Here is a 57671-nt window from a genome sequence, read left to right on the forward strand (position 1 = left end):
CGTACACGGCGAATCTCCGTAAAACCCATTTATATGAGGTCTTGCCACAGCTTCCACACCCATAAATCCCCACACCCGCCGTCCGGCAGAGTTGGTGATGTTGTTGCAATGTTCCAGATTGAATCTCCCGGCATTGGCAATCATGGCGTCGCTGAAGCTGCGGGCTTTCAGCGGTGCAAGGGAATTTTCTTCGCACCACATCCGGTAGATTTCATAGAAATCCTTGGAGCTGATGGACGCATCCGCTTTACGCTGGATGTATCCCTCGGAATCCATGAAATCAAAGATATTGTTGTTGTCACGCTTGACCGCTTCCCGGTTTTCCCGGATACGGTCACTCTCCGTAAACTTAAAGTTGTTGGCAACAAGCCGCTGTAAGCCTTCAAATGCCCACAGGAAGATACCCTCGGCTTCAGCTTTCATCTTCTCTGCAAGGTCAGGATCATCGGCTCTGTCCATGGGCTTTTCTTTGGTGGTCAGCACAAGTTGTCTGCGGTAAAAACCGTCGCTGCGGTCATACAAAGCTTGCAGATCGCCGTTGCTGAATGCAAGCAGCCGAGCAAACATCCAGCCCTGATAACTCTGCTTGCCCTTGCGTTCCAAGTCCATTTTGCCCTGTGCAGTCACGATGGATTTTACATAGTTGGTCTGGCGCAGAGCTTCCATCCGCATATCATCATCCACGCACAGCAGGATGTGTTCCAGATCAGCACGGGCGAAGCGGTTTTCGGAAATTTTTCCGATGCTGCCGTCTTTCATATTCGTGCCGAATATAGCGGACAGCACCGCACCGATTTGGGATTTGCCCTCGCCGCCGTTGCCTTTAATCACCATCATGCGCTGCCCCTTGTTGGAAGGAATCAGACAGTAGCCGATAAACTCCTGCAAAGTGGGGATGTCCTCCGCATGGAGCAGCCCATCCAGAAATTTTAGCCAGGTCACAGGTGTAGGTGCATGAGGATTGTAAACAACAGGCAGACGGTTTCGCACGATAGTCGGTCTGCCCTCGGTAAATGTGCCGTTCAGCAGTAGCGTACCGTTGGACAAATGAATCCGATCCTGCTCCGGTGGAAAGTCTGGCACTTGCGCTTCCAGTTTCAGCACTTCCAGAATGTTGGTGATCTTCCGGGGGATATTGTTTACGGCACAGAATTTCAGCTTGTCGTAAATCTCCCCACGCAGAGGGAGATCGTCCGTCACTCGACCATTGGGCGTGAAAAAAGCTCCGTTTGCGAAGATGATTCTGCGCTCCTGCAGAAATTCTTCACAAAACAGAGCTTCGTTGATGTTCTGCCCGTCAAACCAGACAGGCAAATTCATATCAGGCGTTTTCCGGTTCTTCGCCATGGTGCGCCACCTCCTTTTTCTTTCGTGTGATGTACTCTTGCAGAAAAGCAATTTTGCCGTCCTGCATCAGCTTGTCCACCAATGCCACCCGTTCTTCCAGATCACCCACCGTCAGCACATCTGCCATATATTCGATATAGCAGTGCATCTGGCAGGCTTCCACAAAACGGTCATCCAGAGCATCTTCCGGTGTCTTGGGTTCGTATCGTACTTTCCAATCTTCCAGCAGATGCAGATAATCCGTCAGCACCCGAAAACACAGCATTTCATCCTCCCGTAACTGACGGATATAGGGACGCTTCGGCTTGATCATAGCTGCGGCAGTGGGCGGTTTTGGGTCAAGTCCAAAGTCCGCAGCCAGCTTTTGCGCTGCTTCATAACTGCTCAGATCGAACAGCCTTGCCACAAGGTCGATTACGTCCCCCTTGGCTCCGCAGCCGAAGCAGAAAAAATAGTCCTCATTCAGCTTCAAGCTCGGATGCCTGTCGTTGTGGAACGGGCAGCAAGCCATGCCATTGTGGCTCACTTTCAGCCCGTAGTGTTCGGCGGCTTGCTTGACGCTGATTGCCGCCTTGATGGTTTCATAGATTGTCATAGAAAACCCTCCGTTCATAATATTCTGGAAAGCACGAAGCCCCCGCCGTGATTGGCAGGTGCTTCGCTCCTTCTATTATGGTTATGACGGATTTTTCAAAAAACAGGCTAATGACAGGACAATCCTGTTTCAAAAAACAGGACAACTTATCTGAGGACGTAGATTTCTTCACATTTACATGATATAATTAGAAAAATGAAAAAACAGGACAGGAGGGCAAGCATGAATCAAGAATTGATGACATTGGATTTCTGGCAGGATACGGTCATATATGAGAGCAAAACATTTCCTGTCGGTACGCTTGCCTGTGATGCACTGAATGTTCCTGTGAATACCATTGCAAAAATAAACGAGCAATGCGAGAAAATCAATCTGCTGCTTGGAATATTAAACGCCGGACAGGATGCTTCTGCACTCTGTCCTATTGCAAAGGAAGCTGCTCTGACGATGCTTGATATTCTCAGTCAAACACCGCCGTTCTCCTATATGAATATCTCAAAGCACAGAGAACGGATTGAAAAAGTCTTTACTGTGGACAATGCGCTGAAATATGTGGAGTTTGCCATAAAAGCCGCAACCAATTCTTTGCAATTTGAAGAAATCCAGAACTTTACCGATGCGATGATGCTCCAACGCTATACCGCAGTTTTCGGGCATCTGGCATACTCCCTTGGGGAATACCAAACGGCCATGCTTGATTTTGCAGAACAATCGGACGGAAACGAAGCAGACCGCACCGCAGAGGGTTTTGCAAAAATGTTCGGCGACTATTTTCCGCCGGAGTTCTCTATCATGGAGGGCAATGCCTGGATGTCTACTTTGAATAATTCCGTTCAGTATATATCGGTCATCCGTCCCGGCGAAAAAGTTGCGAAGCTGGTCAAGCGGATGCACTATGTATCCTTTGTAGGGATGTTCCGGTCTGATCTTTTTGAGGGCTTATGTGTTGGTCATGCCCCGAAAAAATGCAAAATCTGCGGCAAGTGGTTCCTCACCACCAACGCAAGGCACACCAAATACTGCGGTGGCTATGCACCGGGGGACAAGCTGCACCGCACTTGCCGTCAGATCGGTAATCTGAAAGGTAGAGAACAGCGAGAACTTGCGGACGATCATCCGCTGAAGCAGATTTATGAGAAACGGCTGAATACCATAAACCGCTATGTGAAGCGTGGTACTCTGGACGCTGATCTTGCGGAGGTTATGAAGAAGCTGGCAAAAGATAAGATGCTCCGGGCATTGAGCAATGTAGCCTATGCCAAGGGCGATTACGAAAAGGAAATGGGACAAGCTGCTTTGCTAAATGAGAGTCTAAATTATAGGAACACTTAAACTCGGAGGGTTATACGAATGTTAGAATTAACGAAAGAACAAATGGAGGCTATTCAAAAAGCTATTTCAAAGAAGGCTGAAGAAAGTGTACAGGAATTTGATAAAGAATTAGATGTTGTTGTGAGCAAGCTATCAACAGAAGGGTGGACTTTACCCGCAGAATTAAATATTTACGCAGTCAAAACAATAGCAAACACGAACAAATTGGATGATATCAATGCATTTTTGAAATGGTTTTTTACAACAGAAGATTTTCAGAAAACCAAAGATATGGTGAACGGAATCAAAGCATCTCCCATTAAAGAAGGACTGAAAAATCTCACAGACCAGTGCTGGCAAGCATTTCAAAATAAATTGTATGCTGTTTGTGCAACATCGCTTCTCTCGGTTATCGAGGGTATTCTGTCAGAATTTAGCGATGACAAACAAGATGTAAGGATGATGAAAGTTTGTCAAAAGAAGGTCGATACCTTCCCGTCAACAGGAAGTACAATTCAAAAACATGTATGGATTTCTTATAACAACTTCATCCGAAATCTGTATCAAAAAAGCGATTTCTCTGCCGATGAACCTGAAACGATAAATAGGCATTGGCTATTACATGGAAGATCGGATTTTGAAATTGACGAGATGGATTGTATCCGTCTCTTTAATGCAGTTCAAAGCCTATGTATGATTGTAAAAGTAGAAGCAAAAGAAACACAATCTGAGAATTAAAATCAGGCTACTATTCAGAAAGCATTTGTTAGAAGGGAGGTGCGCTATGCTGAATGATTTTACATGGAATATGACCGGATACATACTGAAACACCCTGTCAATCAGTCTGTTAACGGCATCATCCCCTATGTGGCAGAGCGCATCTTCCAACTGGAACCGGAACCGCCAGCGGTGGACAGTCTGAATGAATATATCCGGTCTGCCTTACAGGAGAAGAATTTGATATATTTCTCGTTCTTTCTCCACCACTACGAACCGCAGCTTAATAAGCGCATCAAGAGCTTTCTTGGCGTGGATGGCGGCGATTTGTACGACACAGACCGATTTATAGATATAAAGCTCTCCTGCCGGGAGCAAATGCTCCAAAAGCTGATGGACTATGACCTTGCCAAGGGTGCAGAGTATGCTACATACATTTTCCCGTTCATCCGGGATGCTATGCTCCGTTTTCGCATGGGCGAAGAAAAATGGTCGGTGTCCTCTCTGACCAATTACAAAATGGTGCGGTCAATGGCTTGGCTGTACCACAATACCAAGGATGCGGTCAACGAATTTTCCAAGAAATACAACTGCGATCTTGCCCTTGCGGAAGAATATCTGAAAGTTGTCCGTGGAATCCGCAATCAGCAGCCTTTCTATGTCACAGACGAGGACGGCGAAGAAACAGGCGAGGATGTAGCCCTTGACGATAGCTGGAACTATACCGATATCCTCTGGAACGGCATACAAGCAGAAAAGGTGCAGCAGGCATTTGAGAAACTGAATTACCGGGAACAGACCTTACTTGAAAAACGGTTAGCAATCTGTATGACCTGTGGGCGAGTTGGCTCATGGAAGAACCGCCCCACTTTTGAAGAATTGGCGATTATGTTTGAGGGCAGCACTGCCAGCGGTGCAGAGCGAGCCTACCGGAAAGCGGCGGACAAACTGACAGAACTGCTGGTTGCCGAAGGTGCGCTCCATGCTGTCCGGCTGAAACAGAAATCCAAAACCAAGCGCAAAAAGAAAATCGCCGCCGCAATCTACGAATACCAAGCAGACTGCGACGGCGAATGGGGCGAGATTTCATTTGATTTTGAGAATGGTACGGCAGAGATCATTCGCCTTGCCGATTGGGATACGATAAAAACCAACCGCTTTGCGAACAAGGCCGTAGCCTATCTTCTGAACTGTGAGAACGAAAAATTGCCCAAGGAAACGATGGTGGCATTTGAATAACGAGGGAGTGAGATATATGGAGCAATTACTGATTGTTGAAGATGATATCGGTTTGAATCAAGGCTTATGCAAAGCGCTGAAAGCAGATGACCGTCAGATTATATCCTGCCATGATCTAAAAGCGGCAAGAGAACAATTGCTTTGCGGGAGTGTATCCCTGATCCTGCTGGATATCAATCTGCCGGATGGCAGTGGGCTTGAGCTGCTTCGGGAGGTCAAGGAAAACCTGCCCGGAGTTCCTGTTATTCTGCTGACTGCCAATGACACCGATCTGGATATCGTAGACGGACTGGAGCGGGGCGCTGATGATTACATTACCAAACCCTTTTCTCTTTCGGTTTTGCGGGCAAGGGTGAATACCCAACTGCGAAAGCAAGCGTCAAACCATAAAAATGCGCCGTTCCATATGGATCTATTTCACTTTGACTTTGAGGCTATGACCTTTTATGTGGGAGATTCAAAAGTGGAATTGAGTAAAACAGAACAAAAATTACTGCGTCTGCTTGTTGAAAATCGTGGTCGAACCATGACCCGTGGAGACCTTGTAGACCGGATCTGGACAGATGGCGCAGAATATGTGGATGAAAATGCTTTGTCTGTTACGATCAAGCGACTGAGGGATAAGCTTGGCGCACAGAAATATATTAAAACCGTCTATGGAATCGGTTATAGCTGGGTGACAAAAGATGAATAAAACCGGCATTGTGATCATACTGCTGTGTTTTCTGGCGGCGATAGCTGTTGTATTATGGGAGCGGAGAAAGATCAGAAAAACGATGGAAGAAATCGAAAGGATGCTGGACGCTGCCATGACCGGCTCCTTTTCTGAAACCAATTTTGATGAAAGCCAGCTATCTGCATTGGAAACGAAGTTTGCGCACTATCTTTCCGCCGCAGAAGCATCTTCTCAAAACATAGCGCAGGAAAAAGACAAAATCAAAACCTTGATTGCGGACATTTCCCACCAGACGAAAACGCCGATTGCAAATCTGCTGTTATACAGCGAGCTTTTGATGGAGGAAACTCTGCCTGAATCGGCGAAGGCAAATGTGGAGGCGCTGCACAAACAATCGGAAAAGCTGCGATTTCTGATCGATTCTCTCGTAAAGCTTTCCAGACTGGAAAATGGGATCCTTTCACTCTCCCCCCAGCCGGCAGCGCTGCAGCCGCTGCTTGAAAGTGTGGTAGAACAATATACTGCCAAGGCTTCTGAAAAAGGATTGTCTTTGCAAATGCAGGATACAGATGCTTTTGCTGTATTCGACTTCAAATGGACAGCGGAAGCGCTGGCTAATATCGTAGACAACGCCATCAAATATACGGAGCATGGCACCATTACTATTTCTGCCGTAAGCTATGAAATGTTTGCAAGGATCGATATATCGGATACCGGTTCAGGCATCCCGGAAAGTGAGCAAGCGAAGATATTTGCTCGCTTTTACCGCTCAAATAGTGTGCAGAAACAAGAAGGGGTCGGCATCGGCTTATACCTTGCCCGACAGATCATATCCGGCGAGGGCGGTTATATCAAGGTTGCTTCCGTTCCGGGAAAAGGAAGTACGTTTTCCATATTTCTGCCGAAATAACAACAATTCTATCAAAACTGTTAGATTTCATTTTCCGCCGGAAAGAATGTGGAAAGATTCCTATGCGATAATCTGTATGTATCAAAGGATCATTTCCTTTCATACATACAGATTTTTTCATGGAGGTACTCATTTATGGAAGTTTTACAGGCAAAAAACCTGAAAAAGATTTATGGCTCCGGCAATAACGCAGTTCATGCGTTGGATGGAGTTGATTTAAGTGTAAAGAAGGGCGAATTTGTTGCAATTGTCGGCACATCCGGCTCCGGCAAATCCACGCTGCTGCACATGCTGGGCGGGCTGGATCGCCCTACAAGCGGCACGGTCATGGTGGACGGACAGGATATTTTCTCCCTAAAGGAGGAAGCGCTGACCATCTTCCGCCGCAGGAAAATCGGCTTTGTGTTCCAAGCATATAATCTTGTTCCGGTGCTGAATGTGTATGAAAATATTGTTCTACCCATTGAGCTGGACGGTGGCAAGGTCAATAAGGATTTCGTACAGCAAATTGTACAGACACTTGGGCTGGATGATCGTCTGGATGCGCTGCCCAATCAGCTCTCAGGCGGTCAACAGCAGCGAGTAGCCATTGCCCGTGCGCTGGCGGCAGCACCCGCTATCATTCTGGCAGATGAACCCACCGGCAATCTGGATTCCAAAACCAGCCAGGATGTATTGAGCCTTTTGAAAGTCACCAGTCAAAAGTTCGCCCAGACAATCGTAATGATCACTCACAACGAAGAAATTGCGCAGATGGCAGACCGCATTATCCGTATCGAAGATGGTCGGATCGTCTCCCAGAACTAACGGGAGGTGGCTACGATGAATGTCAAAAACAGAAAATGTATTCGAAAGCTCAGCTTAAAATCTCTTTATGCGAACCGTCGCCGCAATCTGATCGCTATTTTTGCCATTGCGCTGACAACGCTGCTATTTACTTCCATGTTCACCATTGTCTTGTCACTGAACGCCAGTTATGAAACCTACCAGTTTCGGCAGGTAGGCGGCTATGCACATGGCACCTTTAAGGATGTTTCCCCCGAGCAGGCGGAACGCATCGCTGCCCACCCAAAGGTGAAGGCTGCGGGGGCACGGAAGGTAATCGGTATCACTGCGGAGGGGGTCTTTGCCAAAATACCGGCAGAGATCAGCTACATGGATGCCAACTGCACTAAATGGAGCTATGCAACCCCTACTACCGGACGGATGCCCGAAAGCGGCAAAGAGGTAGCCATGGATACGGCAGCGTTGCAGCTGCTTGGCGTAACGCCGGAGCTGGGCGCCGAGGTCACGGTTTCCTATTCCATTACGGACAAGGATCAAACCGCCTTTACTGTAACAGATACCTTTACGCTGGTGGGCTATTGGGACTATGATGAACTAATGCCTGTTCATTACATCAACATCAGCCGTGATTACGCAGATGACATCGAAGCGCAGGCAGTGAAAACAGGGTTACAGTCTTTCCGCACCGATTTGAATGTCATGCTGGCCTCCAGCACAAACATTCAAGGGCAGATGGAGCAGGTGGATACCGATCTGGGCTACACATGGGACAGCTATACCGATCCCAACAGCGTCCGGATCGGCGTCAACTGGGGATATACCTCATCCCAGCTGGAGTCGCAGCTCGATCCAGAGCTGATGGTCGCCATAGCAGCTTTTTTGCTGCTGGTGATTTTTACCGGGTATCTTATCATTTATAACATTTTCCAGATCTCTGTTGCGGGGGATATCCGGTTTTACGGACTTCTGAAAACCATTGGCACAACGCCCCGGCAGCTCAAACGCATCATTCGCCAGCAGGCACTTCTGCTTTGTCTGATCGGCATTCCGGCAGGGCTGCTGCTGGGCTACGGCATCGGCGCTGTTCTGGTACCTGTTGTCTTGCGCTCCACCCAGTTGGAGGTGGGCATTACCACCATCAGCACTTCGCCTGTGATCTTTGTTGGCTCCGTGCTGTTTGCCCTGCTGACGGTGCTTTTGTCCTGCTCCAAGCCCGGGAAAATGGCAGCCAGGGTTTCTCCGGTGGAGGCTACCAAATATACGGATGCAATGCAGACCAAGAAAAAACAGCGCAGCACCCGGGGAGCGAAGCTCCATCAGATGGCCTTTGCCAATCTGGGACGAAACAAAAAAAAGACGGTGCTGGTGGTGGTGTCTCTGGCACTGTCGGTGACGCTGTTCAATGCGCTGTGTGCCTTTGTGGGCGGCTTCAGCATGGAGAAGTATGTATCCTTCACGACCTGCGCCGATTTTATCGTCAGCACGCCCGACTATTTCCGTTACAACCCGGCAGATGAATTCATCACGCCGGAACAGATCGAAGAGATCGCAGCAAACACAAAGCCCAGTCTTTCCGGCACGGGATATGCTGTGCGAAAACCCGTATATCTTTGGATGACGGAGGATGCTCTGCGGCAGGACTATGCAAGGTACGAAAGTGCTGAGCAGTTGGACAGCCATATGAGCCGCATGGAGCACCGGGGCGATATGGTGATGGGAGATACCAGAATCGAGGCTCTGGATAACAGCCTGTTTGACAAGCTGCAAGTGTTCGACGGAGATATTTCTCCTATGCTGGAGCCAAACAATAACGCTATTGCCATTGCGGTTTCCTTAGATGACTACGGTAATCTGCCCAATCCTGAATACTACCCCAAGGTGGGAGACACGATCACCGCCACCTATGCGGACGATGTGAAATATATCGACAGCCGCACCGGGGAACTCCGCACCGAAGATACACCGGAGGAGTACTTTCAGGAAAAACTGTATGGAGCCAGAGATGTAGAGTACACGGTCTGCGCCTTGGTAGAGCTTCCGTATTCCATGAGTTATCGTTATGGTGGTATTGGATATGAGACAGTTTTGTCTGTGGATACCGCACAGAGGGACAGCGGTGGTGCGGCCATTCCGATGCTCTACCTGTTCGACACAGCAGACGAAGCTGACGAGACCGAAGCAGAGCAATATCTATCGAAGCTCACTGCCGGTGAGTTTTCGCCCTTGATGTATGAAAGCAAGGCCACGGCTCGCTCTGAGTTTGCTCAGTTCCGGCAGATGTTCCTTCTGGTAGGTGGTATCCTCTGTGCTATCATTGGGCTGGTGGGACTCTTAAATTTCTTCAACGCCATGATGACCGGTATTCTTTCCCGCCGCCGTGAATTTGCTGTGCTTCAGGCTGTAGGAATGACGAACCGGCAGCTCAAAACCATGCTGATCTACGAGGGATTGTTTTACGCAATGTCCTCCGTAGCGGTGGCTTTTATTCTGTCGCTGGCGGTGGGACCTCTTGCAGGAAAAATGCTGGGCAGTATGTTCTGGTTCTTTGAGTATCGATTCACCATTCTGCCTGTCCTGCTGACAATTCCGGTATTTCTTCTGCTGGGGTGGCTGATTCCTTGCATGATGTATGACAACGCAGCGAAATGCAGTGTTGTAGAGCAATTAAGGGATGCTCAATAACTGTTAAGCAAAAAACGGCCCTCTGCCAATGAAAAGGCAGAGGGCTGAAATTTAATCTAAGGGTTTATATTCCTCCATTCTGCGGGATGTTAGATCATCCCAAAATATTTGAATGCTTCTCGGATTGCTTTCTCTTTTTCCAGCGGGCACTGTGGCTGTCTGGAATCCTCGGACTTCGGCAAATTATAGTTCTTACCACCCCCCACATTTTCGCTTAATTTGTGAGATCTACAGGTTAGATACCTTTAACCCGCTATGTGTTTTTATCCACTCAATTAAATTTTTGATCTCAATTATAACATCACCATTCTTAATACTGTACAATGCAACGAACAAAGACAGAATAGTTACGATCATCATGATCCACTGCAGTTTTATGTTTGATTCACTGCTTCTGTATTCAGCCGCATCATTCAATAGCTTTAGGATATTATCAATTTGCACTTTTGTTTCTTTGATTCTTTTAGATATACCTTCAAGACTCCTTGACGATACAGAACCTTTTTTATAAAACTGATGTCTAAAGGCTTTGACGTCATCGTGATCTATAGACTTACCTGAGAATTCTGAAATAAAGCGATAACAATAATATAGCTTTCGTTCAACTGCAACTCTGACTTTTAGAACAGAGGATGTTTTAGTTTTTCTAATCACTTTGCTGATTTTTTTATTGCAGATCGCAATGTCTCTATCTGCAACATATTCCAATGTAGCCGCAGTTAAATAAACCCCATATATATCCGAGATATCATGGTGGGCTATCTCCGGCAAATGATCGTCTCTGGAGTAATTTCCGCCGCAGAAAGCAGATAAACGTATCCCCTCATTTTCTCCATGCTTATAATCCCAGCATACGCAGGCGTTATACGTTGGTGCATAGTCGGCAACTCTGTCAAACGAGATACTATCCCAAAACTCTAAATTGCGACGCTCATTACTGGGACGGATATTGGTTGAATATGTTTCAAATGTCGGTGTAAATATTCCGTCGTCCCAAAAGCGAACGGAATATGTCTTGCGAATTTCCATCAATATTTGCCACTTCAGTTGAGAAATCATCTTATAGATTTTTTCTTGACGAACATTATTACCAGTATGAGATGATCTACCAAATTTTTTTACAGCATACCAAGGTGTATTGAATTGTCTATAAACCATTGTATATCCAGAATACTTTTTCTTACATACTTCTGCGATCTTAGTATTAAATTCTTTTGTAATATATACACGATACTGTACTAAAAGAAAAGTGGCTGACAGATTACGAAGAGATACGGAAAGATCAGAACAAGATTGTTGGAGCTTTTCGTTTTTACGAAACTGAACTGATAAAATATGTGTAAAAGCCTGACCATCATAATACCGACCAAAATTGTCGATCTTATCAATATCCTCACGGGAACGAAATGCACCAAAAGGGGCTATCTTATTTCGGCGAACACATTTTTTCAGTTCCTTAATAAACTTTGGCAGGTCTTCTTTTGGAAGATAATCGTACAAATCTATGTAGTCTAACTTTACAAAACTATCGACATCCTTCTTTTCTATGTAATCAAAACCTTGCGGCATATCTGCAGCTTCTTCTTTTGAAAATAGATCATCATCAAACCGATATTTCTCATGTTCTGAAAGTGGGAATATCTTTGCCAACTGCAATCTCAGTGTTCTGTACAGAGAATACGAAGATTCAGCCAGTTTATCTGAAAAAGACATTGTATATCTATCGAACACCTTGTTGTAGGATAATTTCATCGCACACACTCCTTTCGCACGATTATATGGGTATTTGCTTTATTCTTAGAGATTCTTGTAAAAAGGTTCAGCGGCAAGAAGAAACCAAGCTCCTTGCCACTTTAAATTATCAGCTATCCAAAGATTTATACTCTGTGACAATTTTCAAATAGGTTTCGGGATCGCCGTTCAGTATCAAATCAGCATATCCAACCGGGTCATTGTAAATCAGATAATCCAGTTCTGACCGCTGATACATATTGTCGGCAACCTCCTTTTCCACGGCGATGGTGTCAATAGCAATGATGCTGCCATCAAAGAATTTCAGCTCTACACAGGCAGTATCCATGTTGAACTCACAAGAAACCAATCTATCCATAAGAAACCTCCATTCTGCGGGATGTTAGATTATCCCAAAATATTTGAATGCTTCTCGGATTGCTTTCTCTTTTTCCGGTGGGCACTGCGGCTGTCTGGAATCCTCGGACTTCGGCAAATTATAGTTCTTACCAACCCCAATCCCACATTTTCGCTTAATTTGTGAGATATACAGGTTGGATACCTTTAACCCGCTATGCTCCAGCACATAGTCCTTAATCTGGGTGTAGGTTGCCCCATCTTGAAATTCGGACATATCCATATCTTCCAAAGAGAACTCAACCCGAATCTTTTTCGAGTCGACCTCACCCTTGGAAAGCAAGACAACCGTCTCAACATGCCCGCTCCACGGGAACATATCCACAGTCCGCACCCGCTCTACCTGGTATCCTCTCTCGCCCAGATATTTCACATCTCTTGCAAGGGTCGCGGAGTCGCAGCTAACATAAACCACTTTTTTCGGTGCCATTTTCACGATGGTATCCAGACACACGCTGTCACAGCCCTTGCGCGGCGGATCCACCACGATCGTATCAGCATAGACCTGGTTCTTTTCATACTGCTCCGGCAGCACCTCCTCTGCCTTTCCTACAAAGAATTCCACATTTTCGAAATGATTTAATTCTGCATTGGCTCTCGCATCGTCGATGGCCTGGGGAACGATCTCGACTCCATACACTTTTTTTGCCTTCTGGGCAAGGAACAGGGAGATGGTTCCGATGCCGCAGTACAGATCCCATACGGTTTCTTCCCCGGTTAAACCGGCATATTCCAGTGCCGTTCCGTAAAGCTTCTGGGTCTGGAGCGGATTGACCTGATAGAAGGATAATGGAGAAATCCGATAGCAGACATTGCCGATATAATCGGTAATATAACCAGGTCCATACAGATTTACGATTTTTTTTCCCATGATGACGTTGGTCTTTTCGCGGTTGATACTGCAGGAGATGCTGACCATATGCGGCGCCGGAATCTCTGTGTTTGCCCTGGTTCCTGCTGCCTGTGCTCCCATTCCTGCGTCATCTGTCTCTGCGCCCTCAGCTGTTTCCACATGTTTTTCCGGGAACAGCTTCACCAGACGCTCCACCAGCACCTCCGCCGCTTTCAGCTTCTTCACCCCTCCATTCAGTACCAGACATACCATCAGTTCACCCGTGGTAAAGCCTTTTCGGATCAGTACATGGCGCACCAGACCGCGGTGTGTTTCCTCCTCATACGGCGCAATATGGAATTCTTCCATAAAAGCGCGGATACAGTCCAGGATCGGCTGGTTTTCTTCCACGCCAAGCAGACAGTCCTCCTGTTCAATGATGGCATGGGTGCGGCCTGCATAAAAGCCGGTGATGATACGGCCATCCTTGTCTTTTCCAAACGGAAACTGTGCCTTGTTGCGATAACGCCACGGCTCTTCCATGCCGATGATCGGCTCCATGGGAATCTCCGTGAGTCCGCCGATGCGGCTTAAGTTGTTGCGCACCTTATTTTCTTTAAATTTCAGCTGCTCCTCGTAGCTCATGGCCTGAAGCTGGCATCCGCCGCACTGGCGGGCGGACGGGCAGCGTGGGGTGACACGGCAGTCCGATGGCTTTACCACCTGCATCAGACGGGCAAAGCCATATGATTTTTTTGTTTTCATAACCTTGGCTTCCACCACATCCCCAATTACGGCATCTTTCACAAACCAGGTGAAGCCGTCGGTTTTGCCGATTCCTTCCCCGGTATCGCTCATATCTTCTATCTGAACCTGAAATACATCATTCTTTTTCCAATCCATGTTTCGCTCTATCCTTTCATCCAGTTCCAACCCTGATTCTTTCCTATCATTTTACGGGTTTTCTTACCACTGCGCAAGTCTTCCCTTTTTGTTTATCACGATTTCTGTCAAACCGGCCTTGCTGCCATCTTTTTTCCGTAAGGACTTTCCTTTTATTTCCATCCTTTTCCGTAAGATTTTGTTTAGAAACTTTCCGCTTTCTTCACAATCTCCTCAAACTTTAGACACATTTTTCCAGTATCATATAAGCATGATGTGAGGGAGAGAAAACCAAACGAACCCATCATCATAATGGACAGCAACTAACAAACATGTTCGTTATGCACCTGTTATAAAAGAGCCCGGCGGCACCAAGCGCGCAACCGCTGCCGGGGTCGTCAAACAACAACCCGTTTCCCGGATGACACACCGGATGAACGGTCCTATATATTGGTACACAATACATTACCTCTTTCCCCTTTTTAATCAGAAAACGCGCCGGTTTTGGCGCGTTTTCTGATTTTTTCTATTCTTTTAACACTCTGTTGTCTTCCGGATATTCGTCTCCAGCAGCCGGTTATATCCAAGCCATCCCTGGTTGTCCCCCGCACCGCGCAGCACTTCGATCATCGTCTCCATCTTTGCGTCTGCGTTGTCCGCGAAGTTTAAAGCCATCGCTTCTAAGAGAGCCGGTTTTTTCGGGGAACCGTACTCCAATTCTCCGTGATGCGCGAGAATGCAGTGCTTTAACTCGCTTGCCAGCTTTGGCGGAAAGCCTTCGATGGTGCGCATGCGCTCGCCAACCATCTCTGTTCCGATGATGATATGGCCTAACAGCTGACCGTCATCGGTATAGTCATTTGCCGGGAATGTTGACAGCTCTTTGGTCTTACCGATGTCGTGGAACATAGCTGCAGTTAAGAGCAGGTCGCGGTTTAACATCGGGTAGGCAGACGCAAAGTAATCGCACATCTTGGTAACGCTTAACGTATGCTCTAAAAGGCCGCCTACAAATCCGTGATGCACGCTCTTGGCTGCGCTGTGGAACTGGAATGCCTTCGCAAATTCCGGATCCTGGAAGTAGCTGTCCAAAAGCTGTTTCAGATATGGGTTTTTTACAGATGCAATAAACGCAAGCATCTCGGAATACATCTGTTTGACATCTTTTAAGGAGACCGGAAGGTAATCTGCCGGAATGTATTCGCCCTCATCGGCTTTACGGATCCGCTTTACGTTCAGCTGCTTTGCACCCATGAACATGGTCACGTCTGCATCGACGTAAACATAATCCAGCGTCTCAAAATTTCCGACGCCCGGTGATCCCAGATCCCAGATTTTTGCATCTACTGTGCCTGTTTTGTCCTGAAGGACCAGGTTTCCGTATTCCTTTCCGTTCTTGGTCAGCGCGATCTGCTTATTTTTGCACAGATACACGTCAGAAACATGCATGCCTTCTCTGAAACTGTCAATATACTTCATATCTCTTCCTTTTCTTTCTATCTTGCTTGTGATTCTTATTTCCAGTGCAGATCAAATCTGCACTGACCACTACCTGCTTCCCACCGTTACGTCAAACTCCAGCTGCGTGTAGCTGTCGCGCCCGTTCCGCTGCACAGTAATGTGCACCGTCTGGCCGCAGGTCATCTTTTCTACCGCTGCCTGGTATTCCTTCATCGATGTAATTGGCGTTTTATCGATCTGTGTGAGGATGTCTCCGTTCTGGATTCCCGCATTGTACGCCGGTTTCTCGGTAACAGCATTCATGACATAGATGCCCGCCGGCATTCCGCCATCCATCTGCACTTCGGTTACCTCCTGGCCGACAATGCCGACGCAGGGAACGCCCTGGCCATTGCTCAGCTTTTCCAGAATTCCCTTGTAATCGGAAATACCAAAGATCTCCGCCATATTGCTGCCTGCCGCCGAACTGTCAGAAGCGGAAATGGCCCAGCCGATCAGCTCTCCATCTGTATTCATCAAAAATGTGCCGCGGTCCGCATCCGTTAAAATATGGGAATACAGCATCCGGCAATGCTGGTCAACCATCGGATTGCTGCGCACCACATAGGAAACAAATCCGTAATCAAGCGAATGAACGACTCCGGCCGGACTGCCGATGGATGCGATCATATCGCCCTGACGCACCTGATAGGAGTTTCCGAGCGGAACCGGCTCTAAATCTTTTAACAAAGACGTGCTGATGTCGCCCGCGCTGACACTGACGATCGCCATGCCGGATGTGGTATCCTTCTGTTTCATATGACCGCTCACATCGTTTCCATTCTCAAAGGTTACCTTGATGGAATCCGCCTGCTCGACTGCATCCTCTGGTGTCAGGATCAGCAACTCCTGGCTGGTCTTCGCGATGATGACTCCGGCATATAACCCCGTTGTTTCCACCGGATTGTCAAACCAGTCCGTGTTCTGCTGGACAGAATGTACGACCACCACACTTTTATCCACAGCCAATGCTTTGGAACGCAGACTGTTTAACAGGGAATTCAGATCATCTACCGTATAGCGGTAATGCTCCAGCGCACTCTGGACCATCTCCTCCACCGGCTCAGTTTCTGTCTCAGACGCACTCTCCGTCTCCTGCGCTTCTGCGGATGACTCCAGCTCATCTTTCGGGATAGATACCGCCGATGCCGTCGGCTTGTTTCCGTCGGATAACTGCTCCATGATCGGACGGGTCAAAACAAAACAGACTGCAGAGACGACACCAAAAATGATTCCGGCACAGGCAGCTGTTGCCATTCTGGTACCAACCTGCTTTTTGCTTGGAGCCGGTCTTACGATCTTTTCGCTGATGAAATCGCGGTCATTCTTTTTTTCATGTTCAGGTTTCTTTTCTGGATCCCGTACCTCAGACATTCACGTCCTCCTTACTTCATAATAAATCCTCCCCTGATGCATGCCTGCGCAGACTTTCCGTTCCTGTACACGCACATGTGTCCAGCAGCGCTTTTCCCATCTTGCAATTCTGCGCAGATGGTATGCATTATCTCCTATTATAAGGTTCTGACCCGATTTACGCAACTAAAAAAGTATGTGCCCCGCCCTTTCGCAGGAATTCATTTCATGTTATAATCGAATTGTTTATTTTCACTATATATAAAGTAAATCGAGGATTTTTATGAACCAGAAAGTATTAAAGACATTAGAATATAACAAGATCATTACCCAGCTGACCGGCTATGCTGCTTCTACCCCCGGAAAGCTGTTATGCCAGAACCTGCTCCCGATGAGCGATTACCACGAGATCGTACAGGCACAGACCGAGACAAGTGATGCGCTCACCCGTGTCCGCATGAAGGGAAGCCTTTCCTTAAGCGGTGTCCGCGATGTGCGGGATTCCTTAAAACGCCTGGAGATTGGCAGCTCCCTCAGCATTTTAGAGCTGTTATCCATCAGTTCCCTGCTGACGGTTGCCGCACGCGCCAAGACTTACGGCCACCACGAGGAATCCGAAGAGTTCCCGGATGACTCCTTAGACTCCATGTTCCGGAGTCTGGAGCCGTTAACCTCCGTCAACAACGAGATCAAGCGCTGCATCCTCTCCGAGGATGAGATCAGCGACAATGCGAGCCCAGGACTTCACAAGGTCCGCCGCTCCATGCACGGCATCAACGACCGCATCCACACCCAGTTGAACAGCATCTTAAACAGCTGCCGTTCCTACCTGCAGGACGCTGTCATCACCATGCGTGACGGGCGCTACTGCCTGCCGGTCAAAGCGGAATACAAATCCCAGGTCAACGGTATGGTCCACGACCAGTCCTCCACCGGTTCCACCCTGTTCATCGAACCGATGGCCGTCATCCAGTTAAACAACGAACTGCGCACCCTGGAGATTCAGGAACAGAAAGAGATCGAAGCAGTCCTCGCTGATCTAAGCGGTCAGCTGATGCCTTACACCGAGGAACTTGCCATCGACCTGCAGATTCTGACCAGACTGGACTTCATTTTCGCCAAAGCAGCGCTGTCCCGCCATTTCAAGTGCAGCGAGCCGAAGTTCAACACCGAAGGCCGCATCCACATCAAGGATGGCCGTCATCCGCTCTTAGACCCGCAGAAGGTTGTTCCGATCACCGTCTGGCTGGGCACCGATTTTGATCTTCTTATGGTCACCGGTCCAAACACCGGCGGTAAGACGGTTTCCTTAAAGACCGTCGGTCTCTTCACGCTGATGGGCCAGGCCGGTCTGCATATTCCGGCATTCGAGGGATCAGAGCTGGCTGTATTTGAGGAAGTCTTTGCCGACATCGGAGATGAGCAGAGCATTGAGCAGAGCCTTAGTACCTTCTCTGCCCACATGACCAACATCGTGCACATTTTAAATCAGGCAGACAGCCATTCTCTTTGCCTGTTCGATGAGCTCTGCTCCGGAACCGACCCGACCGAGGGCGCGGCTCTGGCCATTGCCATCTTAAACTTCTTGCACAACATGAAGTGCCGCACCATGGCCACCACCCATTACAGCGAGTTAAAGATCTACGCACTCAGCACCCCAGGCGTGGAAAATGCCTGCTGCGAGTTCGATGTGGCAACCCTGCGCCCAACCTACCGCCTGCTCATTGGCATCCCGGGAAAGAGTAATGCATTCGCCATTTCCAAAAAGCTGGGACTGCCGGACTACATCATTGACGATGCAAAGACCCATCTGGAATCCGAGGATGAGACGTTTGAGGATGTCATCAGCCGCCTGGAGGAAAACCGTGTCACCATCGAGAAAGAACGTGCTGAGATCGAATCCTACAAGGCTGAGATTTCACGGCTGAAATCTGGTCTGGAAAAGAAGGAAGAACGCTTCGACGAGCGCAAGGACCAGATGATCCGCAAAGCCAATGAAGAAGCGCAGCGCATCCTGCGCGAGGCAAAGGAGACCGCTGACCGCACGATCAAAAACATCAACAAGCTGGCGGCTTCCTCCGGCATCGATACCAGAGCCCTGGAGGCAGAGCGCACGAAGCTGCGCGAAAACCTAAAAAAGGTCGACGGCAACCTGTCCTTAAAACAGGAGACCAAAAAACCGCACAAGGCCATCAATCCGAAATCCTTAAAGCTCGGAGACGGCGTGCGCGTTCTCTCCATGAACTTAAAGGGCACCGTCAGCAGTCTTCCGGATGCACAGGGCAACTTATTTGTCCAGATGGGCATCCTGCGCTCCAAGGTCAACCTAAACGACCTGGAACTTCTGCAGGAAAATTCCGTCAGCGGACCGGGCATGGAATCCCGCCGCAAAGGAAGCGGAAGCAGCAACATCAAGATGTCCAAGTCCTTCGGCATCTCCCCGGAGATCAACGTTCTGGGCATGACCGTAGACGAGGCCGTTGCGCAGCTTGACAAATACCTCGACGATGCCTACATTGCCCATCTGCCGCAGGTACGCATCGTGCACGGCAAAGGCACCGGAGCCCTGCGCGCCGGTATCCACAAGCACTTAAAGCGCTTAAAATACATCAAAGAATTCCACCTGGGCGGCTTCGGCGAAGGCGACGCAGGCGTAACCATTGTAGTATTCAAATAAGAAAAATCCGGGCAGCCGGATTTTTGCACAAGACGCAGCTGCTGCTGCAGACAAACACAGCACAGGAAATATCAGGAGGAAACGACATGGCTGAGAAACAGCGGATTTTAATCGTAGACGATGACGAGAACATTGCAGAGCTGATTTCGCTCTATCTGATGAAAGAATGCTACGAAACTTATATTGTAAATGACGGCGAGGAAGCCTTAAAAATTTTCCCGGAGTTCAAGCCAAACCTGATCCTTCTGGATCTGATGCTTCCGGGCATCGACGGCTACCAGGTGTGCCGCGAGCTGCGTGCCACCTCCCAGGTGCCGATCATCATGCTGTCCGCCAAAGGCGAAATCTTCGATAAGGTCCTGGGACTGGAACTTGGCGCCGATGACTATATGATCAAGCCGTTCGATTCCAAGGAACTGGTAGCCCGGGTCAAAGCTGTGCTGCGCCGCTACCAGGCTGCCCCCGCTCCAACGATACCGGAACCAGCCCAGCAGGGCGAGTATGTCGAATACCCGGACCTGACCGTAAACCTCACAAACTACGCGGTCACCTACTGCGGTCGCTCCGTGGAGATGCCGCCGAAGGAACTGGAGCTTTTGTACTTCCTGGCTTCTTCACCAAACCAGGTATTCACCCGGGAGCAGCTCCTCGATCACATCTGGGGCTACGAATACATCGGAGACACCCGGACCGTCGACGTACATATCAAACGCCTGCGCGAGAAGATCAAGGATCACGCAAACTGGGCGCTGACCACGGTATGGGGCATCGGATATAAATTTGAGGTGCGGAAGTAACTTTATAACAATATCACACAGTAACGAACGAGGGCCGAAAGGTTTCGTCCCCGCCATTCGGCGGGGACGGAACCTTCCGGCCCATTTGTGTTTACTGTGAGATATTGTTTACTGAATCCACGCTCCGTCTCCTCCGACGTAGCAGCCGTCCGGTGTCCGGGTGTTGACCAGCATCGCGCCGTTACTGTCCGTATAATACCACTTTCCATTTTCGCTGATCCAGCCGCAGCGCAGATATCCGTTCTGTCCGAAACAATACCAGATTCCGTCGATCAGTACCCAGCGGCCTGCCGGGTAACTTCCATCCTTAAACTGGAACCATTTGCCGCCCTGGTCGATGCACCAGTGATTGCCCTGTGCAGTGGAAACATTCTGTCCGTTTGCTCCTGCCGAGCCCGGACCTCCGGTGCTGGCACTGCTTCTGCCGTTATCTCCAGGGCCGCCGGAAATGTATTTTCCATTGCCAGGACCACCACTGGAGGACGAAGAGCTATGATAACCGGAGCTGATGTCATCCGCCTCTGAAGAGGTCAGATAGATCGTGTCAGAACTTTCCCAGTCGCCCTTTTCTGAGCCGCTTCCCACAGCGCGCACTTCAAAATAGTAGTCGCCTTTGCGGGTCATACGACCGGCAAAATCGTACGAAGTATCGTATACCGAAGTGGTACTCATGACGGTAGAATCATCCCGGTACAGCTTCACCTGATAATAGCGCGCTGCCTTATTTTCATTCCAGGCCCCGGTTCCGGAGGAGCCATCCCAGCTGGCACCCGTGACACTTAAATCACCGTTGTCCAGCTTATCCAGCTTGATCACAAGAACCAGCGTTTCTTTGTCATCTTCCCGTCTGCAGGTCACATAGGAAGCATCATCCCCGTGGAAAGAAAAATCACTCTTGCTGGTACAGTTGAAATAATAACCACTGTCCGCATACAAGGTCACTTCTACTCTTGGGGTCATACCGCCTTTCCAGTCATCGTCCTCATTCGTGATTTCTGTTCCGCCAACCCGGTAATTTCCATCATCCGCAGTCACTGAAACATTCCCGCTGCTGCTTCCCGCCTGAATGGAAGAATGCACAGTCAGACTGACACGGTTAATCTTTGTGCGGGATTCAGCGGCAAAGGCGGTTCCGACACTCGCCCAGACAAAAACTGCTGCCAGTATAACTGCTGCGATTCGATGCATCCCTGTTTTCCTGTTTTGATTCATTTTCTTTGCTTCACTGCTGTTCCCCATAATTCTGCTCCCTTCTCGTTACAAATACTCTCGTAATCGCTCCTGTACCTGCCTTTTTAATTTTTCACACCTCTGCGTTTCGCAGAAGAAAAAGCAGCTTATACATGCAAAATAGTTTTCCATGCCGTTACAGATTCGTCGCCAGCGGCAGCGAAAAGATAAACTCCGATCCCACGCCCTCGGTGCTGACCACATCAATATTCTCCCCATGCGCCTGAATGATTTCTTTCACAATGGCTAGTCCCAGACCGGTTCCTTTTTTATCTTTTCCGCGGGACAGATCCGATTTATAGAAACGGTCAAATACCTTCTTCACACTGTCTTTCGGAATTCCAATGCCCGTATCCTTCACCGAAACGAAAATCTTTTCGTTTTTGATGCGGGTCTGGATGTAAATGGTGGAATCCGGATGGCTGAATTTGATAGCATTGTCGATCAGGTTATACAGTACCTGCTGAATCTTGCCCAGGTCCGCGTAAACCATCTGAATGTTATCGGAAAAAGTCAGCTCAAAGTTAATATTTTTCCTGCCGCACGTTCCCTCAAACGATGCCGCCGTGTCCTTGATCACGCGGTTAATGTCAAAACTGGACCGGGAAAGATAGCCCTTGCTGTCTAAAGAATTTAAAGTCAGCATGCCCTGCGTCAGCTTCGTTAAACGCTCCGTCTCGGAAATGACCCTGGTTAAATATTTTTCATACATCTCCGGCGGGATGGTCCCGTCGATGATCGCCTCCAGATACCCTTTGATGGAAGTCAGAGGCGAACGGAAATCGTGGGAAACATTGGCGATAAAGTTTCGCTGATATTCCTCCAGTTTGTTGAGTTCACTGGACATATAGTTCAGCGTACCGGCAAGATATCCCATCTCGTCCCGGGTATTTAAGTCAATCTGGTAATCCAGATTTCCCTGCGCATATTCATTGGCACCTTCCGTGATCTTTTTCAGCGGGAAGTACACCGTCTTGGTAAACACCAGAAGAATGATCAGCGACAGGATAAACAAAAGTCCTGCTGTTATGTAAACCACATTCAGGTTCGAATTGCTCATCTCCCAGATCACACTCATGGGCAGATGCACCAGCACATAGCCGTATGTATTATAATTTCCGGTAATCGGTGCCGAAACACTCAGCACATCATATGGAAACAAATCATAATAAGATCCGGTCGAGTACGATTTGTTTCCCGTTGCAGTCGGATCAAACCCGTCTATGGTCGTCCCCGCCCGCTTGTTCTGCTCACTGTCCACCACAATGATTCCCTGCCGGTTGACCACCCAGATCTCCGCCCGCACAAACTTTGCCACAGCCTGAAGCTGCGGATAAACCGAATCCAGATCCTGCTTATTCCCCTGATACACCTTGCTGTAAGCAGATGCAATCAGATTCGCTTCATCGTACATGGCCTCCGCCTGGTTTTTCACCTGATTTCGGTTCATCAGCTGCGCGGAAAATGTCGCGATCGACGCAAAGCCCAGTAAGCCAAACACCAGGTAGCCTAATATAAATTTATAGTAAAGTGAATGTTTCATAATAATAGAAAACCTCTTATTTTGTGATAAATATCTTAATGTATCTATTCTATCACAAAATAAGAGGGAAAGAAACGAAACAATACCGCAGAACGTATTTAATATTTATACGCTCTGCGCTATCAAACTTTATTATTCTTTCATGAATCCGGCTAAAGACATCATAGGTTCCATCCGCTTTCCTGCATAAAAATACCGTTCTTGTCATGCCTTCCATTTCCTCCACCAAGGCATTTCTCCATTCCACTTTATCCAGGGTCTTCAATGAGGGCACGAAAATTAGACAACTAATTTGGATGGTTTTCTTTTTTTCAAGAACGAAGGGGGCAGATAGCCTCAGCGGATGCTCCAACAAAGCCATCCTGATCCACAGACGACAAAAAGCACGCTCGCGCGTGCTTTCTGTTTAGGAGTTGAGTTTCTGATTTCACGGGTCAGATGAAACCAGACGAAATGTATAGAATATTCACATGTAGTTAGTTGCGGCTAACTGTCATTATATTAGCATAGGCTAACTTATTTTGCAACCCCTTTTTTCAATTTTTTTAAATTTTTTTACCGGCTCCGGTCCTGATACTCCGACGGGGAGATCCCCGTCACCTTTTTGAACTGGGCGCTGAAATATGCCGTATCGGAATATCCCACCTGCTCCGCCACCTCGTAAACCTTCACCCGGCAGTCTTTTAACAGGGTCATGGCTTTCTTCATCCGGTACCAGGTAAGATAGTTGGTGAACGTGTAGTCCGTCTCTTTTTTGAATACGCGGCTTAAATATCCTTCGCTGATTTCCAGCTTTCCTGCTACCGTGCTGATATTGATATCTTCCCGGTAATGCTCCCGAATCAGCTGCACAGCCTGCTCTACATATTTATTTTTTGTATTTTTGACCGGACTTAAGCGAAGGACCGGCGCATCGGCACTGGCATCTGTCTGGTTTTCCCGCGCATCCCGAAGTCCCTGGATATGGCGGACCGCTGCCTCAAGCTCTCCATCTTTTAGCGGCTTTAAAAGGTAATCACTGACACCAAGACGCAGTGCACTCTGGGCATATTTAAAATCACTGTATGCCGTCAGGATAATGAAGCGCGCCTGGCAGCCTTCCGCCCGCAGCTTTGTGATCATCTCCACACCGTCCATCCTGGGCATCTTGACATCGGTTACCACAAGATCCGGTGACAGCCGCTTCACAAGCTCTGCCCCTTCTTCCCCATTGGCAGCTTCCCCCACGATCACACAGTCTAACGCAGACCAGTCGATCGTCAGGATAATTCCCTTTCTTGCCATGGTTTCGTCTTCCACGACTACGACTCTATCCATTGTTTTCATCCTTTCGAAACGGCAGACGCAGCGTCACGGTAGTCCCATCCTCCTCTACCTGCGCATGCATCCCGTATGTTTCCCCATAATAGATTTTCAAGATCTGAATGACATTGTAAAGTCCCAGATGTCCGTCCCGCTTTGCCGGTGCCGGGCTGTTGATCCAGTCCACCATATCCGCACTCATTCCACATCCGTCATCGGTCACGGAGATACTTAATACTCCGTCTTTCTGCGCTGCATAGATACAGATATAACCATTGTCACAGCCATCCAGCCCGTGAATGATGGCATTTTCCACCAGCGGCTGCAGGATCATCTTCGGAATCATACATTCTTCCAGCTGGTCCGGAATTTCTGTCTCATAAAGGAATCGTCCGCTGAACCGGATCTTCTGGATTCGGATGTAACTGTCTATGGTGTCCAGTTCTTCCTTTAATGGAATAAAGGGCTTGCTGGATATGCTCTTTCGCAAAATGACTGCCAGGTTTTCCGCCAGCACCGCAATTTCCGGAATCTGCCTGATCCTGGCATTCCATTTGATGGTATCCAGCGTATTGTACAGAAAATGCGGGTTCAGCTGTGTCTGGTAGAGACGCAGCGTTGTCTCATTTAAATCCTTCTGTTTCTGCACTCTTTCTTCCAGGTAACTGTTTAAATCGATTACCATTCTGTTGAAGCTTTCGGTCAGCCGCCCGAGTTCATCGTTTCGCGTGCTGCGGACCCGGATACTCAGATCTCCTGCTTTCACCTTTTCCATAGCTTTATCCAGCTGGCTGACTGGTCTTGCAATGCTCCGCGTCAGGATGCCGGAAATGCTTAAGCACAGGCACAGACTTAACAGGGACATGGCAAGGATCACCGTGCCCATGGTCTGCATGGCCGGTGCGCTGATCGGCGCCTGCCTGCATAGGATCACGGAAAAGCCGCGTTCCGGCTCGTTCGCCCGCAGATACTGTGTATCATCCTCCGTGTTCGTCTGCTTCTCCATTCCGGCTGCGATCTCTTCCATTTTTTCAGCATCGTAATCTGGTCTGGAGCAGTAAATGGGACGCTGGTGGGCGTCCAGAAGTAAAATGGTATCGGTCAGGGAATAAAAACCGCTGAAAATGCTGTCGAAATTCTCCCTTGTGAAGTCCAGTACCAGGTATCCGGTTCTGGCTCCTCCTGAATTTTCGATTGGATAAGCGCCCTGCATCAGCACACGGCTGTCCGTCAGGTTCAGATACGGGTCTGTCCGGTACCAGGTCATCTGTTTTTTCCCGGAAGCTTTTTTCAAAAGTCCCCAGTAAACCGGAAGACGATCCCCGCGCGTCATCGTATCCGTCGTAAAACGCAGCCTTCCCCCGACATCGTAAACGCTGATCTGCGCATGTCCGTATATTTCCTTGGATGCCTGATACAGCGACACATACATGCCGCGCTGCATTTCCACCGTAGTCGTATCGATCATATAGCGGGCCACGGAACCATCCTTTGTCTGTTCCCGGCAGACATTCTCGCAGTCCTCCAAAAGTGCTGTAAACCGGCTGCTGATCTCTGAGATCTGCCGCTGTGCTTCCTGTTCGCTCTGCCGGTTTAAGGATGCGGTAAACAGCCGGACCATCACAATACTGGAAAGAAAGAGCGGCACCAGGGCGACCGCCAGGCACGCCAGGAACACCCGTCCCCGGAATGAAAGGTGGATTTTTTTCATGATGCACCTCCCATTCCTGCTTCCGCATCCGATATGGATTTCCACGATTCCAGGATTTTTCTTTTTTCCATAGAAATGGTTTCAAAATCAGCATCCGGAAGCGGCAGCCTTTCGAGGGCATCCATCCCCTTTGGTGTCTCCACATCCTGCCGTACCGACCTCCGGCTCTGACTGTTCATAAGGATTTTCTGCACATCTTTGCTGAGCGTAAACTCCAGAAACTGTTTTGCAGTTTCTTCATGCACAGTTCCCCGGCGGATGGCTGTTCCTTCCAGGACCAGAAGTGTGCCTTCTTCCGGGTAAATATAATCTACATCGGCTCCGCTGCTGCGAAGTGCCTGCGCAGTTTCCTCCGTCGTCACGCCTACACTGCAGCGGCCATCCAGAATTTCTTCCTTTACCTGGGCGATGTTTTCCAGCAGATTATGATCCAGATTGCCGGCAAGTTCCTGCACGTACTGTTCTTTTTCCGGGCTGACCAGGGCTGCGGCTGCCAGGGCAGTCAGAGAAATATCCGATTTTTCCGGGTCCGCAAATGCTACCCTGCCTTTCCACCTCGGCTCCAGCAGACTTGCCCACCCAACCGGGAGTTCCCGGTAAGTCACGACATTCGTGTTGTACATAATGACCAGCGGAAGGACTGAGAATGCGCTCCAGCTGTGGTCTACCGAACGGAATGTCTCTGCAACCGCTGCCTCCTGGGCGCTTTCGTAAGGCATCCAAAGCGCCGCATACTCATCCAGAAGTTCGGTACTCACCCCAAATGCAAGATCCCAGTCTTTCGCCTGTTCAAACATCTGCCGCACGTTTTCCGATGTTCCTGCCTTCACTTCCACGCTCAGACCGGTGCGCTCCTCAAACTCTTTTACCACCGGCTCGTAAACCAATGGCTCCTGGTCCGTACAGATCACCAGATCAGCTGGTACCTGTGTCTGCGCAAACATCGGCCCTGCCGTTTTCTTCCCGCAGGCAGAAAGTAACAGCAGTATTGCCGCCAGAATCCATATTCTTCTCCTGATCTTCACTCGTGTTCTCCCCATTTCCGTTACTTCTGAAAAAATCCCCGTTTTCCCATGTTTCTGCTTTTCATTATAGCAGAAAACACTGGAAAACGGGGATTTTCTATTTTACATCTTCCTTAGCGAAACCGTCTCGTTCCGCTGCCATTTTCGCATCTGGACAGTCCAGAAAGCGGCAGGACAATTCCGGTTTCCGTTACAGTCCCAGGAATTTTTCAAAGATCTCGCAGATCATCACGGCTTCATGCTCGGTCTCCATCTCACAGAAGATCCGAAGAAGCGGCTCTGTTCCCGAGAAACGCGTGCTGACCCAGCCACCATTTTTTAAGTAAACCTTGCAGCCGTCCATGTAGGAAATATGATCCACCTCAAACGGGATCTCCGGCAATGCCTGGTCGATCATCAGCGTCTTATGGATCCGCTCTTTCTCCTCTGCGGTAAAGCGGTATGCCCGCTCCTCCATATGGATCTCGCCGTATTCTTTGCGGATATCTTCCGCGATCTCCGACAGTTTTTTGCCGCTGACTGCCATCATTTCGACCAGCAAGGACGCCGCGTAGATGCCATCCTTTCCGTGAATGTGTCCCTTCACGGTCAAACCTCCGGAAGACTCGCCGCCGATGATCGCATCGGTCTCCTGCATCTTTGCGGAAATGTACTTAAAGCCGACCGGCACCTCATAACACTTCTGTCCGAAGCTTTCTGCCACCTTGTCCAGCACATGCGTGGTAGAAAGATTTCTCACCACCGGGCCGCGCCAGCCGCGGTATTTCAGCAGATAGTAATACAGCATGACCAGAATGGTATTTGCATGGAGATAATGTCCTTTATCATCGATGACGCCAAGCCGGTCTGCATCTCCGTCCGTCGCAATGCCGATGTCGCAGTAACGGTCCAGCACGTAGTTCTGCAGATTGCGCAGGGTATTCTCGGTCGGAGCCGGCATCTTTCCGCCAAACAGGGTATCATGCTGGGCATTGATGGTCTCTACCGTACAGCGCGCAATGGAAAGGATGGTGCAGAGTGCCGTCAGGCTGACCCCGTACATCGGATCGATCGCAATGCGCAGATCGCGTTCCCGGATCGCATCCAGATTGATCAGGGAGATGATGTTGTCCAGATATTCGTTCATGGGGTTCATCTCCACCACCTGGCCGCTCTTCACCAGTTCCTGGTAAGCGTGCGGCGGCATCTGCCCGTATTCCTCCGGATCCGGGACATAAAGCTCATCTGCCTGTTTTAAATAGCGTTCAATATCTGCGGTCTGATGCTCATCCGCATCTCTTCCGCCCTTCGTAAAGACCTTGATCCCATTGTAGATGGCCGGATTGTGGCTCGCTGTCACCATCATGCCATAATCCAGGTCATGTTTCATCACATAGAACATTACAAGCGGTGTCGGAGAACTCCGGTCCACAAACAGCACTTTGATTCCCTGCTGCCCAAAGATCTCGCAGGACCAGATGACCGCTTCCTTGGAAAGGAACCGGCGGTCATAGCCGATCACCACCGGCTTGTCCTCCACATGTTCTGCTTTCATTTTTAAAGCCATCGCAAGCGCGAGCTTCTGGATATTTTCTTTTGTAAATTCTTCCCCAATGATGGCTCTCCAGCCACCAGTGCCAAATTTTATCATAGCCACACCTCATTTTTTGCACTTGTCCCAGTATGCGTTCACCACTCAGACGACGGATACCCTGCCCTTGCTGACTTTCAAAAAGATAAGCAGGGAGATGACTGTGCTGACGGTCAGGATCGATGCCAGCGCTGCCGCGGTACCGAAACTGTTTCTTACAACCTCCGTATAAATAGCCACGGAGATGGTGCTGGTCTTGCCGCCGTACAGCATCACGCTGGAAGACAGCTCGTTGATACAGGTGATCCAGCTTAAGATCGCGCCGGAAAGAACACCCGGTGCCATCAGTCTTGCAGTCACATTTACAAAGGTTTTCATCGGGGAAACACCCAGGCTGATGGAAGCCTCCTCCACACTTACATCCATCTGCTGCAGGAATGCACTGCCGGAACGGACTGTGTAAGGCAGTTTCCGGACGATAAACGCAATGATCATGATCATGGCCGTACCGGTTAAGATCATCGGCTGCTTGTTAAATGCAACGATCAAGCTGATACCAAGAACAGCCCCCGGGATCACGAACGGGAACATGATCAGCAGATCCATCAGCTGTCCTGCCAGACCTTTCTGACGCACGACGATGTAAGAGATCAGCATGCCCAGAATGATAATGAACACGATCGCAATCGAAGAGAATACGAAGGTATTGCGGATGTTGGTCCACAGGCGGTTGAAGATCGTCACATAACTCTCCAGACTGAAGCCTTTCTGGAAGCCGGTGAAATCGCACTTGATAAAGCTACTGACAATCACTACGATCTGCGGCATAATGCCGATAAGGGTCACCAGCATAACCGGCAGGGTCACCAGTGCACGTTTGCCTCCGTGAAGAACCTCTTCCTTCGGCGGACGCATGGCAGTCATGACATAGTTTTTCCGGCTCACAAAGTATTTCTGAACCAGAAGCACTGTGGTGGAACAGAGTACAACAACCACGGACAAAGCGCTCGCCAGATGTGCATTTCCGCCGATCTCACTCATGTACTCATTGTATACAAGAACCGGGAGGACCATGTAGCCCTCGCCGATCAGCATCGGGGTGCCAAAATCTGCCAGGCTGGTCATAAATACCATAATGGCGCCTGCTGCAATGGACGGAGCCACAACCGGCAGAGTGACTGTCAGAAGGCGGCGCAGCTTATTGCTTCCCAGATTTTCCGCTGCCTCCTCAATACTGGAATCGATGCTTCCCATGGCACCCGACGTATACAGGTACACATAAGGGAACAGTTTAAACGTAAATACCAGGATGATTCCCAGTTTCCCGTATATACTCGGAAGATGGATCCCGATCTTCGCAAACATACTGGTGATAAATCCCGCGCGGCCAAACAGCATGATCCAGCTGTAAGCACCGATGAACGGCGGGCTCATCAGGCTCATGATAATGAAGATATGAATAAAGTTCTTACCGAATACATTGTAGCGGGACATGATGTAAGCGATCGGCACGCCCACAAGAAGTGTGGTACAGGTCGTCACGATCGACACAAACAGGCTTCGTCCCAGTGCCGAATAGTAATACTTTTTCGTAAAGAACCGGATGTAGTTCTCAAAAGTAAACCCGGCTGTCTTATTTGAGAAAAAGCTTCGGGTGATCAGGGTACAGAACGGGTAGATCAGAAAGATCAGCATAAAACCAATGACTACCACCTTGACCCAGAACCAGAAGTCCAGTTTTTTGCGGGATGTTACCATGAAATCACCTCCTGGGTTGCCGCATCGTAAACGCCTACCGCATTGATGTCAAAGTTTACTTTCACGTTCTCTCCATCCGGGCGGACGGTCTGCACATCCTTGGTGTATTCGTTGAGCTGCAGAGTCTGACCGTTATTTAACTCGATCTCGTACTCAATGAAATCGCCCAGGAAGGTCGACATCACGATCTTGCCCGGAAGTCCATTTGTCTCATCGAAGAACAGCTGCTCCGGTCTTGCAGAGATGATGCCCTTGCCCGAGTACGGTTTCTTTAATTTGCAGGTAATGCTGCATTCGTCCTTAATATTCAAAACGGCTGCCTCCGAATTTTTGCCGTCCACTTCGCATTCCACAAAATTGGAAACGCCGATAAAGCCTGCAACGAACGTATTCTCCGGTTTCTTATAGATTGCTTCCGGCGTTCCCACCTGCATGATGTTGCCCTCTTTCATGACCGCGATCCGGTCTGAGATTGCCAGGGCCTCCTCCTGATCGTGGGTAACGTAAATGGTGGTAATGCCCAGTCTCCGCTGCAGCTTCTTGATCGCAGTTCTCATCTGTACGCGAAGCTTTGCATCCAGGTTGGAAAGCGGCTCATCCATCAAAAGCACGCCAGGCTCAATGACAAACGCACGCGCCAGCGCCACACGCTGCTGCTGACCACCGGAAAGTTCATTTGGTTTTCTGTCTTTTAATTTTCCGATCTGAACCAGCTCCAGTGCCTCTTCCACCTTGCCCGGAATCTGCTCCTTCGGACACTTCTTGGCTTTCAGACCGTATGCCACGTTTTCCGCTACCGTCAGGTGCGGGAAGATCGCATAGTTCTGGAACACCATACCAATATCACGCTTGTGCGCTTCCAGGTTGTTGATCACCTTGTCATCAAAACAGATCTCACCGCCGTCCACGCTGTTGAATCCTGCGATCATACGAAGCAGTGTTGTCTTGCCGCAGCCGGACGGTCCCAGCAGCGTAAAAAATTCCCCCGGGTTAATTTCCAGATCCACTCCATTTAATGCGGTAAAATTTCCGTATTTCTTTACGGCCTTTTTTATGATCACTGCATGACTCATATTCATTCCTCCATTCCTGTCCACCTGTGGCCGTTTGAATCCGACCGGTGTTTTACAAGCCTCTCCGGCGCTCCGCCCTTGCAGGGCATTTTCATACGATAGAACGTTCCTGTGAAGCGGGTAGGAAAAGACTGCCCGCCCGCTTGGGGCAAGGCAGTCTTTTTGATGTTCACGTTCTATTGATTTCCATATTGCCTTTTAATCGTGCACAAAGCTGCGTTTTTCTGCTGCAGCTGACATATGGCTGACGCACGCCGGCAAAATTAATCGTTACTGTTCTCGCGTTGCGCAAACAGCAACGGATTTTGCCGATGCTTCGCATTCCAAATCGGCAAAATCTGCTGCCACAACGGTATCGTACGGAATTTTCAGTTCAGAAAATTCCTACCCGTGTACAGTAACAATTAATCTACCATGATATCGTTGAACTTTTCGATATTGGCTTCCTTCTCATTTGCTGCCCAGTCAAAGTCGTAATCTACTAATACCAGATCATCCAGTTTTGCCATACCTTCGCCAACTTCCATATCGCTTCGTACCGGACGGCGTCCCCAGTTCTGGCTCTGCTCGGTCTGGCATTCTTTGGAAGTAACGAAATCGATGAAGAGTTTTGCATTTTCTTCGTTCGGGCATCCCTTAACCAGTGCTACACCATCCGGAACTGCGCTGGTACCATCTTTCGGATATACAAATCCTACAGAAGGATCGTCTGCGTATTTGATCGCAGATTTCTCAATGGTAATACCTACATAGAACTCACCGTCTGCAACCATCTTGTGGCACTTACCGGAAGAGTCAACGATCTTGCCATCCAGGTTATCGTACAGCTGTTTGATGAAATCCCAGCCTTTTTCCTTACCGCCGTGACCCAGGATCATGGTACATAACTGGGTGTATGCGGAACCGGATTTGGACGGCAGGCAGTATGCAATTTTGCCTTTCCATTCTGGCTTGGTTAAGTCTTCCCAGGACTCCGGAATGGTCAGTCCGTCTTTCTCGATCAGGTCCTTATTATAGAAGATAACCATCGGAAGCGGGCTCTCACCGATCCAGTAACCATCCGGATCCTTGTAAGCGTCGCCGATGAATTCGTCGTTTGCACATACATACGGCTCGAAGTATTCCTTGAATGCTGCCAGGGAGTCAGCACCACCGCCCCAGAGTACATCTGCGATCGGGTTTGCAGACTCTGCTGCGATTCGGTTGCACAACTCGCCGGTTCCGGCTGCTACTACCTCAACCTTGACATTCGGATATTTCTCCATGAACAGGTTTACACCTGCATTCAGCGGATCTGCATCGTGCGGGGAGTAAACAACAACGCTTCCGGTATAATCTTCCGGCGCTTTCTCTGCCTTTTCTTCCTTGGAAGCATCCTTTTCCTCTGCTTTGCTTTCCTCTGCCTTTGTCTCCTCCGCTTTGGTCTCTGCCGGTGCTGCCGTTGTCTCTGCTGCCTTTCCTCCGCCACAGGCGGTTACGCTCAGTGCCATCAGTGCTGCCAATGATGCTGCTAACCAACGTTTTTTCATAATACCCTCTCCTTTTCTTTGTTTTTGTTCCTGGGTTATCACGTTCCATGGGAAAGGTCCGCTCCTGCTTACGCTGTGCGTCCGGTCATAATCGTCCGCACCGGTCAGCAGTGTGCATTTTCCCGTTCCAGATGTCTTTATTATATGCTGTCTTTGTGTGTTTTTCCATTTGTATTTCTGACTTTTCTTTTGTTATTCTGAACTTTGTATATTATTTTTGTCGTTTCTTTTTCTCTTTTGTGCATTTTTACACATGCTTTTCCATTCATTTTCTGTATCTCTGCCATACAAAATAAAACACTTCTAGGCACAATTTCCTATGAAAAAAGAGACCCGCCACCAGGCAGATCTCCTTTTTCTCTTTCGATATGCAGTTTTCTTATCATTTTCCGCTTCCGTCCACGCATGCGTATCCGGCAACGTTCTTACACCTCATCTTTCCAGTGCAAGCGGTGCAGATGTCCTTCCATGTTCATCTTCTCAAATCCATTCTGACGCAGTGCCTCATACAGCACGATCGCCACGGAATTGGAAAGATTTAAGGAGCGGATGTCTCCCCACATCGGGATCCGCACACAGTTTTCCTTGTGCTCTACCAAAATTTCTTCCGGTATTCCGGCGCTTTCCTTGCCAAACATGATATAGCAGTCCGGTTCGTACTCCACATCCGTGTAGGTTTTCGGTGCCTTGGTCGTTGCCATGTAGATTTTCGCGCCCGGATTGCGGTCCAGAAAATCCTGGAAATCGGAATACACGGTAACATCCAGCTTATCCCAGTAGTCCAGTCCGGCACGCTTTACTGCCTTTTCATTCAGCTTAAACCCCAGCGGCTCGATCAAATGTAAGCGGGTATTCGTTGCGACACAGGTACGCCCGATATTTCCGGTGTTCATCGGCATTTCCGGCTCAAATAATACAATGTTCATTTCGTTTTACTCCGTTTTTCCGTCCAGGCGGTCCACAAACCGTTTGATACGGCTAAGGGCCTCCTTTAAACTCTTTAAGGAATACGCATAGGACACACGGAGGAAGCCTTCTCCGCAGTCTCCAAATGCAGTTCCCGGGACCACTGCTACTTTTTCTTCGCGCAAAAGCCGGGTCGCAAACTCTTCGGAAGTCATGCCAAAGCGTTTGATGCTCGGGAACATATAGAATGCGCCCTGCGGCTCAAAGCAGTCCAGCCCCATCTCCGCAAAGGCGTTCATCAGATAACGGCGTCTCTGGTCGTAGGATTCCCGCATGTGCTGTACGTCTTCATCGCCATTGCGTAGCGCTTCCACTGCCGCGTACTGACTCGTCGTCGGTGCACACATGATCGCATACTGGTGGATCTTTAACATCTGTTTTAAGATCAGCTCCGGTGCGCAGGCATAGCCCAGACGCCATCCGGTCATGGCAAATGCCTTGGAAAAGCCGTTGATCAGAACGGTGCGCTCTTTCATGCCAGGCAGGGACGCGATCGTCACATGGTCTTCCTTTGCGTAGGTCAGCTCCGAATAGATCTCATCGGAAATGACGTAAAGATCTTTCTCAATGACAATCTCTGCGATCTTCTCCAGATCTTCCCGCTCCATGATCGCACCGGTCGGGTTATTCGGGAACGGCAGTACCAGGATCTTGGTCTTCGGCGTAATCTTCTCTAACAGTTTTTCCGGAGTCAGACGGAAGTTGTCCTTTTCTTCCAGTTCAAGGATGACCGGAACACCGTCTGCCAGAACACAGCACGGAGTATAGGAAACATAGCTTGGCTGCGGGATCAGTACTTCATCGCCCGGATCGATCATGGCACGCATAGCCGCATCGATCGCTTCACTGCCACCCACAGTTACCATGATCTCATGGTCCGGATCATAGCAGACATTGCAGCGGCGCTCCAGATAATTGTGGATCTCAATCTTTAAATCCTTCAAACCTGCATTGGAGGTGTAAAAGGTACGTCCCTTTTCCAGGGAATAAATGCCTTCCTCGCGGATATGCCACGGCGTGTCGAAGTCCGGCTCGCCCACACCAAGGGAAATGGCATCTTTCATCTCACTGACGATATCAAAAAACTTACGGATCCCGGACGGCGGGATGGAAACGATCTTTTCATTTAATGGGTTTCTCACGGTGTAATCAGCATCCTTTCATCCTGGACCTCGTCGCAGAGAATCGTTCCGTGGTCCTTATATTTTTTCAGTACAAAGTGCGTTGCAGTGCTTAAGACCGAATCAAGCGGTGCCAGCTTGTCGGATACAAACTGTGCAACCTGGCGCATGGTCTTGCCCTCAATAAACACGGTAAAATCAAATGCTCCGGACATCAAGTACACGGCATTCACCTCACTGTACTGGTAGATGCGCTCTGCAATCTTGTCGAATCCCATGCCGCGCTGGGGAGTTACTTTTACCTCGATCAGCGCAACGACCTTCTCTTCACTGGTGTTGTCCCAGTTGATCAGGGTGTGATAACCACAGATAATATGTTCTTTCTCCATCTCGGCAATCTCATTGGCGACCGCGACTTCGCTCTCCCCTAAAAGAATCGCCAGGTCATGGATATCGATTCTGCTGTTCTTTTCGATTACCGCCAAAATTTTCTCTCTCATTTTTGATTGCCTCCTTGTATAATTGTGTAGATATATAGGGAATCCCGATCTTTTCAATCGAAAAAACCGGGAATCACTTTCGTTATTTCATCGGGCTGGGGACGCTCTAAAAATCCCCGTCCTTCCTGCACGACCATTTCCCGTGCAATGCCTTTGTTCACCCGGCCGATGACCTGTGCCGGAATATTTTTTTCTGCCAGTGTACGCACCAGCTGACCGCCATTTGGAGCAGTCAGGAGGATGCAGCCTTGGCTGTAAAGCCGGTACGGATTTAACTCCAGGCGCTCACAGACCTCCACCGTCTCCTGGCGGATGGGGATCTGGCGCAGATAAAACTCCACGCCGGTCTCATAGGCACCGGTCAGATTCCAGATGGCAGTTAAGATGCCTCCTTCTCCCGCCGGTTCCCACTCTGTGGCACCAAGACTTTTCCAGAAAGTCCCATCCAGAATTGTCCCGGTTTCTGACCTTTGTTTCTGTTCCACAGATGCATCAGACGATTGTGCAGCCGCTGCTGTCACCGACACAAGATACTGACTGCATTCCGCGATCTCATCCATATATTCATCGGAAAACCAGTGGGAAAGCTCTTCTTTCTTCGCCTCCACCAGCTTCAACGTTCCCGCGAGACCCGCATAACCGGCAACCACCAGATCCTGTCCGGGGTGCAGAAGTCCTGTGTTCTCGCGCTCAATTCTTCGCATCATAATATTTCAATCCTTTTTCTGTTCGGAAGCATGCCATTGTTACTGTGTACGCACGCGTGCCTGGCAACGGGATTTTGCCGATGCTTCGCATTCCAATCCTCATTCCGGTTCACGCGTGCGTGCCCAGCAACAAAAGCCTTGCAAGACTCCGGATTATTCCGGCTGCGATGCATTTTCAGCTGGTGCTGCTGCCTCACCAGGTCCTCCGGTTGAAGCTTCGCCCGCAGACGCGCTTCCTGCTCCCGGTCCCACCACCTGGCTCTGCTCTGGCTGAGCTGCCGGTGCGGCAGTTTCCGGCGGTGCGGCTGTCTCAGGTGTATGTTCTGCCGGTGTCTCTGCCGGATTGTTTTCCGCCGGAGTTTCTGCAGACTGGACCGGTGTCTCTGCCGGTGCTGCCGGTCCTACCAGAACAATGGCCTTAGACGGATTGTAGGTATCCGTGTGCAGAACGGTGCGCTCTTTCTCCACACCATCGACCGTAACAACCTTCCAGAGTCTGGATTTGTAACCGATGTGTGCCGACTGGATCTGCTTTGTCTGTCCAGGGCGGAGAGAATTATCTACTTTCCGCTGCGGTTCCCCAGGATCGGTCTTGCTTAAGGTTTCGGAAATATACTCTACTTTCCGGTTTGCCGGACGGGTTTCTTTTCCGTAAATCGTAAAGGTCAGCGTTTTTCCCGCTGTCGTTCCCTCGATATAGATCGGGGTACTGTAATTATTGGTAACCTTAATATCTTTATAGGTTCCGGCGATTGCCGCATCCATAGAAGGTTTCACATACGTAACGATCATGGAATGGTTCTGCCGCTGGGTGATCTCCAGTTCCGCTTCCAGGGATGCATCATAAAGCGTAGTTGCGATCTGGCAGACACCTCCGCCAACGCTGTCCACAACCTGACCATTCTCATATGCCGCTGCCGTAAAATAACCATTCTCGATGGTAAACGGATGCATGCACTCGTAACCGGATAACGTTTCTCCCGGCATTAACACATGACCATTAATCTTGGAAACTCCATTCGCAATGTTTCCGGAGCGGGATGCACCGCTGCTTGCATACGCCGTCGTGCAAGTACCGAGCACATCGGAAATGGTAGCGAGATCTTCTTTTTTGATCTTCGGCTCTTTGGTAATGATCACGGCATCGGCTGTGATCTCCGCCGACTCTGCCGCAAGCGCCTCATTCAGCTTTTCCACAGTGGCTTTTGTGTCTACCGCTTTTCCAATCTGCTCTTGTGTAATTTCAAATTTTCCGTTTTTCCGGGTAATCGCCGCATCTTTCGGCTCGTCGATCAGACCGGAGCACTTTGTATCGACCAGGGTCTGGACTGCTGCCTCGTCAACCTGCGCGTCCAGAGAAATATGGACCGGTTCCTTTTCCAGATCCTTTCGCTCCATATACTGCCGGATCAGACAGCCACCAGCTGCATAATCTTCTGCTTCTTTCAGGGCATCCTCATTTTGAGCGGCATACCCGAGTTCTTTGGCCGTTGTTTTGACCGCGGCACCGTCTACCTTCAGTGTTACGGTGCGCGCCTCAAGTTCTGCCAGATACTCTGAAAATCCTGCTTCGGCTTCTTCTTTCGTCAATCCGCCAAGGGAAAAATCACCCACATAGATTCCATCCGGATATGCTTTTTCTTTTGCATAAGCAGGAAATGTCAATGCACTTCCAAGAGCCGCCGCCAGTGCCAGCCGCCCGAGCACATTCCATATCTTCATAAACTTCTCCCTTTGCTGTTCACATAATAACATTACATCATAACAGACAGTGCCATCGGAGCTACCATAGCCACGATCAGGATCACGATTACCACGCCCATGATAATGCGGGCTTTTTTATTGTTATGCATATTCATCATAATGAATCACCTCTTTTTAAAATAGGATCAGCCCTGTTCCAAGGGCTGTTTTTAAGTTTACTTCCTTGAGATCCGCCCGTATTTGGATATGATCTTATCGGTGATACGGGAGATTTCATTCCTGCTCAGATAGTCAATCTGCACAGGTAAATCTATTTTATGATATTTTAGTAAATACCGCAAGTCCTCTTTTTGCTTTTTGGAAGCGGGCTGTTCGCGCTTTACCTTGTAGATCAAAGGTGCATCCACAAATGCCTCCGGTGCCTGATTTGCATGATGTTCTGCTAGCTTCTGATACAGCCTGTGGGCATCGAGGGCATCGCCCAGTGCACGGTGGGCGCTCTCCTGCGTAAGTCCATAAAAAGCGCAGGCCGCTCCCAGCCGTTTGCTCTCCTCTGGCGGCATAAAACGGCGGCACAGCGTCAGCGTGTCGATCCCGTTCTTTTCAAACGTCAGGCCCTGGTTGACCGCCGCCCGCTTTAAAAAGCTAAAATCGAATATGATCCGGTGGCCAAGAAGCGGAAGTTCTCCACAGAAATCCAGAAATTCCGGCAGGATATCCACAAGGTCCGGGGCATTTTCCAACATATCCCCGGAAATACCCGTCAGCTCCGTAATCCGCGCTTCCAGATCCCGGTGCGGATCGAGCATCGTATGAAACCGTCCGGTCTCCTGACCGTCTTCCACCCGCACTGCCCCGATCTCAATGATCTTATCCTGCTTCGGATTCAGACCGGTAGTTTCCAGATCCAGGGCAATGTAACTGTTCGGAATCTGGATCTGTTTCCCAACCGCCTGATCTGCTGCGGCAGCCTTCTTATTTTTTGCATCCAGCGTCACGTTTTCTCCGCTCATACTCAAATCCTCCCAAGCACCGTCAGCTTCGCATTGTGATTTAACCGGTCTTTCTCCCGATAATCAAACAGCAGGATTTCTCCAGACCGCAGGACCTCAACATGAACCTGTGTCCCCAATGTTCTAAGTTCCGGAAGCAGTCTGCGGATTTCTTCCTTATAGGGAGTCTGTACAAGTGCAAACGATGGACGGCTCTTTGCATTTTCCCGCAGATACAGATCACACATGAGTGCATCTTCCAATGCACCCAGTCTGTCGTCTCCCACCTTCTGGCAGATCAGCGCATGGAAGATTTCATAGCGCGCCAGGCGGCTGTGGTTTAACCCGGTCAGATGGTTTTGATCATAATATCGCGCCATATATTCGTACATGGAGAACGCGTTCTCAAATTCCTGTTCAAACAGCTTCAGCGTTTTTAAGAACTGGCGGCTGTTGTAATACACCTCCACCATATTCTCCACGCCCTTTAAGCAGAGCACATCGCCGTAGGGCAGCCATTTGGTCGACAGCACCTCGTACGGAGCTTTTCCCCGGTACTGCAAATCGTAATCCTGCACCTTTTCATGCATGTAAGAACCTTTCAGGACTTTCAGAAAGCCCAGCTGGAACTGCTCCGGTTCCATGGAATACACCTCATTAAAAGAACGTCCGAACGAATCGTAGTCCTCAAAGGGAAGTCCTGCGATCAGATCCAGATGCTGATGCACATTTTTTCCGGCATTGATCCGCTCCACCACATAGCGCAGGCGGTCTAAGTCCATCTTCCGGTGGATTTCCCGGATCGTATCCGGATTGGTGCTCTGCACACCGATTTCCAGCTGGATCAGTCCCGGACGCATCCGGCTGATCAGTTCCAGTTCTTCTTCATCCAGAAGATCCGCCGCAATCTCAAAGTGGAAATTGGTCACACCATTATCATGTTCCAGAATATGCTTCCAGATCGCCATGGCATGACTCTTTTTTGCATTAAAGGTCCGGTCCACAAATTTTACCTGCGGCACCTTCCGTTCCAGAAAGAAATCCAGTTCCTGAAGCACCAGCTTTACGTCCCGGAATCGGACGGATTTGTCAATCGAAGACAGACAGTAACTGCAGGAAAACGGACAGCCACGGCTGCTCTCATAATAAACGATGCGGTTCTCGAAACCATCCAGGCTCGGATATAAAAATGGGATCCGGCTCATATCCATGACCGGGCGGATCGGCTGGTCACAGATTGTTCCGTCTACACCATGGTAAGTCAGACCGGCAACCTGCTTCATCTGCTGCCAGAAGTCAGTCTCTCTGCCATTTCGTGCCTGGGATGAAATTTCATGCTCTGAATCTGATTGTGTACCCTGATTGCTGTTTTCCATTTTACATTCTGTCTTCGCGTCTGTATGAGCCCCTCCATTCTGCGAATCTCTCCTGAGACTCCGCACCGTGCATCCCAGCGTCCGGTAACAATTCAAGAGCCCGGCAAACATCTCCTCGCCTTCGCCCTTCATAATGCCAAACACCTCCGGCTCCCGCAAAAGAAGCTCCGGCGCGTCGTAGGAAACTTCCGGACCGCCAAGCCAGATATCGGTCTCCGGAAGCACCTTATGAATATCCCGCACAAGATCCAACGCATAGGAAATGTTCCAGATATAACAGGAAATCCCGATCAGATCCGGTTTTCTCCGGTAAATGTCTTCCAGGATCAGCTCCATCTGGTTGTTGATGGTGTACTCTGCAATTTCCACCTGCATCCTGCATCCGGCTCCCCGGTTTTCTTTTGCAGCCGCCGTCAGACCTGCTGCAGCAGAACTCGTTGGCGCTTCCGTCTCAGGCACACAAGGGAGACCATCCTCGAAACGATTCTGGTCTCCCTGTACGGATTCTGCCGCGCCCTGGGACTCGGCAAACATTTTTAAACTGTACACTCCCGGATTGGAGTGAATATATTTGGCATTGATCGCCGTCAGTAAAAACTTCATATCTTATACGTCAATCTCAATCTTTCTTCCGGTCTGGTCATACTGGTAATACCGCACGCCTGCTGCATTCAGCATGCGCTTGGAAGCCCGCACGGACGGAGAATCCGGATATTTATCTTCCTTATAAATAATGGTTTTGATTCCCGCCTGAATGATTGCTTTCGCGCACTCATTGCAGGGGAAAAGTGTCACATAGATCTTGCTGCCTTCCAGGCTTCCGCCGCGGTAATTCAAAATCGCGTTCAGCTCACTGTGTGTCACATACAGATATTTGGTGCTGTACGGATCAGCATCCTCCTGCTCGCGCCCCCACGGGAACTCATCGTCCGAGCAGCCTTTTGGGAAACCGTTGTAGCCCATGGACATGATCTTGTTATCTTCACTGACAATGCAGGCGCCCACCTGGGTATTCGGATCCTTTGAGCGGCGGCCGGATAAATCCGCCACACCCATAAAATATTCATCCCAGGAAATGTAATCTGCACGTTTCTTTGAATTGCTCATATCGCTCCTCCTGTTCTCACAATCCTGTGCTTTTTCCAACCGGCACCAGCTATGCACAAGTCGATATATCAAGCACGGAACTCCTGTTTCCTGTTCACACCTTCAGCACATGGTATCCGGCGGCTTTCGTCAGCCGGTTCATGATTGCCTGTCCCAGATGGTCCTTCGAAAAGCTTTCGGAATAAATGCAGTCCACGTCCAGGTCATCGAACTCTCTTAGCACAGCAAACAGATTGTGGGCAATGGTTTCTTCCTTCGCGCGAAGTCCCACACTGCGAACCTCTCCCTGCGGATAACGCGCCTTTGTCTCATCGGTACAGATTACGCCGACCTTTTTGCCCTCCGCAAGCTTCTCTTTCACCAGTTCGTTGATGGTTTCCACCACCTTACCAGTCTCACCCTCTATCAGCTGCAGATCTGCATGCGGTGCATAATGGCGGTATTTCATGCCCGGTGCCTTCGGCCGCAGATCCGCACTTGGCGGTGCCTGGATTGCCGGATCAATCTCTACCTGTCCTACGGTCTCGCGCAGCATCTCCATGGTAATTGCACCCGGACGAAGCAACGTCGGCACATCACCGGATACGTCCACGATCGTAGACTCTACCCCGATTCCCACCGGACCGCCATCCAGGATCATCTCAATCTTGCCTTCCATGTCCTGCCATACATGCTGTGCCGTGGTCGGGCTTGGTCTGCCGGAAGTATTGGCACTCGGTGCTGCCACCGGAACCCCGGCCAGTTTGATCAGACGGTTTGCCACCGGGTCACTCGGCATACGGACTGCTACCGTATCCAGCCCGCCGGTCGTTCCGTAAGGCACAATGTCACTTTTCGGAAATACCATGGTCAGCGGTCCCGGCCAGAATGCCTCCGCCAGCTTCCTGCCCGCCTCCGGAATGTATGCTACAAGCGGTTCCAGTTCGTCCAGACAGGAAATATGCGCGATCAGCGGGTTGTCGGACGGGCGGCCCTTTGCTGCGTAAATTTTCTTAGCCGCAGTCTCATCCAGTGCATTCGCGCCAAGACCATACACCGTCTCGGTCGGAAATGCCACCAGACCTCCGGTTCTTAGAATTTCAGCTGCCTCAGCCAGTTCCTCATCTTTGATCTGTTTTGTATCTTCTATTTTTACCAGTTTTGTATTCATACGTTTACCTTCTTTGCAATCCTGCAGCAACATGATACCGGTGTGCTGCCAAGGCTGTGTCCACATGATTATTTCCGGCATAAAACCTTACCTTTTTGCCGGTCTGTTTCTGCCTTATCATAACACAAGACACCCTGCGGTGCAAGATAGACCGCAGGGTGTCTGACTATAAGTTTTCTATATTATTTATGCATTCACGCGTTTCTCATTTTTTACAGTTTTGTGTGTTCCAATGCTATGGATCAGCACACTGACGCGTTTATAAACCAGTGCAGTCACCACGGACACAATGATTCCTTTGACCACATTGAACGGTCCGACGCAGAACAATGCAAAGGTCCATACACTTCCAACCGCCGGGTTGATGGCTGCGCCTGCTGCCAGAATGGTTTCCATCGGCATGAAGTTGGAATAGAACGGAAGCATAACCAGAGCATTTGCTACCACACCAACCGCTGCCATACAGATGGTTCCCAACACAAGTCCTGTCATCGCGCCTTTTCTGGTGTGGGAAATTTTATAGATCAGACCTGCCGGAATGACCAGGGCACAGGAGATCACCAGGTTCGCAAACTCTCCTACAAATCCGGTACTGGTCGGCTTCAATACCAGCTTTACCAGAATTTTTACGACTTCCATGATCGCACCGGCTGCCGGTCCCATGGCAAAGGTTCCGATCAGCACCGGTACCTCGCTGACATCCAGTCCGTAAAAGCTTGGTGCCAGAAACGGAAGCGGAAACTCAAACAGCATCAGCACACCTGCAAGAGCACCAAACATTCCCATCAATACAACATTTTTCGTAGTCAGTAACTTTTCTTTCATGTCTTTTCCCTCCTGAAATAGATTGGTCGTGTCACTGTTCATGCATTGCGCAAACAGTAACGTGTAAGTTCATCATTCAGAGGAATCGTGTGAAATGTGAAAATCAGCAGATGCGCTGCCATACCGCCTCGATATACCATACAACGAAAAATCCCCCGGATATCGCTACCCGGGGGACTTGAGTCGTTCATGCTGCCATTACAGGTCTTGCTGTAAAAGCTTTCACACAATTTCTTCTCTCATCCAGACTATACTGTCGGTTTTGGAATTTCACCAAATCAGCTGCGCAAAGCAGGTCGCGGACTGTAACCGCCGGTGGGGAATCGCACCCCGCCCCGAAGAACTTATCATTGCCTTAACTATAGTACATCTTTTTCAAAAAATCAAGTAAATTTATACAAGACCGATCATGCTTAAGATCATCAGCAGTACCATGCCGACACATCCGCCAAATGCTGCCATCGGGCTGACATATTTCAGATACTGCGGCAGGTCTACGTTGAATACCTCCTGACACATCCAGCATCCGGAGTCATTGACATGACCAAACAGAACGGTGCCAAGACCGATTGCCAGGGTAACTGCTACCGGTGACAGACCAAGCATGTTCATGATTGGCAGGCAGATACCTGCTGCTGCCATGGATGCAGTTGCCATGGAACCTGCTGCTGCACGCATAACAGCTGCGATAATAAATGGAATCAGAATCATCGGAATACCGGATTTTGCAACAACCTCTGCGATCTCAGATACAACCGGCTGGCTGGAAAGTACAGATGCAAATGCTGCACCCATTGCGGTCACCATAAGAACCATTGCAGAAACATCGATCGCACGTTTTACCCAGTTGCCCATACCAAGCTCCAGAAGGCTTGCATTCTCGCTGATCTTTTCTGTGCGGTTTGCATTGCGGAGCATTTTTGCCTTGATCTTTCCATTGGTCAGGATCAGGATGATGATGCCAACCAGCATTGCGATCGATTTGTTTCCGATAAAGTTGATTACCTGAAGTACACCGCTGTCCTCTGGAAGAACCATGGCACAGATCGATGCTGCTGCGATCAGTCCAGCCGGAACGATCAGCGGAAGGAAGGCGATCAGGGCATTCGGGATATCCGGTTCTTTCATCAGAAGGCTCTCTACGCTGTCATCGCCATCTTTGACCGGCTCGATACCAACGGTATATTCCGGCTTCGGTGCTGCATAGGAAGCATGCTCTGTCATCCAGCGGATGGTCAGCGCATAAATGATGATAAGGGATGCCAGACAGATTACCAGGCCCCAGAGAATTACCATACCAACATCTGCACCAAGCAGAATTGCTACTGCCAGGATTGCTGCAGATGGTGGAACAACACCATGTGTGAACCATACAGCAGTAATGACATACGGAGTAACTACAGCCATGTTCATGTTTTTACGCTTTGCAATGGTTGCTGCGATCGGTGCAGTCAGAAGCTGTGAAATATCACCAAATACGGAAATCGCCATAACAAATGCGGTTAATGCCGGAGCCAGTTCCAGGTGTTTGCCACGGAACAGCTTTACAAAGAAGTTACTGATTGCAACGGCTGCGCCGGAATCCTGCACACCCATGGCAAGGATCGCACCGAAAAGGACCGGCAGACCAATGCTTCCAAGGCTCTTTCCGAACGAACCGGTAATGTTGTTTAAACTCTCAATCGGTGAAGTGCCAAAGAAAATAGAGAGTCCCATTGCGGTAAAGAACAGCGCCATAAAGCTGTTCATTTTCAGTTTCAAAGTCAATACAAGCAAGATCACGATCGATATGATCAGTGCAAGCATGTAAATAAGTGGTGTCATTGTCATAGTAATTCCCCCTAATTTTATCCTATCATTCTCTAGAACACCCGGATTTTTTCTGCTGCATCCCAGTCAATCTCAATGCCAAGACCCGGAAGCTGCGGAACATAGAAATTCATATGTTCATCATGCTCAAACGGTGTTTTCAGCACACCGGTCTTTAATATGTTCTGGTTTTCCTCACTCTCAATCGCCTCTGTATTCGGAAGGCTTCCTGCCAGCTGCAGGCTTGCTGCAAAATGAATACAGGAACCAAACGAATGCAGGGAAACCGGTTTGGAAAAGCCCTGTGCCGCAAGACCAATCTTGCGCAGCTCAGAGAAACCGCCGCCCCAGCCGATATCCGGCTGAACAATATCCATTGCATTTTCCTTCAGCAGACGGGCAAAGTTTTTGCAGCCCTGGGTTGTCTCATAGCCCATAAGCGCGATCTCCATAAGTTCTGTGCGCAGCTGCTTTAATCCTTCCTCATCTTCAAAGAGAATCGGCTCCTCCAGCCAGCTAAGGCCGGCACTCCGAAAATCACGTACCGCATTCAGCACTGCCTCGACCGGCCATGCCGCGTTGATATCGGCTGCCACCCGGCCACGCAGGCCAACCAGTTCGCGGGTTGCTGCAATCCGGCGGATATCCTCGTCATAGCTGACCGCAAATTCCGTACTTGCCGTATAATTCACTGCATTTCCTGCGATTTCCGGATTTCGTCCAATCTTAATCTTGACATCCTGATATCCCTTTTTCAGATATCCTTCAATCTCTTTCTTTAAACCATCCAGGTCTTTTCCCGGTGCATAAAAGCCGCCGCTTGCATACGCCGGAACACGGTCGGAATGTGCCCCGAGGAGCCTGCTTACCGGCATCTTCGCTGCCTTTCCGAGGATATCCCAGAGGGCAATATCAATGCCGCTGATGCATCCCATCACCAGACCGGTACGGCCATTCGGAACATTTCTCCAGTACATTTTCTGCCAGAGCAGTTCAATATTCTGTGGATCTTCCCCGATAATGGCCGGTGCCAGCTGGTCTTCCACAATGTGTTTGGCGATCACCAGAGGACTTCCATAGCAGAATGCCTCTCCAACACCGTAAATCTCCGTATCCGTCTCAATCCGGATCCAAAGCGCCTGGCGGGCTCTGCACACGGACATGGCATCGCTCATGACCGGACATTCCCAGCGCAGACCTATCGTTTTTACTGCCGTGATCTTCATGCGAATTCTCCTTCCTTTTTCTGACTTTATCGTAGCACAGCCGCCACGTTATGCCAAATTGGTAAATTTGAATCCGGGAATTAAAATAATTAATGTTCAGGAATTTGATTTAACGTTTTTTTATTTGACTTAGAGAACGACATTTCATAGAATAAAAAGATAACAACAGCTCGGATTGACCGGTAAGTTCCGACCGATCTGCAATTTTCAAAAGAGAAGGTGACATCCATGGACCTGCATTATCTGGAATATATCATTGAAATCGCAAACATGCACAGCATTTCCCGCGCGGCAGAAAATCTTTTCATTACCCAGTCCACCTTAAGCCAGTACCTAAGCCGTCTGGAATCCGAACTCGGCGTAAACCTGTTTGAACGCAGGCGTAACGAAATGACCTTGACTCCCGCCGGAAAACTGTATGTAGCTGCCTGCGAGCAGATGCTCCAGCAGAAGCGGGAACTCTACAACCAGTTATCCGACATGGGGCAGGCAAAAACAGGAAGCTTTTCGGTCGGGATCACACCCCAGTGGGGCGCCGTGGCATATTCCCACATCATCGGAAAATTTTATGAATCCTATCCCAATGTCACCGTAAAAGTAATGGAAGAAACCGCTTCTCCCCTGATTCGCCTGCTGCAGGATGGAGAACTGGATATGGCGATCATCCCGTTAACAGAAAATTCTTCCCTTCCGTTGGAAAGTATACTGCTCCAGGCAGAAGAGCTGATTCTCGCAATCCCGAAAGAGCATGCAAAAAAACTCAGCCTGCAGAATGCAGACGGCAGTTTCCCAAGGATCTCCATCGCCGACCTGAAAAATGAACCCATGATTTTTTCCCAGAGCCAGACAACCATCCGCAAACTGGAAAACCAGTGCTTTGCAGCCTGCCGTGTCACCCCGAAGATCGTAGCAGAAATCAACTCTCACCCGGCCAGCCTGGTTATGGTCGAGCAGAGCATTGGCAGCACCTTTCTTCCCATTTCCTGTGCGACCACCTCAGACCGCATCGTATACGCCCACGCTGTGCCAACCGTGCAATGGTTCGTTGTCATTGCCTTCCGCAAAGGATTTGTGCTCCACCAGAGTGAGAAATATTTCGTAAGCCTGTTCCAGCAGCTGTTTGGCGGGCCACATTACACCAAGGAATAACTTTTTCAGTTTACCAGCAGGAGGCATCATTTCTGCGTCAAATACTCCATCACCCCCATATGGATCGTCCACGCCAGGCGGTCCTGATATTCCTCCTCCTGCAGCTTCGCAGCCTCATTCCAGTTGGACAAAAAACCACATTCCACAATGACGATCGGCTGCTTCACATGTAGGAGAAGATAATAATTTCCATTCGGTTTCGCCTGCCTGGTGTTCTTTTCTCCCAAGACAGAATCAAAGCGCCTCTGCAGAATTTCTGCAAGGCGCTTTCCTCTTTCGGATGTTTTATAATAAAATACCTGTCCGCCGGATATCGGTTCCTGATGATAACTGTTCTGATGGATGCTTACCACTAGGTCCGGATCCGCTTCTTCGATTATTTTGCAGCGGTTTTTCATGTCCGCCATTTTCTTGTTTTGATCGGTTTCTTCATAAAGACCGCGGTCATCTTCCCTGGTCATGATCACCTTCACATCGGCAGCTTCCAGATAAACCTTTAACTTTCTGGCAATCTGCAGGTTGATGTCTTTTTCCAGGCTGCCATCCACCCCGATTTTTCCCGGATCCATACCGCCGTGTCCACTGTCGAGGACCACCACCGGCTGATGGTTCTTTGCGGTCACGTTCTGACTCGATACCATAAGTCCTGCCTGGCGGGATACCAGAAATACTGCCGCAAAAAGCATGACTGCCATAAGCTGCTCTGCCAGCTTCTGCTTTTTCCATTCTTTTCCTGTCCAGTTCTGATTCTTCACCTGATCCGCTCCGTATCTGGTTTTTTCCTATAGAATATATGAACCCCGGACGATGAAAAGAATCCCGGACTTTCTTTTTTCACATAAATCTGCAAAAGAAAGTCCGGGATTTTTTCACTAGTCTACTTCCAGACGGTTATAGTCCTGCACACCATCTCTTAGAATATACTCAAAATAATCTCCCTGCTGGGTTGCCATGCCCTCTTCCTGCCAGAGCGCATAGGCCGGATCATTCCGTACCAGATCCTGTACCTGGTACGCTGTTCCCTGATAATAATGATATTTTAACAGCGAATACAGCTGTGCCATCTGCTCCCGTTCACTGTCCGTGATATCCGATACGTTGTTCAGCGCAGCGATCGCCTGATTATAGAAAACCCGGCGTAAAAACGGAGTCTGGAATTTTTTAAAATGCAAAAGATCCTCCTCGGTCCGCTTATTTTTCTTTGCCCATCCCTCTACATCCAGGGAACGGGTCCGGTACAAAAAGCTCCGGTCATCCCGGTAGGTGAGAATTGCGTATTTGCAGGACGGTGTTGCCAGCGATGCCGTCACCATCTCCCAGATGCCGCGGTTTTCATCGGAACGCTTACAATGCTGCACGTGCAGATGCCCACTCAAAAACAGCGGTACATCCCAGTTTTCCAGAAGATCCACAAACTGCTCACTGTGTTCAATGGTACATTCATCGACATAAATCTCACTTTCATCCAGAAGATTATGATGGGCAATTGGGATGATTTCCACCCCGGCATCCCAGGCCTCTTCTAACTGCTGCCCGATCCATTCATAGGTATCTTCCGAAATCGCACCGCCAACCTTGTTGATGGGACTGTACTGACAGCTGTCGATCATCAGCAGCCAGGTATTGTCATCGAGTTCATACCGGTAACTCAGACTGTTCGGATCTTCGCTTGCAGCTTCATCATAGCCAAACGCCCGGTAAATCTGGCGGAATTCTTCCGGTGTTATATATTCTGCCGGGAGACGTTCTTCCCCTTCGTACCGCGCTGCCTGCCGGTTGTTGATATCATGATTTCCCGGGATCACAAGAACCGGAATACCATTATTCTCTACCCGGTGCAGTTTTTCTGCCAGGTCTTTGTGGCTTGCCTTTTCTCCGTTCAATGTCAGATCACCACTTAAAACCAGCGCATCCGGACGCAGTTTCACAACCTCATCCAGAAACGCATCCGTGATCTGGTCGATATACGTTACCACTTTTCCATCGCCGTATTCCACCATTTCCTGAAAACGTGGTCCCTGGTCTGTCAGGGAATCTGAAAAATAGTGAATGTCCGTGGCCAGCATAATGTTTTCCACCCAGCCGCCATCTTCTGCTTTGGGGAGCGGTCCGGAATCTTCTATGATTTCTTCTGCACGCGTCTCGCCCGTCGTTTTTTCTGTATCTGTTCCGGCAGTATCCGGCTGCCCTGCTGTGTTTTTGTCCCCATTCTCTCCAGACGCTGTTCCATCCGTCACATTTTCAGAATTTCCATCTGCCATATTCTTCCCTGTATCCGTTTCCGGATCTTCTGCCGGACTTTCTGTCCGGAGTTCCTCTGATACCGCTGTGGCGTCTGCCGGGTGATTGTCTGTACATCCACTCAGAGCAGCCATCACCGCAAAAACAGGCAGAAAGGCAAAAAGCACCTGCTTTCTGCCATCTGATCTCTTTTTCATATTCCCATCGACCTTTCCAAACCATCGTTTCACGCAAACATGTACGCCTGGCAACAAGATTCTGCCGATATCCCGAAGCAGTCCGCTGTTCCTGCACATCCATGCGTCTACGCAGCATTCCCCGATCCGAAACTACGGCAGCTTTACCGTATCCCATACATCTGCCGGTTCAAATCCGAGGCGCCAGCAGGCTACCCCCGCCAGATCATTGTCCTTAATCAGCTGCATCTTCAATGCAAGCGAACGCTCTTCTTCCATCCAGATTTCGTATTTTGCACCGTCTTTCTCCAGTTCACCATAATACTGTCCCAGTTCGTCCTGCCAGTAAAGCTCTATCTGGTTCGTTTCCACCCACGCTTTGGCATTTGCAATTCCCATGGACTGGGATGTCGTACCCGATGCATCTTCCTTCCAGATTCTGGTGTAGAACGGAATCGCACTGATGATTTTCTCTTTCGGAACCTGCTTTAACAGATCTGCAATTCCCTGGCGCTCATATCCAATGGATGCAACCGAACCCGCTTCCCCGCCTGCGTAATGTTCATCGTATCCCATCATCACGACATAGTCGGCTACCCGTCCCTGTTCTGCCCAGTTATAAAAAGCAGAGTACGCTGCAGGCACGTAGGAATCGATGGATAAAACAAGTCCGACCTTCCTGCAGTCTATGGAAAGTTCCCGGATAAACTGGACATAATGTGGTCCTGCAGAAGCTTTGATTCCCTCGATATCCAGATTGATTCCGTCAAAGCCGTATGTTTTTGCATCCTGCATCAATGATTCTGTCAGTTTTTTTCTCGCTGCCGTACTGGCAAACAGGACTTCCGACTGAACATTCTCTCCTTTATTAAAATTATCCAGAACCGCCCATACCTGCAGTCCCATGGCATGCGCACGATCCACATAATTTTTATCTGCAAGAGATTCATAGTTTCCCTGATTGTCTGTCAGCATAAACCAGGTCGGTGCAATGACATTCACGCCTTTTGTATTGGACAGCAGGGATTCCATAGCCTGGTTGGCCGAACGGTTTGTCACCTGATGCCAGACCAGCACCACCGGTTCGTCCATGGAAATACTGGTATACTCCGGTTCCACGAATGTGCTGACCAGCGTTTTCATTTCTGTCTCCTTCAGATGCCGATTTGAGAGATAGCCAACCTGACCGTCTTCTGTCCGGATCCGGCTCCAGTTTTCCAGTTTTTCCAGCACAATCACTTCGGAACCAGACGGCACTTCTGTGATCATTGCACTCTTTACCCCGCCGCGGATCCGCAGTGCACTGTTTTTCTTTACAACCGCAAGCTGCTGCGGTTCCCACGATGTGTCTACAAATGCCCGATGCACATTGTCTGTATCAAACATCTCAATCCGCACATTGGTATATGCACTTACCAGACTGGACAGCAGCCACACTGCGCCGTCCTGCTCTACAAAAAGCGGTTTACCGCTGCTTCCAAGGGTTTCCGCATCTGCATATACGATCTGATCCGGAAGCGTATAGAGCAGCTGGCTGTTTCCTGCATCCCAGTAAAACCGTTCGTTCACTGCTTCGTTGACCCAGTCAAGCTGCAGATAAGTCTGACCGTCAATATAACGCCCTTTGGTACCTTCTACTAGCTCGTTATCCAAAAATACCGCTGTTTCATCGCCATTTGCCTGGTACCATTCGTTTTCATTTACCTGTTCCTTCGATGGTTTGTACTTCCGGTATAAAAAAAATCCCGCTGCTGCTCCCACAAACAGCACGATTGTCAGGATCACTGTCAGTACTGTTGTCAGAAATCGCTTCATCTGCCGTATCTCCTTTATGGTATTCATACGTTCAGTATACCATAAATACCTCGCAGCTTCTCTTAAATTTTCCTAATCTTTTCCCGGGCTGAATCGGGGATTCTCTTTTCTGACCTGAAAATTTTTTGTTCCGCTCTTTCTGACCTCATCCTTCTATCTGTGATACACCATATCAAAATGAATTTCTTTTAACCGTTTGGTCTTCATGTAATCCGCTTCTTCCTCGTTCACCCCCTCAACTGCCGGATTTGCCGCTGAATTGTCCTGCGGTATGTCTTCCAGGATGTAATCACCCATGTAAAAACTTCCGTCTTCCCGAACTTCAAACAATTTGTCCCACGTCGCGTCACTGGCATCTTCCCCATCGATCAAAACACGGATTCCTCTTTTCTGATAGCGTTTTAAACCTTCTACATAAAGCTGATTTCCTTCTTTTCGCTCTTTTTCACACACTTTCATAAACCCCTCTTTTCTGCAGAACGGCAATCTTTTCCCGGAAGGCTTTGCCGTGACACATTCCATCGATCTGACTGCACAGATCTGCTGAGCAGTTTCCTGATCCACACCCGAAAGATGCCGTCCGCATATTTGTTTTTTCCGTGTTTTTGTTTTCGTTCCACTGCGGATACTCAAAGCTCTGTGTGCTGCTTTTTCTTTCATCGTTCAGACAAAAGAGTTTCAAAGCACAGGATCTTCTCATGTGTAATACGGAATGCATCTACTGAAGTTGGAATGCGATACAGCCGACAGGCAAACCTTTTTTCTATTTCTTTTCTGTTTTCTTCTCCGCCCGATACAACGGTCAGTTTCCAGCTCTTATCCCGGTTTCCTGTCTGCTCTAAAATTTCCAAAAACGCTTCCGTCCTCCACTCACTTAAAGATCCAACCAACACTTTTAAATCACAGCGTGCGCACTCATTCAGACTGTTTTGGGCTGCTTCTCCGTAATCCAGAATCAGGTACCGGTAATCCCGGCCCAGACAATATGACAGGATCGATGGATCTGCCTGTTTGTAATAATCCACTTCCATGATAGAAAACACATTCCGTCTGTTTTCTTCCTGTTCCATCTTGTATCGCTGTCGTTCCTGTCTGTTTCCGCTTTTCCCGGCAAACCGTTCTATTCTTGCAAAATCACCATGGTCATTCCACTCTAATACGGCAGTTTTTTTCCGTTTTACTCCCATCAGATAATTCGCCATGGAAATTGCCAGATGGCTGGTCCCCACACCGCGGCCACAACCAGCTATTCCAATCGTCCGGATCCGTGCATTCGGCAGATTTGTCTGACCCTTCTTCTTTATCCCGAAAATACGTTTCGTATCGTCTCTCCTCTCTGCCCAAACCACCGATTCCAGATTGTCCGGTATACATGGTCGGATCTGTAACTGCCCAAAAACGGATCTGAAAAGTACGGCATCCTGAGTCCGCCTGTGGCTGGAAATTTTCGCCGGAAAGACAACCGGTCGCAAAACAAATTGTAGAGCACCGTCAGTCCCTGCACGCAATCACAATCGTTTACCGCCTCTCCGGAATTTTCCCATTCCCAGGGTTTTCCCCCACATAACAGCAGATAACCATCTGCATTTTCGTTTTTGAATGAAACCAGATCCGTTCCGCAGTCCAGGATACGGATCCGGTACCCGGACGGTTTCCACTCCACCGCTTTGCCATAGCAAGGCAGCATAGGCGTTTTCCAGATACGGACAATTCCACAGGAATCTGCCGCAGCTTTCCGACACTCCATAAGCTGGCGCACCGCCCCGGATTCATTGTGTTCTTCGTACACTGCCGGCAGTCCGCAGCGCTGCAGATATGCCGTCAGTCCCATAGCAATGTGGGTGGTCCCCACCCCGCGGCGGCTCCCCGCCACAGCAATTACCAGAGACTCCTCCATACGCTTTACCCCATACCGAAACGCACCACATTCCGACTGGTTCCAAAGTTTTTGTAATCGTTCTTCCAGTTCCTTTACGTTCTGGAATCGCCTGTTTTTTTCCTTCTGCAGACATTTGCGGATTATGCACATCAGACGGCGTTCGGTGATTCCTGATAATTTCACCTGGTCTGACCGGATATCTTCTCCCGGGAAATGTCCTGTCAGCATGTAATGGAGGACAGCACCAATGGCATAAATATCTGTTCTTCCATCTAAAACATCTCCCGAATACTGTTCCGGCGCCGCACAGCCGATTGTTCCGTAGCGCTCTGCCATGTGTGCCGCTTCGTCCGCATAAACTGCATGATCAAAATCAATTAACTTGATTGTATTTTCGTATAGTAATAAGTTTTTGGGTTGTAAATCAAGATATAAGACAGGGGTAGGCATTGTAGAATGCATGATATGTACCAGATGGCAAATCTGAATTCCATATTGAATCGTCATTGCCGATGAACAATGTCCTGACTCTGTAACCAGGGCATATAAAGAATCTCCTTCGAGATACTCCTCAATCAGGTAGCTGTACTGATCATCTTCTGCCAGGTCATATACGATCGGTATCGCCTGGTCACGAATCCCCTTCAGTATCAGCGCTTCTCGTCTAAACAGTTCATAATTGACAAAGGTCTTTGGAACCCTTTTTATGGCACGGTATTCATCCAGTTCCATGTGTCTTGCCAGAAATACGGTGCCGCTTCTTCCGCAGCCCAGTACACGGCATAATTGGTACTTTCCGAATAAAATGGTGTCCGCTTCCCTGCACCTCCTTTCTCGTACTTGTCTCTGTGATTGCATTGTAATCAAAATAACGGTACACCGCAACATAATCCATCTTCAAGGTTCGACAAAGTTCGACTTTCGCGATATGTATCCCGTATACACGCCCTGAAATCCCGGTTTGTTGCTGCTTACGCACTGCACAAACAGTAACGGTTTCTTAACAATTCCTAAAAATTTTCACATAGGAATTGATATTTCCCCGTATTCTATATTATAATTAGAGTAGGAAAGCAGATTCTTTTTCCGGCTTTCCCATTTCAGATCGAAAGGAGTGATCTTATGAAAATTGAACGAATCAATGAAAACCAGATACGATGCACGCTGACCAGTCTGGATCTCAGCTCCCGCAATTTAAATCTGGGTGAGCTTGCCTACGGAAGTGAAAAAGCCCGCAGTCTGTTTCGTGAAATGATTCAAAAGGCCTCCAATGAAGTTGGCTTTGACGCTGAAGATATCCCCCTGATGGTGGAAGCAATTCCGCTGTCCAGTGAAAGCGTGATGCTTGTCATCACCAAGATAGAGGATCCTGAGGAACTGGATACCCGTTTTTCCAAATTCTCCCCTCTCTCCGAAGACGGGGCAGAAAATTTCCTGGGCGGTCTGGCAAACGAGCTGTTGGAAGGTTCAGACGGACTTATGGAACTGTTTAAGCAAAATATGCTTGCCATGAACAATCCGACTGTTTCCGGAAACACAGATACCGCTGCACTTCAGGCTCCGGATTCCCCGGATTCCACAAATCCGGCAGACAGTACCCCGGTTATGCAGACCCGCATTTACCGTTTTGGCAGCCTGGATGAGATTTCAGACGCAGCAAAAGCTGCAGCATCTCTTGGAACTGTACCGAATAAGCTTTACAAAAAGCCAGGAACCAGTCAGTATTATCTGGTTCTTTCCAATGCTTCTGCAGATCAGATCGCGTTCAGCCGCATCTGTAATCTGCTTGCAGAATACGGCGAAAAGGTAAAAACCGATGCCGCAGGCGAAGCCTACTATCAGGAGCACTATGAAGTCATCATTGGAGCAGATGCCCTGCAAAAACTGGCACTGATCTAAACGCATAAGAAACAATCAGCGGACGCGCCACTGGCGCCTCCCCGATATGCCAAGCAACAAAAAAGCGAAGCACCCTCTTGTGAAGGTCTTCGCTTTTTTATTTGTCTGTTACTGTTCACGCATGCGTGCCCGGCAACGTCTGTTCCCATATTGCAAATGCGTCTTATTTATCAGCCAGGATCTCGTTGATACCGGATACCAGTGAATCACAGTCAATACCGTGAACCATGCATGCCTCTTCCAGAGACTCTCCCTGAGAAGACGGGCAGCCCAGGCAATGCATACCTGCACGCATTAAAATCGGGGCAATCAGATCGCTCTTCTGAAGCAGCTCGCCGATTAACATATCTTTACTGATCTGCATGTTGAATTCCTCCTTTTGGATATACTACACTACACTATAATACTTTTCCCAAAAATGCGCAAGGGGTATTCACAAAACAACGACGCTGAAAACATGTTTGATTACACTTCATGCATTTCATACAAAAGAAAAATGATAATTTTATTCAATATGCCCAATTCATAGTGCTTTTCTAGGATTTAAATTGCAATAGTTACCTAAAGCTAACCGCATATTGTACCTCATTTTATTCAAAAGTGCAATATTTTCCTCTTGAATATTTTTTCAAGATAGTATACAATGATGCTATCGAAATGATTATAGAATATTTAAGGAGGATAATTATCATGGCATATGTAATTTCTGATTCTTGTGTTAGTTGCGGTACCTGCGAGAGCGAGTGCCCAGTAAGCGCTATTTCCCAGGGAGACAGCCAGTACGTAATCGACGCTGATGCTTGCATCTCTTGCGGTACCTGTGCAGGTGTTTGCCCGACCGGCGCTATCAACGAGGGTTAATTGAAACACAATTAATCGAAATGCCTCTTCTGTATTTGCGGTACAGAAGAGGCATTTTTTTATAAAGGAGTTTTCCATGACAAGCAAAAAACCATTGATCGCACTTACCCCAAATTTCAATACAGAACGGGAAGAACCTTACATGCGTCCTACCTACTTAAAAGCGATCCGTGCAGCTGGCGGCATCCCTCTCATCCTCCCTCTGGATCTGGAAGAAGAAGACCTGATCCAGCTTGTGGACACCTGTGACGGCTTTTTATTTACCGGGGGTCCGGATATCCACCCTTTTTACTTTGGCGAAGAAACCCAGGCACACTGCAGCAAGGTTTGCCTGCGCCGGGACCGCATGGAACTGGCCCTGTTAAAACTCGTTATGAAGGCTGAAAAACCGGTTCTTGGAATCTGCCGTGGAATCCAGCTTCTGAATGTTGCACTCGGCGGCGATCTCTATCAGGATATTCCCAGCCAGTTTCCACAGGATTTTCCAATTGCACATACACAGCCGTTCGATTACGTCATCCCATCTCACAAGGTTGAAGTACTTCCAGATACTCTCCTGGCCCGCCTGACCGGCTGCCAAACCCTACAGGTCAACAGCATGCACCATCAGGCCTGCCGCCGGCTTGCGCCGGGACTGACTGCCTGCGGGCACGCTTCCGGTGGTCTGATCGAAGCCATCGAGAAACCGGATTACCCCTTCTTTCTGGGAGTCCAGTGGCACCCGGAATATCTGTGGGAACAGGATCCGAGTATGAGGGCAATTTTCGAGGCATTTGTAAAGGCGGCCCGCTAATGCGTTCCGCCTTCATTTTTCTTTTTTCACCCGTTTGTTGCATAAATAACTGCTAACTGTCGTGTGAACGACGAACAATTACTTCCTATAGTTTCTTCCCGCTTCTCCCAAATTTCTTTTTCCGGAAAAACGGCATCCGGGCCGCTGCTGCCTCTGCTTTGCCCTTATTCTCCTTCTGGTG

49 protein-coding genes, 1 pseudogene and 1 riboswitch (1 of these 51 running past the window's edge) are annotated in these 57671 nt (G+C 49.0%); of the genes and pseudogenes, 13 read left to right on the plus strand and 37 right to left on the minus strand.

From position 1 onward, the window contains the following. Both DWZ40_RS15865 and DWZ40_RS15870 read right to left on the minus strand, forming a co-directional pair. Nucleotides 1-1347 (minus strand): phage/plasmid primase, P4 family (locus DWZ40_RS15865; RefSeq protein ID WP_243035366.1); only part of this gene is annotated, 1347 nt, incomplete at its 3' end. Continuing rightward, entirely contained in the window at nt 1322-1942 is a 621-nt protein-coding gene (locus tag DWZ40_RS15870) for a CHC2 zinc finger domain-containing protein (protein ID WP_117576310.1), read from the minus strand. The genes DWZ40_RS15865 and DWZ40_RS15870, both read right to left, overlap by 26 nt. 222 nt (nt 1943-2164) lie before the next feature. On the opposite strand from DWZ40_RS15870, the gene DWZ40_RS15875 reads away from it, so the two are divergent. The 7 genes from DWZ40_RS15875 to DWZ40_RS15905 all read left to right on the plus strand — a co-directional run bounded on the left by DWZ40_RS15875 (nt 2165) and on the right by DWZ40_RS15905 (nt 10264). Next, a complete protein-coding gene (locus DWZ40_RS15875; protein ID WP_117576311.1) occupies nt 2165-3274 on the plus strand; it encodes a DUF6076 domain-containing protein in 1110 nt (369 codons plus the stop codon). Nucleotides 3275-3292: 18 nt separating this feature from the next. Then, nucleotides 3293-3991, plus strand: coding sequence for a hypothetical protein (locus DWZ40_RS15880; RefSeq protein ID WP_117576312.1), 699 nt, complete (start codon nt 3293-3295; stop codon nt 3989-3991). Nucleotides 3992-4037: 46 nt separating this feature from the next. Beyond that, a complete protein-coding gene (locus DWZ40_RS15885) occupies nt 4038-5210 on the plus strand; it encodes a hypothetical protein (protein ID WP_118543858.1) in 1173 nt (390 codons plus the stop codon). 16 nt (nt 5211-5226) lie between these two features. After that, nucleotides 5227-5904: a response regulator transcription factor gene (locus DWZ40_RS15890; RefSeq protein ID WP_117529611.1), complete on the plus strand. Its 678-nt coding sequence runs from the start codon at nt 5227-5229 to the stop codon at nt 5902-5904. Beyond that, on the plus strand, nt 5897-6796 hold the full coding sequence (locus DWZ40_RS15895; protein WP_118543859.1) for a HAMP domain-containing sensor histidine kinase: 900 nt from the start codon (nt 5897-5899) through the stop codon (nt 6794-6796). The genes DWZ40_RS15890 and DWZ40_RS15895 overlap by 8 nt, the downstream gene beginning before the upstream one ends. A gap of 135 nt (nt 6797-6931) precedes the next feature. Further along, nucleotides 6932-7603 (plus strand): ABC transporter ATP-binding protein, encoded by a 672-nt coding sequence (locus DWZ40_RS15900; protein WP_006858253.1) that lies wholly within the window; start codon nt 6932-6934, stop codon nt 7601-7603. A 15-nt stretch (nt 7604-7618) separates the two neighbouring features. Then, complete coding sequence (locus DWZ40_RS15905) at nt 7619-10264, plus strand: ABC transporter permease (protein ID WP_118543860.1); 2646 nt, start codon at nt 7619-7621, stop codon at nt 10262-10264. Nucleotides 10265-10353: 89 nt separating this feature from the next. On the opposite strand, the pseudogene DWZ40_RS15910 reads toward DWZ40_RS15905, so the two are convergent. From DWZ40_RS15910 to DWZ40_RS15930, 5 genes and pseudogenes are all read right to left on the minus strand, one after another. Next, nucleotides 10354-10555, minus strand: a pseudogene (locus DWZ40_RS15910) (23S rRNA (uracil-5-)-methyltransferase RumA); the annotation flags it as partial. 1570 nt (nt 10556-12125) lie between these two features. Continuing rightward, entirely contained in the window at nt 12126-12374 is a 249-nt protein-coding gene (locus tag DWZ40_RS15915) for a DUF6061 family protein (protein ID WP_118543861.1), read from the minus strand. Between the two features lie 24 nt (nt 12375-12398). Continuing rightward, nucleotides 12399-14147 carry a 23S rRNA (uracil(1939)-C(5))-methyltransferase RlmD gene (rlmD, locus tag DWZ40_RS15920; protein WP_118543912.1) on the minus strand — a complete coding sequence of 583 codons (1749 nt, stop codon included), beginning with the start codon at nt 14145-14147 and terminating at the stop codon, nt 12399-12401. Nucleotides 14148-14660: 513 nt separating this feature from the next. Then, nucleotides 14661-15605 carry an HD domain-containing protein gene (locus DWZ40_RS15925; RefSeq protein ID WP_118543862.1) on the minus strand — a complete coding sequence of 315 codons (945 nt, stop codon included), beginning with the start codon at nt 15603-15605 and terminating at the stop codon, nt 14661-14663. Nucleotides 15606-15674: 69 nt separating this feature from the next. Next, on the minus strand, nt 15675-17000 hold the full coding sequence (locus DWZ40_RS15930; RefSeq protein ID WP_118543863.1) for a PDZ domain-containing protein: 1326 nt from the start codon (nt 16998-17000) through the stop codon (nt 15675-15677). A 262-nt stretch (nt 17001-17262) separates the two neighbouring features. Here DWZ40_RS15930 and DWZ40_RS15935 point away from each other — a divergent pair, with 262 nt between their 5' ends. Next, nucleotides 17263-19656, plus strand: coding sequence for an endonuclease MutS2 (locus DWZ40_RS15935; RefSeq protein ID WP_118543864.1), 2394 nt, complete (start codon nt 17263-17265; stop codon nt 19654-19656). Nucleotides 19657-19742: 86 nt separating this feature from the next. Beyond that, entirely contained in the window at nt 19743-20453 is a 711-nt protein-coding gene (locus DWZ40_RS15940; protein ID WP_118543865.1) for a response regulator transcription factor, read from the plus strand. A 108-nt stretch (nt 20454-20561) separates the two neighbouring features. Here the strand turns inward: DWZ40_RS15940 and DWZ40_RS15945 are convergent, their stop codons facing one another. The 22 genes from DWZ40_RS15945 to DWZ40_RS16050 all read right to left on the minus strand — a co-directional run bounded on the left by DWZ40_RS15945 (nt 20562) and on the right by DWZ40_RS16050 (nt 46677). After that, nucleotides 20562-21692, minus strand: a complete 1131-nt coding sequence (locus DWZ40_RS15945) for a hypothetical protein (RefSeq protein WP_243035367.1) — start codon at nt 21690-21692, stop codon at nt 20562-20564. A gap of 127 nt (nt 21693-21819) precedes the next feature. Then, nucleotides 21820-23226 (minus strand): HAMP domain-containing sensor histidine kinase, encoded by a 1407-nt coding sequence (locus DWZ40_RS15950; RefSeq protein ID WP_118543866.1) that lies wholly within the window; start codon nt 23224-23226, stop codon nt 21820-21822. 555 nt (nt 23227-23781) lie between these two features. Then, complete coding sequence (locus DWZ40_RS15960; RefSeq protein WP_118543868.1) at nt 23782-24543, minus strand: response regulator; 762 nt, start codon at nt 24541-24543, stop codon at nt 23782-23784. Next, nucleotides 24536-26239 carry a histidine kinase gene (locus DWZ40_RS15965; RefSeq protein WP_118543869.1) on the minus strand — a complete coding sequence of 568 codons (1704 nt, stop codon included), beginning with the start codon at nt 26237-26239 and terminating at the stop codon, nt 24536-24538. The genes DWZ40_RS15960 and DWZ40_RS15965 overlap by 8 nt, the downstream gene beginning before the upstream one ends. After that, on the minus strand, nt 26236-27264 hold the full coding sequence (locus DWZ40_RS15970) for an extracellular solute-binding protein (protein WP_243035368.1): 1029 nt from the start codon (nt 27262-27264) through the stop codon (nt 26236-26238). Before DWZ40_RS15970 ends, DWZ40_RS15965 begins: the two co-directional genes overlap by 4 nt. A gap of 190 nt (nt 27265-27454) precedes the next feature. Beyond that, the gene (locus tag DWZ40_RS15975) at nt 27455-28894 is read right to left on the minus strand and encodes a phosphoglucomutase/phosphomannomutase family protein (protein ID WP_118543871.1); all 1440 of its coding nucleotides are present in this window, start codon (nt 28892-28894) and stop codon (nt 27455-27457) included. 45 nt (nt 28895-28939) lie between these two features. Continuing rightward, entirely contained in the window at nt 28940-30592 is a 1653-nt protein-coding gene (locus DWZ40_RS15980; protein ID WP_118543872.1) for an iron ABC transporter permease, read from the minus strand. Then, the gene (locus DWZ40_RS15985) at nt 30586-31665 is read right to left on the minus strand and encodes an ABC transporter ATP-binding protein (protein ID WP_118543873.1); all 1080 of its coding nucleotides are present in this window, start codon (nt 31663-31665) and stop codon (nt 30586-30588) included. The genes DWZ40_RS15980 and DWZ40_RS15985 overlap by 7 nt, the downstream gene beginning before the upstream one ends. 404 nt (nt 31666-32069) lie before the next feature. Continuing rightward, nucleotides 32070-33194, minus strand: coding sequence for an ABC transporter substrate-binding protein (locus DWZ40_RS15990; protein ID WP_118543874.1), 1125 nt, complete (start codon nt 33192-33194; stop codon nt 32070-32072). Between the two features lie 140 nt (nt 33195-33334). Next, nucleotides 33335-33481 (minus strand): hypothetical protein, encoded by a 147-nt coding sequence (locus DWZ40_RS19670; protein ID WP_154106751.1) that lies wholly within the window; start codon nt 33479-33481, stop codon nt 33335-33337. Between the two features lie 138 nt (nt 33482-33619). Next, on the minus strand, nt 33620-34120 hold the full coding sequence (locus DWZ40_RS15995) for a tRNA (cytidine(34)-2'-O)-methyltransferase (RefSeq protein WP_118543875.1): 501 nt from the start codon (nt 34118-34120) through the stop codon (nt 33620-33622). 6 nt (nt 34121-34126) lie between these two features. Next, nucleotides 34127-35302, minus strand: coding sequence for an aminotransferase class I/II-fold pyridoxal phosphate-dependent enzyme (locus DWZ40_RS16000; RefSeq protein WP_118543876.1), 1176 nt, complete (start codon nt 35300-35302; stop codon nt 34127-34129). After that, nucleotides 35299-35781 (minus strand): Lrp/AsnC family transcriptional regulator, encoded by a 483-nt coding sequence (locus tag DWZ40_RS16005; RefSeq protein ID WP_118543877.1) that lies wholly within the window; start codon nt 35779-35781, stop codon nt 35299-35301. The genes DWZ40_RS16000 and DWZ40_RS16005 overlap by 4 nt, the downstream gene beginning before the upstream one ends. 53 nt (nt 35782-35834) lie before the next feature. After that, a complete protein-coding gene (locus tag DWZ40_RS16010; RefSeq protein ID WP_347560109.1) occupies nt 35835-36488 on the minus strand; it encodes an AIR synthase-related protein in 654 nt (217 codons plus the stop codon). Between the two features lie 153 nt (nt 36489-36641). After that, entirely contained in the window at nt 36642-38210 is a 1569-nt protein-coding gene (locus DWZ40_RS16015) for a VanW family protein (RefSeq protein WP_118543878.1), read from the minus strand. A gap of 197 nt (nt 38211-38407) precedes the next feature. After that, complete coding sequence (locus tag DWZ40_RS16020) at nt 38408-39205, minus strand: 3'-5' exonuclease (RefSeq protein WP_118543879.1); 798 nt, start codon at nt 39203-39205, stop codon at nt 38408-38410. Nucleotides 39206-39207: 2 nt separating this feature from the next. Continuing rightward, nucleotides 39208-41163 carry a B12-binding domain-containing radical SAM protein gene (locus tag DWZ40_RS16025; RefSeq protein WP_279220677.1) on the minus strand — a complete coding sequence of 652 codons (1956 nt, stop codon included), beginning with the start codon at nt 41161-41163 and terminating at the stop codon, nt 39208-39210. Nucleotides 41164-41166: 3 nt separating this feature from the next. Next, nucleotides 41167-41667 (minus strand): dCMP deaminase family protein, encoded by a 501-nt coding sequence (locus DWZ40_RS16030; RefSeq protein ID WP_118543880.1) that lies wholly within the window; start codon nt 41665-41667, stop codon nt 41167-41169. 94 nt (nt 41668-41761) lie between these two features. Beyond that, complete coding sequence (locus DWZ40_RS16035) at nt 41762-42817, minus strand: L-threonylcarbamoyladenylate synthase (protein WP_118543916.1); 1056 nt, start codon at nt 42815-42817, stop codon at nt 41762-41764. A gap of 186 nt (nt 42818-43003) precedes the next feature. Continuing rightward, nucleotides 43004-43642: an ECF transporter S component gene (locus DWZ40_RS16040; RefSeq protein WP_118543881.1), complete on the minus strand. Its 639-nt coding sequence runs from the start codon at nt 43640-43642 to the stop codon at nt 43004-43006. A 227-nt stretch (nt 43643-43869) separates the two neighbouring features. Next, nucleotides 43870-43989: riboswitch (FMN riboswitch) on the minus strand. A 46-nt stretch (nt 43990-44035) separates the two neighbouring features. After that, nucleotides 44036-45472: a hypothetical protein gene (locus DWZ40_RS16045; protein ID WP_118543882.1), complete on the minus strand. Its 1437-nt coding sequence runs from the start codon at nt 45470-45472 to the stop codon at nt 44036-44038. A 32-nt stretch (nt 45473-45504) separates the two neighbouring features. Continuing rightward, entirely contained in the window at nt 45505-46677 is a 1173-nt protein-coding gene (locus DWZ40_RS16050) for a mandelate racemase/muconate lactonizing enzyme family protein (protein WP_118543883.1), read from the minus strand. A 228-nt stretch (nt 46678-46905) separates the two neighbouring features. On the opposite strand from DWZ40_RS16050, the gene DWZ40_RS16055 reads away from it, so the two are divergent. Beyond that, nucleotides 46906-47826: a LysR family transcriptional regulator gene (locus DWZ40_RS16055; protein WP_118543884.1), complete on the plus strand. Its 921-nt coding sequence runs from the start codon at nt 46906-46908 to the stop codon at nt 47824-47826. Nucleotides 47827-47852: 26 nt separating this feature from the next. Here the strand turns inward: DWZ40_RS16055 and DWZ40_RS16060 are convergent, their stop codons facing one another. The 6 genes from DWZ40_RS16060 to DWZ40_RS16090 all read right to left on the minus strand — a co-directional run bounded on the left by DWZ40_RS16060 (nt 47853) and on the right by DWZ40_RS16090 (nt 54795). Continuing rightward, nucleotides 47853-48581: an N-acetylmuramoyl-L-alanine amidase gene (locus DWZ40_RS16060; RefSeq protein WP_347560110.1), complete on the minus strand. Its 729-nt coding sequence runs from the start codon at nt 48579-48581 to the stop codon at nt 47853-47855. Nucleotides 48582-48698: 117 nt separating this feature from the next. After that, a complete protein-coding gene (locus DWZ40_RS16065) occupies nt 48699-50264 on the minus strand; it encodes a metallophosphoesterase (RefSeq protein WP_182431769.1) in 1566 nt (521 codons plus the stop codon). 132 nt (nt 50265-50396) lie between these two features. Then, the gene (locus tag DWZ40_RS16070; protein ID WP_118543886.1) at nt 50397-52085 is read right to left on the minus strand and encodes a glycosyl hydrolase family 18 protein; all 1689 of its coding nucleotides are present in this window, start codon (nt 52083-52085) and stop codon (nt 50397-50399) included. Nucleotides 52086-52211: 126 nt separating this feature from the next. After that, nucleotides 52212-52517, minus strand: coding sequence for a hypothetical protein (locus DWZ40_RS16075; RefSeq protein ID WP_118543887.1), 306 nt, complete (start codon nt 52515-52517; stop codon nt 52212-52214). Nucleotides 52518-52714: 197 nt separating this feature from the next. After that, entirely contained in the window at nt 52715-53260 is a 546-nt protein-coding gene (locus tag DWZ40_RS16085) for a hypothetical protein (RefSeq protein WP_147354203.1), read from the minus strand. 98 nt (nt 53261-53358) lie between these two features. Continuing rightward, a complete protein-coding gene (locus tag DWZ40_RS16090; protein ID WP_207664524.1) occupies nt 53359-54795 on the minus strand; it encodes a serine/threonine-protein kinase in 1437 nt (478 codons plus the stop codon). Between the two features lie 264 nt (nt 54796-55059). Here DWZ40_RS16090 and DWZ40_RS16095 point away from each other — a divergent pair, with 264 nt between their 5' ends. Beyond that, the gene (locus DWZ40_RS16095) at nt 55060-55836 is read left to right on the plus strand and encodes an adaptor protein MecA (RefSeq protein ID WP_118543891.1); all 777 of its coding nucleotides are present in this window, start codon (nt 55060-55062) and stop codon (nt 55834-55836) included. 163 nt (nt 55837-55999) lie between these two features. On the opposite strand, the gene DWZ40_RS16100 is transcribed toward DWZ40_RS16095, so the two are convergent. Then, entirely contained in the window at nt 56000-56200 is a 201-nt protein-coding gene (locus DWZ40_RS16100; protein ID WP_118543892.1) for a DUF1858 domain-containing protein, read from the minus strand. Between the two features lie 326 nt (nt 56201-56526). Between DWZ40_RS16100 and DWZ40_RS16105 the strand changes: the two genes are divergently transcribed. Both DWZ40_RS16105 and DWZ40_RS16110 read left to right on the plus strand, forming a co-directional pair. Next, entirely contained in the window at nt 56527-56697 is a 171-nt protein-coding gene (locus DWZ40_RS16105) for a 4Fe-4S binding protein (protein WP_118534155.1), read from the plus strand. A gap of 76 nt (nt 56698-56773) precedes the next feature. Beyond that, the gene (locus DWZ40_RS16110; protein ID WP_118543893.1) at nt 56774-57490 is read left to right on the plus strand and encodes a gamma-glutamyl-gamma-aminobutyrate hydrolase family protein; all 717 of its coding nucleotides are present in this window, start codon (nt 56774-56776) and stop codon (nt 57488-57490) included. Between the two features lie 85 nt (nt 57491-57575). On the opposite strand, the gene DWZ40_RS20155 is transcribed toward DWZ40_RS16110, so the two are convergent. Then, nucleotides 57576-57671, minus strand: partial view of a helix-turn-helix domain-containing protein gene (locus DWZ40_RS20155; protein WP_243035369.1) — the final stretch only. The gene runs 867 nt beyond the window's last position; only the last 96 of its 963 coding nucleotides appear in the window; its start codon lies beyond the right edge, outside the window; its stop codon occupies nt 57576-57578.

It is taken from the genome of Clostridium sp. AF32-12BH (genome assembly GCF_003477935.1).
Classification (GTDB): domain Bacteria; phylum Bacillota; class Clostridia; order Lachnospirales; family Lachnospiraceae; genus Brotaphodocola.

What these genes read in the sequence shown, in the direction of transcription:
- DWZ40_RS15870 (WP_117576310.1), bottom strand. Translation starts at nt 1,942, where the DNA reads ATGACAATCTATGAAACCATCAAGGCGGCAATCAGCGTCAAGCAAGCC.
- DWZ40_RS15875 (WP_117576311.1), top strand. Translation starts at nt 2,165, where the DNA reads ATGAATCAAGAATTGATGACATTGGATTTCTGGCAGGATACGGTCATA.
- DWZ40_RS15880 (WP_117576312.1), top strand. Translation starts at nt 3,293, where the DNA reads ATGTTAGAATTAACGAAAGAACAAATGGAGGCTATTCAAAAAGCTATT.
- DWZ40_RS15885 (WP_118543858.1), top strand. Translation starts at nt 4,038, where the DNA reads ATGCTGAATGATTTTACATGGAATATGACCGGATACATACTGAAACAC.
- DWZ40_RS15890 (WP_117529611.1), top strand. Translation starts at nt 5,227, where the DNA reads ATGGAGCAATTACTGATTGTTGAAGATGATATCGGTTTGAATCAAGGC.
- DWZ40_RS15895 (WP_118543859.1), top strand. Translation starts at nt 5,897, where the DNA reads ATGAATAAAACCGGCATTGTGATCATACTGCTGTGTTTTCTGGCGGCG.
- DWZ40_RS15900 (WP_006858253.1), top strand. Translation starts at nt 6,932, where the DNA reads ATGGAAGTTTTACAGGCAAAAAACCTGAAAAAGATTTATGGCTCCGGC.
- DWZ40_RS15905 (WP_118543860.1), top strand. Translation starts at nt 7,619, where the DNA reads ATGAATGTCAAAAACAGAAAATGTATTCGAAAGCTCAGCTTAAAATCT.
- DWZ40_RS15915 (WP_118543861.1), bottom strand. Translation starts at nt 12,374, where the DNA reads ATGGATAGATTGGTTTCTTGTGAGTTCAACATGGATACTGCCTGTGTA.
- rlmD (WP_118543912.1), bottom strand. Translation starts at nt 14,147, where the DNA reads ATGGATTGGAAAAAGAATGATGTATTTCAGGTTCAGATAGAAGATATG.
- DWZ40_RS15925 (WP_118543862.1), bottom strand. Translation starts at nt 15,605, where the DNA reads ATGAAGTATATTGACAGTTTCAGAGAAGGCATGCATGTTTCTGACGTG.
- DWZ40_RS15930 (WP_118543863.1), bottom strand. Translation starts at nt 17,000, where the DNA reads ATGTCTGAGGTACGGGATCCAGAAAAGAAACCTGAACATGAAAAAAAG.
- DWZ40_RS15935 (WP_118543864.1), top strand. Translation starts at nt 17,263, where the DNA reads ATGAACCAGAAAGTATTAAAGACATTAGAATATAACAAGATCATTACC.
- DWZ40_RS15940 (WP_118543865.1), top strand. Translation starts at nt 19,743, where the DNA reads ATGGCTGAGAAACAGCGGATTTTAATCGTAGACGATGACGAGAACATT.
- DWZ40_RS15945 (WP_243035367.1), bottom strand. Translation starts at nt 21,692, where the DNA reads ATGGGGAACAGCAGTGAAGCAAAGAAAATGAATCAAAACAGGAAAACA.
- DWZ40_RS15950 (WP_118543866.1), bottom strand. Translation starts at nt 23,226, where the DNA reads ATGAAACATTCACTTTACTATAAATTTATATTAGGCTACCTGGTGTTT.
- DWZ40_RS15960 (WP_118543868.1), bottom strand. Translation starts at nt 24,543, where the DNA reads ATGGATAGAGTCGTAGTCGTGGAAGACGAAACCATGGCAAGAAAGGGA.
- DWZ40_RS15965 (WP_118543869.1), bottom strand. Translation starts at nt 26,239, where the DNA reads ATGAAAAAAATCCACCTTTCATTCCGGGGACGGGTGTTCCTGGCGTGC.
- DWZ40_RS15975 (WP_118543871.1), bottom strand. Translation starts at nt 28,894, where the DNA reads ATGATAAAATTTGGCACTGGTGGCTGGAGAGCCATCATTGGGGAAGAA.
- DWZ40_RS15980 (WP_118543872.1), bottom strand. Translation starts at nt 30,592, where the DNA reads ATGGTAACATCCCGCAAAAAACTGGACTTCTGGTTCTGGGTCAAGGTG.
- DWZ40_RS15985 (WP_118543873.1), bottom strand. Translation starts at nt 31,665, where the DNA reads ATGAGTCATGCAGTGATCATAAAAAAGGCCGTAAAGAAATACGGAAAT.
- DWZ40_RS15990 (WP_118543874.1), bottom strand. Translation starts at nt 33,194, where the DNA reads ATGAAAAAACGTTGGTTAGCAGCATCATTGGCAGCACTGATGGCACTG.
- DWZ40_RS19670 (WP_154106751.1), bottom strand. Translation starts at nt 33,481, where the DNA reads ATGGCAGAGATACAGAAAATGAATGGAAAAGCATGTGTAAAAATGCAC.
- DWZ40_RS15995 (WP_118543875.1), bottom strand. Translation starts at nt 34,120, where the DNA reads ATGAACATTGTATTATTTGAGCCGGAAATGCCGATGAACACCGGAAAT.
- DWZ40_RS16005 (WP_118543877.1), bottom strand. Translation starts at nt 35,781, where the DNA reads ATGAGAGAGAAAATTTTGGCGGTAATCGAAAAGAACAGCAGAATCGAT.
- DWZ40_RS16010 (WP_347560109.1), bottom strand. Translation starts at nt 36,488, where the DNA reads ATGATGCGAAGAATTGAGCGCGAGAACACAGGACTTCTGCACCCCGGA.
- DWZ40_RS16015 (WP_118543878.1), bottom strand. Translation starts at nt 38,210, where the DNA reads ATGAAGATATGGAATGTGCTCGGGCGGCTGGCACTGGCGGCGGCTCTT.
- DWZ40_RS16020 (WP_118543879.1), bottom strand. Translation starts at nt 39,205, where the DNA reads ATGAGCGGAGAAAACGTGACGCTGGATGCAAAAAATAAGAAGGCTGCC.
- DWZ40_RS16025 (WP_279220677.1), bottom strand. Translation starts at nt 41,163, where the DNA reads ATGAAGTTTTTACTGACGGCGATCAATGCCAAATATATTCACTCCAAT.
- DWZ40_RS16030 (WP_118543880.1), bottom strand. Translation starts at nt 41,667, where the DNA reads ATGAGCAATTCAAAGAAACGTGCAGATTACATTTCCTGGGATGAATAT.
- DWZ40_RS16035 (WP_118543916.1), bottom strand. Translation starts at nt 42,817, where the DNA reads ATGAATACAAAACTGGTAAAAATAGAAGATACAAAACAGATCAAAGAT.
- DWZ40_RS16040 (WP_118543881.1), bottom strand. Translation starts at nt 43,642, where the DNA reads ATGAAAGAAAAGTTACTGACTACGAAAAATGTTGTATTGATGGGAATG.
- DWZ40_RS16045 (WP_118543882.1), bottom strand. Translation starts at nt 45,472, where the DNA reads ATGACAATGACACCACTTATTTACATGCTTGCACTGATCATATCGATC.
- DWZ40_RS16050 (WP_118543883.1), bottom strand. Translation starts at nt 46,677, where the DNA reads ATGAAGATCACGGCAGTAAAAACGATAGGTCTGCGCTGGGAATGTCCG.
- DWZ40_RS16055 (WP_118543884.1), top strand. Translation starts at nt 46,906, where the DNA reads ATGGACCTGCATTATCTGGAATATATCATTGAAATCGCAAACATGCAC.
- DWZ40_RS16065 (WP_182431769.1), bottom strand. Translation starts at nt 50,264, where the DNA reads ATGAAAAAGAGATCAGATGGCAGAAAGCAGGTGCTTTTTGCCTTTCTG.
- DWZ40_RS16070 (WP_118543886.1), bottom strand. Translation starts at nt 52,085, where the DNA reads ATGAATACCATAAAGGAGATACGGCAGATGAAGCGATTTCTGACAACA.
- DWZ40_RS16075 (WP_118543887.1), bottom strand. Translation starts at nt 52,517, where the DNA reads ATGAAAGTGTGTGAAAAAGAGCGAAAAGAAGGAAATCAGCTTTATGTA.
- DWZ40_RS16085 (WP_147354203.1), bottom strand. Translation starts at nt 53,260, where the DNA reads ATGGCGAATTATCTGATGGGAGTAAAACGGAAAAAAACTGCCGTATTA.
- DWZ40_RS16090 (WP_207664524.1), bottom strand. Translation starts at nt 54,795, where the DNA reads ATGCAATCACAGAGACAAGTACGAGAAAGGAGGTGCAGGGAAGCGGAC.
- DWZ40_RS16095 (WP_118543891.1), top strand. Translation starts at nt 55,060, where the DNA reads ATGAAAATTGAACGAATCAATGAAAACCAGATACGATGCACGCTGACC.
- DWZ40_RS16100 (WP_118543892.1), bottom strand. Translation starts at nt 56,200, where the DNA reads ATGCAGATCAGTAAAGATATGTTAATCGGCGAGCTGCTTCAGAAGAGC.
- DWZ40_RS16105 (WP_118534155.1), top strand. Translation starts at nt 56,527, where the DNA reads ATGGCATATGTAATTTCTGATTCTTGTGTTAGTTGCGGTACCTGCGAG.
- DWZ40_RS16110 (WP_118543893.1), top strand. Translation starts at nt 56,774, where the DNA reads ATGACAAGCAAAAAACCATTGATCGCACTTACCCCAAATTTCAATACA.